This is a genomic window from Amycolatopsis orientalis (assembly GCF_000943515.2).
Taxonomy (GTDB): domain Bacteria; phylum Actinomycetota; class Actinomycetes; order Mycobacteriales; family Pseudonocardiaceae; genus Amycolatopsis; species Amycolatopsis orientalis.
This window is the reverse complement of record NZ_CP016174.1, coordinates 8,392,835-8,448,471: the sequence shown is the minus strand read 5'-3', so window position 1 is coordinate 8,448,471 and position 55,637 is coordinate 8,392,835. Positions and strand designations below refer to the sequence as shown.

The window sequence follows — 55,637 nt, the reverse complement described above, 5'->3', positions numbered from 1 at the left end:
CGCCGACGTCGAGCGGCGGTTCGATGTCGAGGTTGTTCAGCATCTTCCGGCAGCGTTTGCGGAGTTCGCGTTCCTTCATCGCTTCTCGCCGGGGTGGTCGCGTTCGGCGGCGCGTTCGTACCGTTCGACGAGGTCCAGCAGGTCCATGACCTGACGGCGGCCCTGCGGGGAAAGCTCCTGCGCGCGCATGGCCATGAGCTTGGCCTCCCCGACGGGTTGCGGTTCCTGGTCTTCGAAGAAGTAGGTGATCGGGACCCCGAAGAGTCTCGCGAGCGCTTCGACGTAGTGGATCTTCGGATTGATCCGCTTGCCGGTGGCGAGCTGCTGGAGGTACGCGGGCGACATCGCGGGGCCGCCGGCGCGGTCGATCGCCGCGGACAGCTCGCGATAGCTGTGCGGGGCGCCTTCGTCCGCGCGCACCGAGTCGATCAGCGCGCTGAGCTTCTGGGCGAAGGTCTGGTGCGACGACATGACCCCCCGTTCGTTCCCTGGTCCCGTTGCGTAGTTGGAGTGTAACGCGATTCGGCCTGTCCGCAGCTGTTGACAGGCCCTGTATGCAGTGGTTTACAGTTGTCAAGCGGTTTCGTACCGTGTCCGGGCCTCTCTCTCCGGAATCCGTGCCCTGGGGGTGCACGGAGTACGGAGTGAGAGGCGTTTTTCCCGGTGGGTGCACAAGATCGTGCTGGATGTAGTACGCTTCGGTAGCCAAGGTTGATCGCCATCACGGCGAACCCTTGGCCTAGGCCTGTTGCCGGAGGTCGACCCCCAGGGCTTCCGGTGACAGGCCCCTTACTTTTTCCGGCCTTTCGCAGTTAGCGGGCTAAATGCGATCGTTCGGGTCGCTAACCACCGCATCCAGAGGACGAAACGCGTGGTGCGGGTTCGCCGGCCGTCGCGTTTAGCGGGCTAAACGCGACGCGGGTCAGGGCATCAGGGTGGCGGCGAGGGTGCCGCCCAGGTCGAAACAGGCCTCCAGGTCCGCTTTGCCCGGTTCGCCGGTGACGAGCACCGGGGCGGCCGCGCGTTCCCAGCCGAGGCCGGTGGTGATGCCCTCGATCCCGCGCACGGTCCCGGCGGTGTCGTTGTTGCCGTGCACGAAGAGACCGAACGGCCGCCCCGCGTGGAATCCAGGCACGGGTAATAGACGGTGTCGAAGAAGTGCTTCAGCGCCCCCGACATGTAGCCGAGGTTCGCCGGGGTGCCGAGCAGGTACCCGTCCGCTTCGAGGACGTCGGGCACGGTCGCGCCCAGCGCCGGACGGCGCACCACGTCGACGCCCTCGATGTCCGGATGGTTCGCGCCGGAGAGCACGGCTTCGAACATCGCCTGCGTCGAGGGCGACGGCGTGTGGTGAACGATCAGCAGCTTCGCCATGGGCCGATTGTCAGCTCAGCCGGGCCTCGATGTCGGCCCGGAGCGCGGCCAGCCGGGCGTCCGCCGTGGCGCGCGCTTCGGCGAGGTCACCCGCGACAGCCTGCTTCACCTGCAGATACGCCTTCAGCTTCGGCTCGGTCCCGGACGGCCTGATCACGACGCGCACGCCGTCACCGGTCAGGCGGAGGACGTCGGCGTCGGGCAGGAGGTCCTCCATCGTGACGTCGGTGCCGCCGATCGACGCCGGGGGAGCGGCACGCAGCCCGGCCATCAGCTTCTCCCGCACCGACAGATCGGTGACCCGCAAGGAGACCTGGTCCGTCATGTGCACCCCATGCCGGAGGGCGAGTTCGTCGAGGACGTCCAGCGGGCCGCGGCCCGCTGCGCGCAGCGAAGCGGTCAGCCCGGCGGCGAGCACGGCGGCGGAGATGCCGTCCTTGTCACGCACGAAACCGGGGTTCACGCAGAGGCCGAGCGCCTCTTCGTAGGCGAACACCAGTCCCTCGCCCGCGCGGACAAGCCATTTGAACCCGGTCAGCGTCTCCGCGTAGCGCGCTCCGAACTCCTTCGCGATCTCGCCGAGCATCGACGACGACACGATCGTCGTGGCCACCAGCGGATCGGCGTTGTCCACAGTGGACAGGACATGCCAGCCGAGCAGGACGCCGGTTTCGTCGCCCCGCAGCATCCGCCACGAACCGTCCCGCATACGTACGCCCAGCGCGCAGCGGTCAGCGTCGGGGTCGAGCGCGATCGCCAGGTCGGCGTCCACTTCGGAGGCCAGTGCCAGCAGGAGATCCGTCGCGCCCGGTTCCTCCGGGTTCGGGAACGAGACCGTCGGGAAGTCCGGATCCGGAGCCGCCTGCTCGGACACCTGAAGCAGATCGGTGAACCCGGCGCGTTCGAACGCCGCGCGCAGGGTCTCCGCCCCGACGCCGTGCAGCGCCGTCGCGGCGACCTTGACCTCGCGTTCCGGGCCGCGCGGGAGAAGCGCGACCTTGGCGAGATAGGCGTCCAGGAGTTCGTCGCCCAGAACCTCGGCACCCGGCGCGCGCGGCACGCTGATCGCCGGGGTGGCGGCTTCGATGGCCTGCTCGATCTGGCCGTCCGACGGCGGGACGATCTGGCCGCCGGTCGCGTCGTAAAGCTTGTAGCCGTTGTCGGCCGGGGGATTGTGCGACGCGGTGATCTGGATGCCCGCGACCGCGCCGAGTTCCAGTACGGCGAAGGCGAGCACTGGCGTGGGTAGCGGCCTCGGCAGCACCTTCACCGCGAATCCGGCGGCCGTCAGCACCTCGGCGGCGGCCGCGGCGAAGGCCTCCGAACCGTGCCGCGCGTCGCGGCCGACCACCACGACGCCGCCCCCATGTCCTTGCGCGGTCAGCCAAGCCGCGACCCCGGCCGTCGTGCGGGTCACGACCGCCACGTTCATCCCGTTGGGGCCCGCGCGCACCGGACCGCGCAGCCCGGCGGTGCCGAACTCGAGCGGGCCCGCCATCCGGTCCGCGAGTTCGTCCGCCGCGTCGGCTTCGCCGCCCATCGCGCGGGCGAGGATGTTCTGCAGTTCGACGCGGGAGTCGTCGTCCGGATCGTCGGCGATCCAGCGGAACGCCTGATCCCTGAGAACCGGGGTCAAAGAAGTCGTCACCGAGTCAGCCTACGGGTACGTTGGGGAGGGTGCGATTGATCTTCACTTCTCTGGTGAGTCATGGTCATCTCTATCCCCTACTACCGCTCGCCGTCGCCGCGCGCGACGCCGGGCACGACGTCCTGTTCGCCACGGGTGACGACATGCGTCCCGCCGTTGAAAAGGCGGGTCTGGCCACGGAAAGCGCCGGATTCGGGATGCGTGAGGCGTTCGAATCGTTCTTCGGTCCGGATGCCCCGCCTCGTGACCCGAAGGCCCCGCCCGAGTCGTTCTATCCGGTTATCGGGCAGGTGTTCGGAAAGGTACTGCCCCGGCGCTTCGTCGCCGATCTGACGCCGTTGTTCGAACGGCACCGGCCGGATCTGGTCGTTTACGAAAGCGGAAACGCGGGTGGCGCCATCGCCGCCCGGCTCGCCGGGATCCCCGCGATCGGGCACGGTTTCGGCCGCGTTTCGCCGGGCGAGGTCATGGACATCATCAACGGCCGCCTCGTGGAATACGCGAAGGAGATCGGATTCGACGGCCCCGAACCGCCCACGTTCGGGGATCCGTATATCGACATCTGCCCGGAATCGGTGCAGTCGTCCGAATTCCTGGCCCGGACGAACAGGATTCCGTTGCGTCCCGTCGGCTGGGCCGAACCCGGCGATCTCCCGGCCGGTGTGCTGGGGCGCGACAAGAGCCGTCCGCTGGTCTACCTGACGCTCGGCACCGCTTTTGGTGACGAGGGCGTGTTGAAACAGGCCATCAGTGGCCTGGCTCGGCTCGAAGCGGACGTCGTGGTCGCCGCGGGTCCGACGGTGGATCCGGCGCAACTGGGCGAAGTCCCGGGCAACGTGCGGGTCGAGGCATGGGTGCCGCAGGCCGATCTCCTGCCGCATGTCGATCTCGTGGTCCACCACGGTGGGAGCGGGACGACGCTGGGGGCTTTCGGCGCGGCCCTGCCCCAGCTGGTGCTTCCGCAGGGGGCGGATCAGTTCACGAACGCCGAAGCCGTTGTCGCGGCCGGAGTGGGCGCCCAGCTGATCGGCCCGGACGTCACGGGAGACGCCATTTTCGAGAAGGCGCGCGACCTGCTGGCCGACGACGGCGTCCGCTCGGCGACGCGGAAGCTGGCCGACGAGGTCGCCGCGATGCCGTCGCCCGCGGAGGTCGCCCAGCGGCTTCCCGACTACGCGGGCTGACCTGACGGCTCGCGACGGGGATCGCGGTTAGCCCGCTAAACGCGATCCCCCTCGCGAGCACCCGAGGTCAGGCGCGTGCGACGAGTTCCTTCAGCAGGGTCCCCATGCGCGTCGCCGACTGGCGGCCCGCTTCGAGGACCTCTTCGTGGTTCAGCGGTTCCCCGGTCATCCCGGCCGCCAGGTTGGTCACCAGCGAGAGCCCGAAGACCTCGACCCCGGCGGCGCGGGCGGCGATGGCCTCCAGCACGGTGGACATGCCGACGAGGTCGGCGCCGAGCGTCCGCAGCATCCGGATCTCCGCCGGAGTCTCGAAATGCGGTCCGGTGAGCCCCGCGTAGACGCCCTCTTCCAGCGACGGGTCGATGGTCCGGGCGAGGTCACGCAGCCGCTTCGAGTACAGGTCCGTCAGGTCGACGAAGTTCGCGCCGACGATCGGCGAGCGCGCGGTCAGGTTGAGGTGGTCGGAGATCAGCACCGGCTGCCCGACGCGGAAACCCTCGCGCAGCCCGCCCGCGGCGTTGGTCAGCAACACCGTCCGCGCGCCGGCCGCCGCGGCGGTGCGCACGTTGTGCACGACCGGGTCGATGCCCTTGCCCTCGTAGAAATGCGTGCGGCCCAGCAGGATCAGCGCACGCTTGTCGCCGACCTGGACCGACCGGACGGTTCCCCCGTGTCCCACCGCGCCCGGGGCGGCGAATCCGGGCAGTTCGCCCAGCGGGATCTCCGCCTGGGGCTCGCCGATGACGTCCGCCGCCGGGCGCCAGCCCGAACCGAGCACGACGGCGATGTCGTGCTTCTCGACGCCGGTGCGCTCGGCGATGGCGGCGGCCGCCGCGACCTCGTTCTCACTCATGCCGACGAGCGTATCCGGACACTTCGCACGAGCAGGAACGCCACCAGCCCGAACGGGGACAGGAAGATCGTGAGCGCCAGGATCGGGCCGGTCACCAGCGGGTGGATCCGGTGCTCGCGGGACTCGAAGTACATCCATCGCGCGATGAACAGGTCGAAGGCGACCAGGTGGGCCCAGATCGCGGCCGCCCCGTACGGCGAGCCGGTGAACGCGCTGAGTACGTCCAGGTCCGGTCGCCGCACCGCCGTCCACAGTTCTCCGAGATGCGGGATGGCAAGGGCGAAGTACGGCACGAGCGGCAGCAGCGGCACCCATGGCGAGGACATGATCCGGCGCGTCCACGACCAGCCCGGCAGGAAGATCATCAGCAGCCAGAACGGCGTCGCGATCGGGAACGTCCAGGTGAACAGCGTCTCGACGCTCATCGGAGGGACCCCTCCAGCTCCCGGTCCCTCGACGGCCGCCCGATCGCGATTAGCCCGCTAACGGCGACGCCGGCGACGAGCAGGGCGAACGCGGTCAAGGTGAGGCCGTCGGGCGCGACGATCGACTGGCCGCGCAGGGCCTGCCAGGTGAGCAGTGCGAGCAGGCCCGCGTAGCCGGCGCCGGCGATCAGCACCAGGCGTGTCCGGAGGACGCCGTCGCCCAGGCGCGGGTAGCGCGCGGCCAGGACGCCGAGGGCGAGCGCGAGCAACGGAAGTGCCTGAAGGGCGTGCAGGCCGATGAAGTGCGGGATCCGCAGATCGCCGCCGACCGTGCTCCAGCCGAGGATCGGCAGGCCGGGGCCGCCGTCCGGGAGCCCGACGGTGTGCGCGCCGATCATCGGCGAGGTCCCGGTCGCCTTGAACGCGGCCCGCTGGTCGGGGGTGGGGCCGCTCATCAACGTCGCCAGCGAGATCCCGGCCATGCCGAGGATCGCGCCGAGCCGGGCCGCCCACGCCGTCGCGCGGTCCGGGATCCGGGTGAACAGGACGGCGATCGTGAGCACGAGGTTGATCACCCACAGCGTCGCGATCATCACCCCCATGATCTGGAAGATGGAGGCGTCCAGCGGCGTCGCGTTGTTGAAGTGGCTCGCCCGGACCCGGACGGCCTGGAACACCATCAGCACGTACTCGCCCGCGAAGATCGCCACGAGCCCGTTCGTCAGCCAAGACACGGCGCGCCGGAACCTGGGCAGGAGGGAGATGAGCCAGCTCCAGGTGAAGAAGTACAGCGCGCCGGAGACGGCGAATTTGAACGGTTTCGCCCAGATCGGCGCGCCTTGCAGCGTCCGCTGGTCGACCACCAGCAGCAGCACGCACAGCACGGTGATCCCGGCGAGAAGTTGCGCGAACCGATAGGACGGCCGGTGCCAGGTGCGGGCTCTCTCGCGGAGATCGGTCAAGATGGTCACGGGTTCCTCCCAGAATGGATAGTCATGCTCTCCGTTATGGGAAGTTAAACTATCCATCCTGAGAAGTCTTCAGGGTTGTCCCTGAACCGTCCCCGAGATCGGAGCGACCACGCGTGCGGATGGCGGAACTGAGCGAGAGGGCCGGGGTCCCGGTCGCCACGATCAAGTACTACCTGCGGGAAGGGCTGGTCCCGCCGGGGGAACGGACGAGCCCCAACCAGGCCAAGTACGACGACGGGCACGTTCAGCGGATCAAGCTGATCAGGGCGTTGATGGACGTCGGCGGCCTGTCGCTCGCGACGGTCGGCGAGGTGCTCTCCGCGGTCGACGCCGGGAACGCGAGCCCCCACCGCATCCTCGGCATCGCCCAGGAAGGCATCACCGCCACCCGGCAGACCGTCGACGACGAAAGCCGGGAATGGGCGCTCGCCACGATCCGCGACCTCGCCGGGCGCCGGGGCTGGCCCTGCAAGGACGACGACGATCCGATCATCCAGGCCCTGGTCGGCGTCCTGTGCGCGATCCGGGACGTGGGGCACGGCTGGTACCTCGACAAACTCGACGACTACGCCGAGATCGCCGACCGGACCGCCGACCTGGACATCGAAGGCATCGCCGGGGTCGAGTCACTGGAGCGGATCATCGAGATCGCCGTCGTCGAGACCGTGCTCGGCGACAGGCTGCTTTCGGTGCTGCGGCGGCTGGCGCAGCAGCGTGCCTCGAAGGCGCACTTCTCCCGGCTAGCCGTCGACAGCGAGTTGGGTTCCGGCGACTGAAGTACGTGAAGGGGGCCTTCACGTACCGGGGAAGGTGTCGTCGAGTGTGTCTATGAAGGAATTGGGACGTTGAGTGTCCCAATTCCTTCATGGACGCAGGGGATCGCCCCGCGGCTAGCCGTCGACAGCGAGTGACTGCGCGACGGGCTCGAAGATCGCCGTCCTCGCGGACGACTCCTGCTCGATCGGCGCGGTCACCGACACGATCCACAAATCCGTGCCCGCGCCGAACAGGTCCATGAACGTCGTGCGCGTGATGCTCTCATTCGCGGAGTCCCTGGTCGCGGCGGAACGTTCGGTCGTCCGGTAGACGTACCGCATGCTCTCCGTCCCCCGGCCGGGCACGGTGCCGGGTTCGCCGACGAGCGAGAGGTCCGGATGCTGCGACTTCAGCCAGCTGAAGTAGGCGGGCGGCGGGCCGTCGGACAGGAAACCGCCGAGCCGCTCGACCCGGATGACCTGACGGCCGTCGGGGGAGACGTACTGGACCACCGTGCTCGCCAGGCCCTTGGTGACGTGCGGCGCGACGAACTTCTTCCAGCCCTCGGGCACGCCGATGCTGAACCGGCCGCCTTTGACGCCGTTCACGATGCTGGCGTCGCCCTGCTGCGTGAGCAGCTTCGGTGGCTGCTGGGGAACGATCGTGTCGCCCTCCTCCAGCGCGGCCGGTGGCCGCAGATCCTCGCCGCCGACGGCCCTGGCCAGGACGAACCCGCCCGCCGCCGCCAGCAGGAAGACGACGATCGACGCGAACGCCAGTACCACCGTGGCCACCGTCGACCGGCCCGGCGGCCGCGGCGCCGTCGGCGTGACCGTCGGCATCGGCGCGAGTTCGGCAGGCGGTTCCGGGGCGCGGGGAGCCGTCGCCGGCTCGGCCGAGCGCAGGAACGGCAGCGGCCCCGGGTCCGCGGCGAGTTCGGAACTCGTGCCCTCCGACGGTTTCCCGGGGGCGACGGTCTTGATCACCTGGGTGTCGGTCGCGTCCAGATGCGCGGTGGTCTTCTTGCCGTCGGGCGTGTGGAACAGCTCGGCCGGGAAGAGGTCGATCAGCGTCTTGGCCTGCAACGGGTACAGGCGGCGCCGCACTTCGCGCAGGGTGATCCGCTTCGACGGCTCCTTCTTCATGAGCGCGCCGATGACGTCGGACAGCGGACCGGGGCCGGGCTTCGGCACCTTCCCGTTGACGACCTTGCCGACGGTTTCGAGCGGGTCGCCGTCGGCGTCGTAGGGCGGCGAGCCCTCGACGGCGGCGAACAGCGTCGCGCCGAGGCCCCACAGGTCGGCGGCGGGGACGACGGCGCCGCCGGAGGCGACTTCGGGCGCGATGTAGGCGGGGGAGCCCAGCATCATCCCGGTGCGGGTCATGGTGGCTTCGGAGACGTTGCGGGCGATCCCGAAATCGGTGAGCTTGATCCGGCCGTCCCCGGCGACCAGGACGTTCCCCGGTTTCACGTCACGGTGGGTGATCCCGGCGGCGTGCGCGGCCTCTAGCGCGGACGCCACCGCGATGCCGACCGCCGCCGCCTGCTCGACGGTCAGCGGGCCGTGGTCGCGCAGGATGTGCGCGAGGCTGCGCGACGGCAGCAGCTCCATGACCACGAAGGGTTCGTCGTTCTCCCGCGCCACGTCGTGCAGGATGATCACGTTCGGGTGACTCAGGACGGCGATCGCGCGGGCTTCGCGCAGCGTCCGTTCGCGGAGTTCGTCGGCCTGTGAGGCCGGGACGCCGGGCGGGAGCCGCACTTCCTTGACCGCGACCGGGCGGTGCAGGAACTCGTCGTAGGCCGACCAGACCGTGCCCATCGACCCTGATCCGATGACCGAGCGCAACCGATATCGCCCGGCGACGACACGCTTCTCTTCGCCGGGACTCTCGCTGGACTCGGGGGTGTCGGACGGCACGGCCCCAATTGTGTCGTATGCCCCCGTGGCGGGCTTATGCGCCGTGCCCTGGCGGAGTGAACGGGCCACCCCTTGGCGCGACTAGCGTCACAGGTAGGGGCTGTTAGGGGCCGTTAGCATCGTGGGTTATGACGGAAGTGGCCGGAACGGAGTCAGTGCCGACCCCAGCTGAGCCCGACGACCTGGTGCTCGCGGCGGAGTTCCCGGAAGCGAGCCGGGAGCAGTGGCGGGAGCTCGTCGCCGGGGTGCTGCGCAAGAGCGGCGCGATCGACGAGGCCTTCGAAGGGCTGCCCGAAAGCAAGCTGGTCACCCGAACCTATGACGGCTTGGAGATCCAGCCGCTCTACACGGCCGAAGACACGGTCGAGGGAACCGGCTTCCCGGGTCTTCCGCCGTTCGTGAGAAGCGCCCGTCCCGAAGGCGCGGTGACGACGGGATGGGACATCCGCGCCCGCTACGCCCGCCGCGACGCCAAGGTCGTCAACACCGCGATCCTCGCCGACCTCGAAGGCGGCGTCAGCTCGATCTGGCTGCGGGCGGGTGCGGGCGGGGTGCCCGTCGCCGACCTGGCCGACGCGCTGAACGAGGTCTACGTCGACCTCGCGCCCGTCATCCTCGACGCGGGCGACGAATACGAAGCCGCGGCCACCGCCCTGTTCGAGCTGTTCGCGGAACGCGAGATCCCGGCGAGCGCGGTCACCGCGACCCTCGGCGCCGACCCGATCGGCCTGACCGCGCGCACCGGTTCGGCGCATCCGCTCGCCCCCGCCGCTCAGCTGGCGGCCCGGGTCGCGAAGAGTCACCCGAAGGTGCGGACGATCGTGGCCGACGGCCTGCCGTTCCACGAGGCGGGCGGCTCGGACGCGCAGGAACTCGGCGCGGCCATCGCCGCGGGCGTCGCGTACCTGCGGGCGCTGACCGAAGCGGGCCTGGACGTCGACACCGCGGCCGGGCAGCTCGAGTTCCGGCTCGCCGCCACGGCCGACCAGTTCCTCACGATCGCCAAGTTCCGCGCCGCGCGGCGCCTGTGGGCCCGGGTCACCGAGGTTTCCGGCGGCCAGGGTTCCGGTATGCGGCAGCACGCGGTCACCTCGCCCGCGATGCTGACCCAGCGCGACCCGTGGGTGAACATGCTGCGCACGACGGTCGCCTGTTTCGGCGCCGGGGTCGGTGGCGCGGACGCGATCACCGTGCTCCCGTTCGACGCCGCGATCGGCCAGCCGGACGCGTTCTCCGCGCGGATCGCGCGCAACACGCACGCCGTCCTGCTGGAGGAGTCCAAACTCGCCGGGGTCATCGACCCGGCCGGTGGCTCCTGGTACGTCGAGAACCTCACCGACGAACTCGCCAAGGCCGCCTGGCGTGAGTTCACCGCCATCGAAGCGGCGGGCGGGATCGAGGCCGAACTGGCCTCGGGCGCGCTCGCGGGACGGCTCGCGGAGACCTGGGAGAAGCGGTCGAAGCGGCTCGCGACCCGGCGCGATCCGATCACCGGCGTGAGTGAATTCCCCAACCTGACGGAGAAAGCGGTCGTTCGCGACCCGGTCGAAGCCCTCCCGGACGGCGGCCTGCCCCGGCATCGGTACGCCGAAGCCTTCGAAGCCCTGCGGGACCGCGCGGACGCGCATCCCAGCCGTCCCCGGGTCTTCCTCGCCACCCTCGGCCCGGTCGCGGCGCACACCGCGCGGGCGAGTTTCGCGGCGAATCTCTTCCAGGCGGGCGGGATCGAAGCCGTCAACCCCGGCGCGCCCGAAGACGTCGTCGCGGAATTCCGCGCCAGTGGGACGAAGGTCGCCTGCCTCTGCGGAAGCAACACCTCCTACGCGGAAGAAGCCGACAGCGTCGCGAAGGCGTTGAAGGAAGCGGGCGCCACGTCGGTGCTTCTCGCCGGGAAGCCCGGCGACCATCCGGACGTCACGGGCTACCTCTACACGGGCTGCGACGCCTTGGAAATCCTGACCGGCACGTTGAACGAGCTCGGAGTGCAGTGATGACCATCCCGAACTTCTCCGGAATCGAGCTGGGATCGCCCGACCCGGCGGACCGTCCTCAGTGGACGGAGGCGCTGCACGCCGCCACCGGCAAGGGCCCCGACGCGCTCGCGTGGGAGACGCCGGAGGGCATCGGCGTCAAACCGGTCTACACCGCCGACGATCTGTCCGGAGTGGACTTCCTCGGCACGTATCCGGGTATCGCGCCGTACCTGCGCGGCCCGTATCCGACGATGTACGTCAACCAGCCGTGGACCATCCGCCAGTACGCGGGTTTCTCCACCGCCGAGGAATCGAACGCCTTCTACCGCCGCAACCTCGCCGCCGGGCAGAAGGGCCTTTCGGTCGCCTTCGACCTCGCGACGCACCGCGGCTACGACTCGGACCACCCGCGCGTCGCCGGTGACGTCGGCATGGCGGGCGTCGCGATCGACTCGATCTACGACATGCGCCAGCTCTTCGACGGCATCCCGCTCGACAAGATGAGCGTCTCGATGACCATGAACGGCGCCGTCCTGCCGGTGCTCGCGCTCTACGTCGTCGCGGCCGAGGAACAGGGTGTCACGCCGGACAAGCTGGCCGGGACCATCCAGAACGACATCCTCAAGGAGTTCATGGTCCGCAACACCTACATCTACCCGCCGCAGCCGTCGATGCGGATCATTTCGGACATCTTCTCGTTCACCTCGCGGAACATGCCGAAGTACAACTCGATCTCCATCTCCGGCTACCACATGCAGGAGGCCGGGGCGACCGCCGATCTGGAGCTGGCGTACACGCTCGCGGACGGCGTCGAGTACATCCGCGCCGGGGTCGAGGCGGGGCTGGACGTCGACAAGTTCGCGCCGCGGCTGTCCTTCTTCTGGGCGATCGGCATGAACTTCTTCATGGAGGTCGCGAAACTCCGCGCGGCACGGCTCCTGTGGGCGAAACTGGTGAAGGGCTTCGAGCCCAAGAGTTCCAAGTCGTTGAGCCTGCGGACGCACTCGCAGACCTCGGGCTGGTCGCTGACCGCGCAGGACGTCTACAACAACGTCGTCCGCACCTGTGTCGAGGCGATGGCGGCGACCCAGGGCCACACGCAGTCGTTGCACACCAACGCCCTCGACGAGGCCCTCGCGCTGCCGACGGACTTCTCCGCCCGCATCGCGCGCAACACACAGTTGCTGCTGCAGCAGGAATCCGGCACCACGCGCGTGATCGACCCGTGGGGCGGCAGCGCGTTCGTCGAGAAGCTGACCTACGACCTCGCCCGCAAGGCGTGGGGCCACATCACCGAGGTCGAGCAGGCGGGCGGCATGGCGAAGGCCATCGACGCCGGTATCCCGAAGCTGCGCATCGAGGAGGCCGCCGCGCGGACCCAGGCGCGGATCGACTCCGGCCGCCAGCCGGTGATCGGCGTCAACAAGTACCAGGTCACCGACGACGAGCAGATCGACGTGCTCAAGGTCGACAACGCCGGCGTGCGCGCGCAGCAGCTGGAGAAACTGCGGCGGCTGCGCGAAGAGCGGGACGAGGACGCGACGCAGGACGCGCTGCGACGGCTCACGGCCGGTGCCCAGGCCGACGGCAACCTGCTCGCGCTGGCCATCGACGCCGCCAGGGCGAAGGCCACGGTCGGGGAGATCTCCGACGCGCTGGAGAAGATCTGGGGGCGCCACTCCGGCCAGATTCGTACCATCTCCGGTGTGTACCGCGAGGAGGTCGGCAAGGCCGAGAACGTCGAGAGGGCCCGTGAACTGGTCGAGAGTTTCGCCCAGGAAGAGGGGCGGCGTCCCCGGATCCTGGTCGCGAAGATGGGCCAGGACGGCCATGACCGCGGCCAGAAGGTGATCGCGACCGGCTTCGCCGACATCGGGTTCGACGTCGACGTCGGCCCGCTGTTCTCCACCCCCGGCGAGGTCGCGCGGCAGGCGATCGAGGCGGACGTGCACGTGATCGGCGTTTCGTCGCTGGCGGCCGGGCATCTTTCGCTGGTCCCCGCGCTGCGCGCCGAACTCGCCGAACAGGGCCGCGAGGACATCATCGTCGTGGTCGGCGGGGTCATCCCGCCGCAGGACTACGAGGAGCTGCGCGCGGCGGGCGCGGCGGCGATCTTCGGGCCCGGCACGGTCATCGCCGAGGCGGCGATCGATCTCATCGGACAGCTGACCGCTCAGGAGTCGTGAGTCTTGCCGCGCAAGATCGACGTCGGGGCGCTGGCCAAGGGCGTCCTCGCGGGTGACCGCGGTCTGCTCTCGCGAGCGATCACGCTCGTCGAGTCGAACCGCGAAGACCACCGGGCGCAGGCGCAGGAGCTGCTGGTCGAGCTGCTCCCGCACGCAGGCGGCGCGCGGCGGGTCGGCATCACCGGCGTCCCCGGTGTCGGCAAATCGACCTTCATCGACCAGCTCGGCACGGATCTCACCGAAGCCGGGCACAAGGTCGCCGTCCTGGCCGTCGACCCGTCGTCGACCCGGACCGGCGGCTCGATCCTCGGCGACAAGACCCGGATGGCGCGGCTCGCGGTGGACCCGAAGGCATTCATCCGCCCTTCGCCGACTTCGGGGACTCTCGGCGGTGTCGCGCGGGCGACCCGGGAAACGATCGTCCTGATGGAAGCGGCCGGCTACGACATCGTGCTGGTCGAGACCGTCGGCGTCGGGCAGTCCGAAGTGACCGTGGCGAACATGGTCGACTGCTTCCTGTTCCTGACCCTCGCCCGCACCGGCGACCAGCTGCAGGGGATCAAGAAGGGCGTCCTCGAACTGGCCGACGTCATCGCCGTCAACAAGGCCGACGGCGACCACGAACGCGACGCGAAACGCGCGGCACGCGAACTCGCCGGGGCCCTGCGGATGATCTACGGGCGCGACGCCGAATGGACCCCGCCGGTACTGACGTGCAGTGCGCTCACCGACGTCGGGCTGGACGAGGTGTGGGCCGAGATCGGCCGTCACCGTGACGTTTTGACCGCGTCCGGCGAACTGGACGAGCGGCGACGGCGGCAACAGGTGGAGTGGACCTGGGCGATGGTCCGGGAACAGCTTCTCGGACGGCTCGCCGCGCATCCGGACGTGCGAGCGGTCGTCCCGGACGTCGAACGGGCGGTCCGGGACGGTGAACTGACCCCCACCTTGGCCGCGCAACGGATTCTGGAGGCGTTCTCCGGTCCTCCGCGTGGCGGCTGACGCGGGAACGCGGCAGAGTGCAGAATCGGATTCGCGCTCTGTCGACGAAAGGGAGTCATGCCGAAAAGGTCTCGCCTCGGACAGCTGGCCGGGCTGATCGCCGCCGGGCTTCTCGTCTGCGCCCCGGTCGCGCAGGCCGCGCCGGTCACGGCGCTCCCCGCCGCGTCGTCGGTGATCACGCAGGCGGCGGCCGTGCACGAGGTGCCGTCGCAGGCACAGCCGGGACCGGTGCTCGACCCCGCCGAGACGGACAAGGCCAACAGCCAGGAGACCAAGAACAAGGTCATCGCCGGCATCGCCGCCGCGGTGCTCCTCGGGCTCGTGATCCTCGGCCGCCGCTCCCGTTCCAAGAAGAAGAAGTCCTGAACCGCTACCGGTAAGTAGTAGTGCTCTCCGCTTAGCCCGGACCGAACTCTTCGTAGCCGTTCAACGCAGAACCGCTACCGGCCGTCTAGGGCTCGATCACTCGACGAGCGGCTTGTCATCTGCATGGTGCACGATCTATCGCAAATGCGTATCACAGATCGAACGGCACCCAGCGTGTCTTCAGTGACCACTCGTACGGTGGTAGGCGGAGGCAACTGTGTTGCGGGAGGAGGTGCGGCGTGACGGTGCTCGATTCACGTCCGGACATTCCAGGCGACCCCGAGGGTCGCGTCGTTGCCCCTATAGAGGCGTCCACCGCGCTGATCTCCGAGGCCGGCGTCAGCATGGCACCTGTGCATGATCTGGGTGCCGGGCGCGGCCCCTTCTGGCTCGACGACTGGCTCCGCGCGAACGCCACCGACGTCCTCGCGTGGCGCCGGCACATCCACGCGCACCCGGAGCTCTCCCGTCACGAGTTCGCCACGACCGAAATGGTCATGTCCCTGCTCCGCTCGGTCGGCCTCAAGCCGTGGGTGCTGCCGGTGGGCACCGGGGTCGTCTGCGACATCGGCAGCGGCGACCGGTGTGTGGCGCTGCGCGCCGACATGGACGCGCTGCCGCTGACCGAGGCCACCGGACTCCCGTACGCCTCCCAGACCGACGGCGCCGCGCATATGTGCGGGCACGACGCGCACACCGCGATCCTGCTGGGCGCGGCGCGGGCACTGGCGGGCGCGCCGGAACTGCCGGGACGGGTACGGCTGATCTTCCAGCCCGCCGAGGAGGTCATGCCCGGCGGCGCGCTGGACATGATCGCCGCCGGCGCGATGGAAGGCGTCGAGCGGATCTACGGGCTGCACTGCGACCCGCGGCTCGAGGTCGGCAAGGTCGGCCTGCGCGAAGGCGCGCTGACGTCCGCCGCGGACCTCATCGAACTGCGGCTCACCTCGCCGGGCGGCCACACCTCACGGCCGCACCTGACCGCGGACCTGGTGCACGCGCTCGGCACGGTGATCACGTCGCTGCCCGCGGTGCTGTCGCGGCGCGTCGACCCGCGCTCCGGGACCGTGCTGGTCTGGGGTGCGGTGCACGCCGGGCAGGCCGCCAACGCCGTCCCGCAGGACGGGGTGCTGCGCGGCACGCTCCGGACGGCGGACCACGAGGTGTGGACGATGCTGGAGCCGCTCGTCGCGGCTTCGGTGGAGTCGCTGCTCGCGCCGACCGGTGTCGGGTTCTCCCTCGACTACCGCCGCGGCGTCCCGCCGGTCGTCTCCGACCCGGAATCGACCGCGCTGATGCGGGCCGGTGTCGAAGCCGCGCTGGGTGAGTCGGCCGTGGCCGGGACCGAACAGTCGTCCGGTGGCGAGGACTTCGGCTGGTACCTGGAGCACGTCCAGGGCGCCTTCGCGCGTCTCGGTGTGTGGTCCGGCGAAGGCCCGATGGCCGACATCCACCGCCCGACCTTCACCTTGGACGAGCGTGCACTCATGTGCGGTGTCCGCACGCTGGTCCACACCGCCCTGGCCACCCTGGCCTGAACCGAGTTATCCACAGTTCCCAGAGTTGTCCACAGGCCCCCGGGAGAACCGGCCGGGGGCCTGTGCTACGTGCGGATTTCGGGGCAGGAGCAGGCAAAAGCCCGATTTTTCATCAGGTCGGGTGACTCAAGTGAGGGGCCATGGCGGCCCAGGTATCCACAGGGCGTGGATCAGCCGCTGATCCCCCGGCAAGGGCGCGTGCGGAGCGCCTCGACGTAGTCGGCGGGGGCGCCCGCGGCCTCGGCGGCGTCGGCGAGAACGCCGAGGTAGCGCGCCGACGGGAGGCCGCCCTCATAGGCGTCCAGGACGTACAGCCAGGGCAGGACGGAACCGTCCATGGTCTGCACGCGCAGCCGGATCTTGGTGTGGACGCCGAGCTCGCCGCCTTCCCAGCGGTCGAGGCCGTCCTCGTCCAGCGGCGTGACGTCGTACAGCACCACGAAGACCCGGCTGCCCGGGTCTTCGACGATGGTCGCCAGGGCGCCTTCCCAGCCGATGTCCTCGCCGCCGAAGGTCAGCCTCCAGCCCTCCAGCCAGCCGGTGCCGGCCATGGGCGAGTGAGGAGCGCGCTCCAACATCTGGGCGGGCTCCATATTGGATCCATACGCGGCATACAACGGCACGACCACAGCCTAGCGACCCGGCGGTCACCCGGCTGGACGCACATGCCGTGTCCGGCCACTCAATCCGCCCAGCGGTCGCCCGCGTACGGTAAACGCAGTCACAGACACCAGTGCGAGGAGGAGACCAGTGACCAAGATCGTGATCATGGGCGGAGGCCCCGCCGGTTACGAAGCGGCACTGGTCGCGGCCCAGCACGGAGCCGACGTCACCATCGTCGAACGCGACGGTCTCGGCGGCGCGTGTGTGCTCTACGACTGTGTCCCGTCGAAGACGTTCATCGCCTCCTCCGGCGCGCTCGCGAACATGCACGACCTCCGCGAACTCGGCATCAACACCGACATGGCCGACACCAGCGTCGACCTGCCGACCGTCCACGGCCGGGTGAAGGGACTCGCGCTCGCGCAGTCCGCCGACATCCGCGCCCGGGTGCAGCGTGAGGGCGTCCGCGTCGTCATCGGCCAGGGCCGGTTCGACGACGAAGAGCCCGGCCTCGCCACGCACAAGGTCGCCGTCACCGCCGCCGACGGCTCCGTCGAGGTGCTCGACGCGGACGTCGTCCTCATCTCGACCGGCGCCACCCCGCGGGTGCTGCCCGGCGCGGTGCCGGACGGTGAGCGCATCCTCGACTGGCGTCAGCTCTACGACCTGCGCGAGCTGCCCGAGCACCTGGCCGTCATCGGCTCGGGGGTCACCGGTGCCGAGTTCGCCTCGGCCTACACCGAGATGGGCGTCAAGGTCACTGTCGTCTCCAGCCGCGACCGGGTGCTCCCGCACGAGGACGCCGACGCCGCCGCCGTGCTCGAAGAGGTCTTCACGCAGCGCGGCACCACCGTCGCCAAGCAGGCGCGCGCCGACAAGGTCGAGCGCACCGAAAAGGGCGTCGAGATCCACCTCGCCGACGGCCGCGTGATCGAGGCCAGCCACGCGCTGATGACCGTCGGGTCGGTGCCCAACACCACCGACATCGGCCTGGAGAAGGTCGGCATCGAGCCCGGCCCCGGTGGCTTCATCGGCGTCGACCGGGTTTCCCGCACCAGCGCGCCCGGCATCTACGCCGCCGGCGACTGCACCGGGGTGCTGATGCTCGCCTCGGTGGCCAGCATGCAGGGCCGCATCGCGATGTGGCACGCGCTCGGTGAGGGTGTCGCGCCGATCAAGCTCAAGACCGTCGCCGCCAACGTGTTCACCCACCCCGAGATCGCGACCGTCGGCATCAGCCAGCAGGCGATCGACTCGGGTGAGGTGCCCGCACGCACCATCATGCTCCCGCTCGCGACGAACGCCCGCGCGAAGATGGAAGGCCTGCGACGCGGTTTCGTGAAGCTGTTCTGCCGCCCCGCCACCGGCGTCGTCGTCGGTGGGGTGGTCGTGGCGCCGACGGCGAGCGAACTCATCCTTCCCATCGCGCTCGCCGTCCAGAACCAGCTCACAGTGGAACATCTGGCACTGACATTTTCGGTGTACCCGTCGCTCTCGGGGTCGATCACCGAGGCGGGCCGCCAGCTCATGCGGCACGACGACTTGGACTGATCTTCATCGGCGAAGCAACCCTCGCGGGGGTGCCCGCGTCTAGCGCGTGTCGAGTGTTTCGTTGACAGCTAGGGGTTTTTCGTGGTCCGCAGGGTTCTTTTCGGAGTGGTGGCGATCGGCGCGGCGGTGCTGGCGGGTCCGGCGACCGGTCTCGCCCAGCAGCCTCAGCCCGATCCCCAGCCCGGTTCCGGTGTCACGGTGCAGCTCAACGACGACACGGCCTACGACCTCGGACTCGTCAACAAGTACGTCCACGGCGAGTCCAATGTGGCGTTGGCCCAGTGCCCCGGCGAAGGGCTGAAGGCGCCGAAGTCGACGACGTTCTCTTCGCCGGTCCTGACCGTCGGGAAGTACGACCACGGCCCGCTCATCGGCGTCCCGGCGAACGTCAGCGCCGAGGTCGAACTCAAGAAGGGCACCGCGCCGGGCAGCTACCCGCTGACCGTCAACTGCAACGGGAAGTCTTATACGGCAACGTTTTCCGTTCCCGCCCGGCAGGTGAGCGCGGTCCCTTCCGGCGGTGCTCGCGCGGGTGACGGCAGCATGGCTTCCTGATTCCTTTTCCTCGAAACCGCCCTCGGACTTCGGTCCGGGGGCGGTTTTCGTCGGCCGGGTCTGAGCGCGCCGGTGATTTCGCGACCTTTTCGTGATGAAACCGGGCAACCCGGCCCCCGGCGGAGACGTCATGAGGGTGTCGGAAGAACAGAAAACCGCCACTGGGGGAACAGGGGCGCGGGATCGTTCTTTTCCGATTTCCATCCACATTCAGCTTTCAGGGGTAATTCAATGAAGCGCACCATCATGCTCACCGCCGGTACCGTCGCCGGATTCCTTCTTCTCGCGCCGGGTGCCGCTCTCGCGACTTCTCCGACGAATGTCCCGTCGCCTTCTCCGTCCTCCTCGCCGTCGGCGTCCCCGACCCAGGACTCCGACGGCCCCGGCCCGCACGCGTCGCCGGTCGGGATCCTCGAGAACCTGACCGTCTCGCCCGCCAAGGGCAAGCCCGGGGACAAGGTGAAGCTGGACTTCCAGTGCGCCACCCGCGGCAACGAGTTCGGCCCGAAGGTCACTTCGGCGGCTCTCACCGTCGATTCCGCGAAATGGTCGGCGACGGTCAAGGACATCAAGCCGGGCAAGTATCCGGTGACGCTGACCTGCTGGGGCCAGAAGTCGACGGTCACCTTCGAGGTGATCGGCAAGAAGAACCAGGTCGCGAAGGTGCCGGCCGGTGCTCCGCAGACCGGTGGCACCGAGGGGCCCGCCGACCACATCGGCGTCCTCGCCGCCGTCGGGGGCGGTCTCGCGCTGGTCGCGGGCGGTGTCGGGTTCGCGGCGTACCGTCGTCGTGCGGTGCGCGCGTAGCGATCGCGATCATTTCGTGACCTGAATGGGCAACCACCGGGTCGTGCGTGGCGTCTGGCAGGCGTGGGGGTGAACATGAAGTCCACATGGTGGCGAGGACGGCGGGCACCGCTGGTGCTCGCGGTCGTCCTGCTGGCCGTCCTGGCGACACTGGCGTTCGTCCTGTCCGGTCCGGGGGAGACCGGTCAGGCCGCGCCGCAGGTGGCCACGAGCCAAGCGGAGACGCCGTCGGGCGCGCCGGTCGAGTCCGGCGCGCCCGCCGACGACGGGGCCGCCGTCGAGGGGATGCCGAAGGCCGACCCGGTGTCGATCGACGTGCCGAAGATCGAGGCGAAGTCCAGCCTGATCCCGCTCGGGCTCAACGCGGACAACACCGTCGAGGTGCCGCCGGTGACCCAGCCGCTGCAGGCGGGCTGGTACACGAACGGGCCGACCCCGGGGGAGGTCGGGCCTTCGGTGATCCTCGGGCACGTGGACGGGAACAAGCAGAAGGGCATCTTCTTCCGGCTGAAGGAACTGGCGCCCGGCGACAAGGTCTCGATCGCCCGCAAGGACGGCACGACGGCCGAGTTCGCGGTCACGAAGGTCGAGCGGGTGGCGAAGGACAAGTTCCCCACCGAGGCCGTCTACGGCGACACCACCGCGCCGGAACTGCGGCTGATCACCTGTGGCGGGGTCTTCGACAAGGCGTCGCACAACTATCTCGACAACATCATCGTCTTCGCTCGGCTGATCGCGAGGTGAGTTCCATGATCAAGTACCGGTCCGTCTTGGTGGTGGTGGCGTGCGGGGCGGCACTGGGCGCCCCGGCCGTCGCGTCCGCGCATGACGTCTCCACCTCGCCGACCACGTCGTTCACGCCGCCGCCGATGCAGTACCCGTTCATCGCGGTTTCGCCGGCGAAGTCGAAGGCCGGTGAGGAGGTCTTGGTCTCCGTGGGGTGCCCTGTCGCCGACCTCGGCGAGGTGAAGTCGATGGTGCTGGACCACGTCGGGAAGTTCGAAGTCACCTCGGAGGATCCGGTGATCCTCGGCGCCGTCGCGCATATCGACGCCAAGGCTCGCCCCGGTTTCTACGCGGTCACGGCGACCTGCAAGACGAAACCGGTGACGATCAATCTCGAAGTGACGGCGATACCGACTCCGTCGTCCAAGCCGCCGAAGCCGACGGTATCGCCGGTCAAACCCGTGCCGACGGGTCATTCAGGGCCTTCGGCACGGGTGGGGTCGGGACGTCAGGTTTCGAAGATTCCGGTGGGAGCACCGCAGACGGGTGGGGGTCCTTTCTCGTGAGTGGTAATGACGGTTCTAACCGTCATTACCGCTCACGACTTTTTCGCCCGTGAAGGCAACCGATTCCCTTTCCCGGAAGTGTTCTTTGTGCGAGGGCACGCACTGAGGGAGAAAGATCATGGGAATCAAGGGAATCGTCGCCGGCGCGGGTTTGCTCGCGATGACGGCGGGCGTGCTTCTCGCGCCACAGGCGGCGGCGACGGCGCCGCCACCGAAACTGTGGGTCAGCCCGGCGAAGGTCGCTCCGGGGCAGGCCCTGGAATTCACGGCCAGCTGCTACGGCACGCGCACCGCGGTGACGTCGGACGGCTTGGCCGGTCCGGTCACGCTCGAAGTCCAGCCCGGTTCGGGCAACCAGGCGCCGTACATCGGGCACGGTAAGGCCGCCGGGAAGACCGGCAAGTTCAAGGCGAGCTTCCACTGTGACGGTGGCCCGAACCTCCCGGCCGCGAGCGGAACGGCGACCGTCGAGTTCGAGATCGCCTGCCTGCCGCCCACGACACCGCCTTCGAGCACGCCGCCGTCGAGCAGCAAGCCACCGTCGAGCAGCGAACCGCCGTCGAGTTCCAGCGTGCCGCCGAGCAGCGGCGCGCCGTCGTCGAGTCCCGCACCGTCCAGCTCCCGCGCCGTCGTCCCGGCGGCGCTGACGAAACCGTGCGGGACGCCGCCCTCACCCGGCAAGACGCCACAGGTGAAGGTCAAGCCCGCCGGTGCGCCGCAGACCGGCGGTGGCGCTCTCGGCTAGCGCACCAAGCGCGTGAAGGCCCCCTTCCTTCAGGTCAGCCGAGGGAAGGGGGCCTTCACGCGCGAATCAGTCGTCAGTCCTCGTCTTCGACCCAGTCGAAGGTCTTGGTGACGGCCTTCTTCCAGTTGCGGTACTCGGCTTCGCGGCGGGCCTCGTCCATCGACGGGTCCCACTGCTTGTCCTGCGCCCAGTTGTTGCGGATGTCGTCTTCGCTCTTCCAGAAGCCGACCGCGAGACCGGCCGCGTAGGCCGCGCCGAGCGCGGTGGTCTCGTTGACCACCGGGCGGATCACGGGCACGCCGAGGATGTCGGCCTGGAACTGCATGAGCAGCTCGTTGACGACCATGCCGCCGTCGACCTTCAGCGACTTCAGCGGGACACCGGAGTCGGCGTTCATCGCGTCGATGACCTCGCGCGACTGGAACGCCGTCGCTTCCAGGACCGCCCGCGCGATGTGGCCCTTGTTGACGTACCGGGTCAACCCGACGATCGCGCCGCGGGCGTCGGAGCGCCAGTACGGCGCGAAGAGGCCCGAGAACGCCGGGACGAAGTACGCTCCACCGTTGTCCTCGACGGTCCGGGCGTGCTCCTCGACCTCGGCCGCGGAGCCGATCAGGCCGAGGTTGTCCCGCAGCCACTGCACGAGGGAACCGGTGACCGCGATCGACCCTTCGAGCGCGTACACCGTGTCGTTCGAGCCGATCTTGTAACAGACCGTGGTGAGCAGCCCGTTGTCCGACATGACCTTCTCGGTACCGGTGTTGAGCAGCATGAAGTTGCCGGTGCCGTAGGTGTTCTTCGCTTCACCCGGCGAAAGGCAGGCCTGCCCGAACGTCGCGGCCTGCTGGTCGCCGAGGATGCCCGCGATCGGGACACCGGCCAGCGCGCCCTTCTCGCGGACCTTGCCGTAGGTCTCCGAAGACGACCGGATCTCCGGGAGCATCGACAGCGGGATCGTCATCTCCTCGGCGATCCCGGCGTCCCAGGTCAGGGTGTCGAGGTCCATCAGCATGGTCCGCGACGCGTTCGTCGGATCGGTGACGTGCACACCGCCGTCGACCCCGCCGGTCATGTTCCACAGCACCCAGGTGTCCATGTTGCCGAACACCAGGTCGCCCGCTTCGGCCTTCTCGCGGGCGCCGTCAACGTTGTCGAGGATCCACTTGATCTTGGGTCCGGAGAAGTAGGTCGCCAGCGGCAGGCCCACCTTCTCGCGGTAGCGCTCCTGCCCGCCGCCGAGCGCGCCCAGGTCGTTGACGATCTTGTCGGTGCGGGTGTCCTGCCACACGATCGCGTTGTACACCGGCTTGCCGGTGGTGCGGTCCCAGACCAGCGTCGTCTCGCGCTGGTTGGTGATACCGACCGCGACGATGTCGCCGGCGACCAGGTCCCCCTTGGCGAGCGCGCCCGCCGCGACCGCGCGGGTGTTCTCCCAGATCTCTTCGGCGTTGTGCTCGACCCAGCCGGCCTTCGGGAAGATCTGCTCGTGCTCCCGCTGGTCGACGGCCACGACCCGGCCCGAGTGGTCGAAGATCATGCAGCGGGTCGACGTGGTGCCCTGGTCGATCGCGGCTACGTACGAAGTCATCGAAGCTCCAGTCTCAGGTCAGGTTGTGGACGGCGAGGAAAAGCAGGGCGGCCAGGGCGCCGCCGACCAGCGGGCCGACGACCGGGATCCAGGAGTAACCCCAGTTCGGGTTGGCCTTGTTCTTGATGGGCAGCAGGAACGCGTACGCGATGCGAGGGCCGAGGTCTCGGGCCGGGTTGATGGCGTAACCGGTCGGGCCACCGAGGGACTGGCCGATGACCAGCACGACGAACGCTACACCCGCGTAGCCGAGCGCGGAGTTGCCGAACGCCGGCGTTCCGCCTTCGCCGGTGGCGTTGGCGTAGACCGGGCTGAGCAGGATCCACGCGACCAGGACGAAGGTGCCGATGATCTCGGTGACGAGGTTCCATGCCTTGTTCGGGATCTGCGGGGCGGTCGAGAAGATGCCGAGCGTCTCGTCGCGCTGCGGGTGGTCGTCGAACTGCAGTTTGTAGGCGGCCCAGCAGAGCACGGCGCCGAGGATCGCGCCGACCATCTGCCCGGCGAAGTAGATCGGGACGTCCGCCCATTTCGTCTTGTCCGCGATGGCGAGCCCCAGCGTCACCGCGGGGTTCAGGTGCGCGCCGCTCGGCGCGGCGATGCTGGCACCGGCGAACACCGCGAACGCCCACCCGAGGGTGATCATCACGACGCCGCCGTTGTGCCCGTTGTTCTTCCGCAACACGTGGTTGGCGACCACGCCGTTACCCAGCAGGATCAGGACCGCCGTTCCCAGCAGTTCCCAGACGAATATGGCTCCCACACTCACCGTTCGACCTCCACATTGGACATTCCGCGCAGGGTCGAACACGGTGTGCTACGGCGCCCTTGCCGACCCACGTCCGAGGCACGTTACCGTCGCGTATTTGTTCCTTCCAGGCATTCAGGGGGCCAATCCTTCCAAGATCGACGAGGGTTACGCCACATGTGTCACCCGCATAACGGACCGGTCGCGGCCGATCGTGCGATGCTGGAGACACAGCGGCACCAAGGAGGAATGTCACGTGGCAAGCTCTCAGCGCGAAGCCGAAAACAGCCCCGCCAGGCTGGGACCGCTCAAGCGGGAAGAATCGTGGCAGCGCCTGAGCGAGGACAAATTCGACCTGGTCGTCATCGGCGGCGGCGTGGTCGGGGCGGGCACCGCGCTCGACGCCGCGACCCGGGGCCTGCGGGTCGCCCTGGTCGAAGCGCGCGACCTCGCTTCGGGGACGTCGAGCCGGTCGAGCAAGCTCTTCCACGGCGGGCTCCGTTACCTCGAACAGCTGGAATTCGGCCTGGTGCGTGAAGCCCTGCGTGAACGCGAGCTGATGCTGACCACGATCGCGCCGCATCTGGTGAAGCCGGTCAGCTTCCTGTACCCGCTGACCCACCGCGTCTGGGAGCGGCCGTACACCGCGGCCGGCCTGCTGATGTACGACACGATGGGCGGCGCCCGGTCGGTTCCCGGCCAGAAGCACCTGAGCCGCGCGGGTGCGCTGCGGATGGTCCCGGCGCTGAAGCGTTCCGCGCTGATCGGCGGAATCCGTTACTACGACGCGCAATCCGACGACGCGCGGCACACGATGACGGTCGCCCGCACCGCCGCGCACTACGGCGCCGTGGTGCGCACGTCCACCCAGGTGGTGGGTTTCCTCCGCGAGGCGGACCGCATTTCCGGTGTCCGTGTGCGCGACGTCGAGGACGGCCGCGAGACCGAGATCCACGCCTCCGCGGTGGTCAACTGCACCGGCGTCTGGACCGACGAACTGCAGCGCCTTTCCGGTGGCCGCGGCCGGTTCCGCGTCCGCGCGAGCAAGGGTGTGCACATCGTCGTCCCGCGCGACCGGATCGTCTCGGAATCGGGCATGATCCTGCGCACCGAGAAGTCCGTCCTGTTCGTCATCCCGTGGCGCAATCACTGGATCGTGGGAACCACCGACACGGACTGGAACCTCGATCTCGCGCATCCGGCCGCGACGAAGCACGACATCGACTACCTCCTCGAACACGTCAACACCGTGCTCGCGACACCGCTGACGCACGACGACATCGAAGGCGTCTACGCGGGACTCCGGCCTTTGCTCGCCGGGGAAAGCGAAGAGACTTCGAAGCTCTCGCGTGAGCACGCCGTCGCCCGGGTCGCGCCGGGGCTGGTCGCGATCGCCGGCGGGAAGTACACCACCTACCGGGTGATGGCGGCCGACGCCGTCGACGCCGCCGCGGTCGACCTCCCCGGCAGGCCGCAGTCGTCCATCACGGACAAGGTGCCGCTGCTGGGCGCCGACGGCTATCACGCGCTGGTCAACCAGGCCGACCACCTGGCCTCGGAGCACGGACTGCACCCGTATCGCGTCCGGCACCTGCTCGACCGGTACGGCTCGATGGTGCACGAGGTCCTCGCGCTCGGCGAAGGGCGTCCGGAGCTGCTGAAGCCGCTGGAGCACGCGCCGGACTACCTCGGCGTCGAGGTCGTCTACGCGGCCAGCCACGAGGGCGCGCTTCACCTGGAAGACGTCTTGGCGCGCCGGACGCGGATCTCGATCGAGTACGCGCACCGCGGCGTCGACTGCGCCGAGCAGGTCGCCACGCTGGTGGGTGAGGTGCTCGGCTGGTCCAAGGAGCAGGCGACGCGCGAGGTCGAGGTCTACAAGGCACGCGTCGACGCGGAGCGGGAATCGCAGTCGCAGCCGAGTGACGAGGCCGCGGACGCGCTGCGGTCGGCCGCGCCGGAAGCGCGTTCGGGGATCATCGAACCGGTGAGTTGATCCGATCATTGCCCGATCGGGTGAACCTGCAATAGCGTCGGCCTCCCCGAGACGGAAGGCGGCCTTGTGGTGTTTCTCGACTCGTCGACGTGGACGGACCGGATCTTCGCGGGAGGCTCGTGGGTGCCCGGCACCGGCGGCGTCCGTGACGTAGCGGAGCCCGCGACAGGTGCGGTGCTGGGCAGTGTCGGGATCGCGTCGGCCGATGACGCCGCGAAGGCGGCGGAAACCGCGGCCGAGGCGCAGCGGGCTTGGGCGGCGACACCGCACGTCCGGCGTGCCGCCGTCCTGCGCACCGCGGCGCGGTTGTGGGCCGAGCACGCCGACGAGATCAGCTGGTGGAACGTCCGCGAGGTCGGCGCCGTCCCGGGCGTGGCGGGATTCTCGCTGCACGTGGCGGAACAGGAGTGCTACGAAGCGGCGGCCCTGCCGGGCCGCCCGTACGGCGAACTCCTGCCGAGTGAGGAACCGCGGCTTTCGATGGCGCGGCGGGTCCCGGCCGGCGTCGTCGCGGTGATTTCGCCGTTCAACATGCCGATCATCCTGGGCATCCGCTCGGTCGCCCCGGCGCTCGCGCTGGGGAACGCCGTCATCCTCAAACCGGATCCGCGCACCGCCGTCACCGGTGGCGTGGTGCTCGCGCGGATCTTCGAAGAGGCGGGACTGCCGCCGGGAGTGCTGCAGATGCTGCCCGGCGGCGCGGACGTCGGTGAGACCCTGGTGACGCATCCGGCGGTCCGGGTCATCTCGTTCACCGGGTCGACCGGCGCCGGGCGCAAGGTCGGCGAACTCGCCGGGAAGCATCTGAAGCGGGCACATCTGGAGCTGGGCGGGAACTCCGCGCTCATCGTGCTCGACGACGCGGACGTGGACGAGGCCGCCGGGGTCGCCGCGTTCGGCTCGTTCTTCCATCAGGGACAGATCTGCATGACCACCGGGCGGCACCTGGTGCACGAGCGACTCTACGACGATTTCGTCGAGCGGCTCGCGGCCAAGGCGGCCGCGCTGCGGGTGGGCGACCCGGCGCGGGACGAGGTCGCGCTCGGCCCGATCATCGACGCCAGGCAACGGGACAAGATCCACGCGCTGGTCACGTCCAGCGTCGCGGCGGGCGCGCGGGTCGCCGCCGGTGCCGAGTACGAGGAGCTGTTCTACGCCGCGACGGTGCTCGCCGACGTGCCGCCGACCGCGCCCGCTGTCGCCGAGGAGATCTTCGGCCCGGTCGCGCCGGTCGTGCGGTTCTCCGACGCGGAGGAGGCCATCCGGCTCGCCACCGCGAGCGAGTACGGGCTTTCGCTGGGGATCGTCACCCGCGATGTCCTCAAAGGACTGGAGCTGGCCGATCGGGTCCCGACCGGGATCGTGCACATCAACGACCAGACCGTCAGCGATGAGGCGAACAGCCCCTTCGGCGGCGTCGCGGCTTCGGGCACCGGAAGCCGTTTCGGCGGTGCGGCGGCGAACATCGAGGCCTTCACCGAAACCCGCTGGGTCACCGTCCGGAACCCACCCCCCACCTACCCCTTCTGACGACGCGTCGCGTTTAGCCCGCTAAAGGCGACGTGCCTACCCTGCGTTTCGTCCTCTGAACGTGGTAGTTCGCGCTACGTACTAACGCATCCAGAGGACGAAACGCAGGGGGTCGCGCTCCGGACGCGTCGCGTTTAGCCCGCTAAAGGCGACGCGTCAGGCGGTGCGGTGCCAGCGGATGAGGCGTTCCCCGGTCGGGGCGGGGGCCGGTTCGGGACCGATCAGGGTGAACCCGCATTTGCGGGCGACCGAGGCCGAAACCTCGTTCGTCTCCTCGTAGCGGTAGCTGACCTCGCGCAGGCCGAGCCCGCCGAACCCGAACCGCAGGGCCGCGCTCAGCGCGGTGCTCGCGACGCCCTTGCCCCGGGAAGCCGCGCGCACCCAGACCGACGCTTCCGCGTAGCCGAGGTCGAGATCGAGATCCCGCAGGCCGACCTCACCGAGCAGTTCCCCGGTCGTCGGCTCGGCCACCGCCCAGGAGCAGCGTTCGTCACCGGCCCACTGGGCCGCGCGCAACGCGACGTACTCGGTCGCCTCGTCCAGGTCGCGCAAGCGATAGTTCAGGACGTACTTGCGGTGTGTCGGATCGGCGAAGGCCGCGACCAGCGCCGGACGGTCGTCGAGGGCCTTGTCCGCCCGCAGCTGCCGCAGGTAGTACTCGCCCGCGTTGATCTCCACCGGTTCCACCCTTCGAGGGTAACCGGCCCTTCAGCGACGGCGGCTCATGATCAGCGCCACCGCCAGCGGCAGCAGGAACACCAGGAAGGTCCCGCGGGTGAAGAAGAACAGCGCGATCGCGACCACCGCGGCGATCGGCACGGCGCTGGCGGTCAGCCACTTCGACGGCTGGATCTCGTTCTTCACCGACGCCTGGGCGACGCCGGGCATCGGGGCGAGCGGCAGCAGCGCGCTGGGTCTCGGCGACGGCAGGTCCGTGAACAGCGGTTCGAGGTCGCTCACCGTCCTCGCGGCGGTGACCTTCGCCGACCGCGTGCCGAACTCGTCGAGGTCGAGTCTGCCGGTGCGGACATGTTCTTCCAGCGCTTCGAGCGCGTCCTGGCGTTCGGCGTCGCTCAGCCGCATGTCCGGTCTCTCGGCACTCACGTCCCGAGTCTACGGGCGGATCAGCCGTCCAGTTCCCGTCGGCGTTGCTTCGCGAGCTTCTTCGGGCCGCTGTCCCAGCCCTTGCCCCAGATGCCCTCGCCGACGGCGCTGATCCCGATCGGGACGAGGATGAACCACCAGGTGACGTCGGTGGTGACGATGAGCGCGATGGTGGCGATGAAGAGGATCGGCAGGAGCGCGCCCAGGACGCGCTGCGCGGTGGAGATCTCCGCCCATTTCGACGCCGGTTTCGCCGGCTCGCCCACGACCGGCATGGGCCGGTCGTAGAGCGGATGCGGTTCGGGCAGGTCGGCGAAGAGCCCGGACAACTCGCCGCGGGTCTTGGCGGCGGTGACCTGAGCGGACCGCTCGCCGAACTCGTCGATGTCGATCCTGCCCACGCTCAAGTGATCGCCGAGCGCGGTCAGCGCGGACTCGCGATCCTGATCACTGATCCGCAGCTGCGGTGACGGAACCTCGCTCACCCTTTCGATGGTAGTTCGAGCGAGGTGCCGCCGACCACGGCATTCGTCAGTCTTTCAGCTCGAACAGCTGCGTTCCCTGGGTGACCGCCGCGCCGACCTCGACCGAAAGACCGGTCACGGTGCCCGCTTTGTGCGCGGTGACGGGGTTTTCCATCTTCATCGCTTCGAGCACGACGACCAGCTCGCCCGCTTCGACCCGCTGGCCCTCTTCGACGGCGACCTTGACGATGGTGCCCTGCATCGGCGCGGTGACCGCGTCGCCGCTCACCGCGGCCTTGGTGCCACCCGCGCGCTTGCGCGGCTTGGCCTTGACGGCCGTGCCGCCGCCACCGGCGTCGAGCGAGAAACCGCCGGGGAGCGACACTTCGAGACGACGGCCGCCGACCTCGACGACGACGTTCTGGCGGGGCTGCTCTTCCTCGGCCTCGGCGGCTTCGGGGGCGACGAACGGCTCGATGGTGTTCTCGAACTCGGTCTCGATCCAGCGGGTGTGCACGCTGAACCCGTTCTCGTCGCCGATGAAGGCCGGGTCGTTCACGATCACGCGGTGGAACGGCAGGACCGTCGCCATCCCGTCGGCGACCATCTCGGCCAGCGCGCGACGGCTGCGCTCGAGCGCGTTCTGCCGGTCCGAACCGGTGACGATCAGCTTCGCGAGCATCGAGTCGAACTGGCCGCCGATGACGCTGCCGGACTCGACACCCGAGTCGACCCGCACACCCGGCCCGCTCGGCGCGACGAACTTCGTCACGGTGCCGGGCGCGGGCAGGAAGCCGCGGCCGGCGTCCTCGCCGTTGATACGGAATTCGATCGAGTGACCCCGCGGTTCCGGGTCTTCGGTGATGCGCAGCTTTTCGCCGCGCGCGATGCGGAACATCTCGCGCACGAGGTCGAGACCCGTGGTCTCCTCGGACACCGGATGCTCGACCTGCAGCCGCGTGTTGACCTCCAGGAACGAGATCGTGCCGTCGACGGCGACGAGGTACTCGACGGTCCCGGCGCCGTAGTAGCCGGCTTCCTTGCAGATCGCCTTCGCGGATTCGTGGATGCGCTTGCGCTGCTCGTCGGTCAGGTACGGCGCGGGCGCCTCCTCGACCAGCTTCTGGTGGCGGCGCTGCAGCGAGCAGTCGCGGGTGCCGACGACGATGGCGTTGCCGTGGTGGTCGGCGAGGACCTGGGCCTCGACGTGACGAGGCTTGTCCAGGTACCGCTCGACGAAGCATTCGCCGCGGCCGAAGGCGGAGATCGCCTCCCGGGTCGCGGATTCGAACAGCTCCGGGATCTCCTCGCGGGTGCGGGCGACCTTGAGGCCGCGGCCGCCACCGCCGAACGCCGCCTTGATCGCGACCGGCAGGCCGTGTTCGTCGGCGAAGGCGATGATCTCGTCGGCGTTCGCGACCGGCTCCTTCGTGCCGGGCACGAGCGGGGCGCCGGCGCGCAGCGCGATGTGGCGCGCGGTGACCTTGTCGCCGAGGTCGCGGATGGCCTGCGGGCTCGGCCCGATCCAGGTCAGCCCGGCGTCGATCACCGCCTGCGCGAAGTCGGCGTTCTCGGACAGGAAGCCGTAGCCAGGGTGGACCGAGTCGGCGCCCGACCGCTTGGCGGCGTCGAGCAGCTTGTCGAAGACGAGGTAGCTCTCGGCCGCGGTGGTGCCGCCGAGGGCGAAGGCCTCGTCCGCGAGCCGGACATGGGGTGCGTCACGGTCCGGATCGGCGTAGACGGCGACGCTGGTCAGCCCGGCGTCCTTCGCCGCCCTGATCACCCGTACCGCGATCTCCCCGCGGTTCGCGATCAGGATCTTGGTCACCGGACCACCTGTGCCGGCCTGCTCGGTCACGCCGTACCTCCTGCGCTCGTACGTCGGGCCGCCCCGATGCGGCTCCGCAGCAGTTTACGGAAATTCCGGCGCCGCTCAGTGAGAGCAAGGCCACCCAGTGACTTTCGTTTATACCAGCGCGTCGTGGTGCCTCAGTTCTTCTATCAGGCCTTACACCATTGCCTCGCGGTGCCGCAGTTCTTCCGGAAGGTCGGAATCGAGCACGATCAGGTCGTACGGCTGGGCCTGGTAGACGCGGCCGAGGTGCTCGGACTTCACCAAAGCCCACGGCTGATGCGGGCCGCAGCACTCGGCCAGCCGCTGGACCGTGCTGAAGGCGATCAGCGCCATCCGGCCGTCACCGGTCTTGCGGAGTTCGATCTCCGCGCGCGTGAAGTCCTTCGGCTTTTTCGCCGTGGGGAGGAACAGGGCGTTGGGCAATCCGGGGTTCGTCACGGGAACAACATAGACGTGCACTCTGTGCTAGATCACTTACGCTCTCGGATATGCGGACTCAGGAAGCGCGGACGCCGCGATCCGTGCTGTTCACGGCGGTGCTGGCCGTCGTGGTGACGGCGGGGGTCATCGTGGCCGTGATCCTGCTCCGTCCCGGGGCGCCCGCTCCCGCGGACGACCTGCAGCCGCCCGTTCCCGACGCCGCCCCGAGCGCGCCGGGGGTCAGCTGCGGTCACTCGGCCTGCCGGGAGGTCGGCGCGATGACCGTCGGCGGGGTGCCCGTCGTGCTGCTGGCCGACGAAGCGGGCAAGCAGGGCTCGATCCGGTTCGGCGCGGACACGGTGTTCCCGTTGATCATCAACGACCTGGGGGTCACCCTCAAGGGCGATTCTCTGCGCTGTGTCGACGGCGCGACGCCGGTCTGCCTGGTGCGTGGTGACGTCAGCGGCGGCTCGACGGGCGAGGTGTTCGTCGCGCGCGGCGGGATCTGGCGGGACACCGGGAAGCCGTACCTCTCCGATGCCGGGACGATCGCCCTGAACGACGTGACCGCCGACGGGATCGCGGACGTCATCGTCGTGCGGCACGAGTGCCCCGGCGCGCAGTCCGGGTCGGCCCGCTGCCAGGCGGCGCCGGTGCTCGCGGAGGTCTACGACGTCGCCCGCGGCTCGGGGGGCTGCACGCGCCGCTACACCGCGCCCTCGGAACTGCGGGGCTGGCCGGACGTCCGGCTCAGCCGCGCTGACCTGCGCGCTTGCCCCTGAGGGAGAGCAAGGGACCTTTGCTATCGCCCGCGACCCCAAGCGCCTTTAGCCCGCTAAACGCGACCTGTGCGCAGGGAAGCGCGTGAAGGCCCCCTTCCCTCGACTCAGCCGAGGGAAGGGGGCCTTCACGCGCATCGAGGGTCAGGAGGTCGCGCCTGCCGCGACGGGCTCCTTCGGCTGCGTAGCGGCTTCGCCGTCGTGAGTGGGCGAAGGGTCGGTCGGCGCGTTGAGGACGTCGTCGTCCAGCAGGCCCTCGCTCCGGGCGACCACGACCGGCACGACGATCTGGCCCGCGACGTTGGTCGCGGTCCGCATCATGTCCATGATCGGGTTGACCGAGTAGATCAGCGCGATCCCGAGCGCCACCTGCTGCGCGTCGAGGCCGATGAACGCGGTGGTCAGGGTCAGCGCGGTCAGCCAGCCGGTGGTGCCCGCGGTGGCCAGCGCGCCGAGGACGGCGACCACGACGATGCCGACGTACTGCCAGATGTTCAGCGAAACGCCGGACAGGTTCGCGATGAAGATCGCGCCGATCGCCGGAAACACCGCGGCGCAACCGTCCATTTTGGTCGCGCTGCCCAGCGGAGTCGCGAAGGCGGCGTACGCGGGCTGGACGCCGAGGTTCACGGCGGACTGCCGGGTCAAGGGCAGCGTCGCGGCCGAAGACTGCGAAGCGAACGCGAACTGGATCGCCGTGCCGGCCTTGGCGAAGAACTTCAGCGGGCTGACCTTCGCCACGAACCGCAGCAGGATCGGGTAGACCACGAACAGCACGAGCAAGCAGCCGACGTACACCGCGAGCGTGGTGCTGAGCAGCGGCCGGAACAGCGCGTCACCGTAGTTCGACACGGCCGCGCCGATCAGGCCGACGATGCCGATCGGGGCCAGCCGGACGATCCAGCCGAGGTAGCGCTGGATGATCTCGAAGACGCTGGTGGTGAAGTCGACGAACGGCTTGGCCTTGTCGCCGAGGCTGTAGGCGGCGGCGCCGATCAGCACGGCGAGGAACAGCACCTGGAGTGTCTCGCCCTCGGTGAAGGCGGTGAGGAAGTTCTTCGGCAGCAGCCCGTCGACGAAGGCGCTCCAGGAACCCCAGTGGTCCACGCTCTTCGTCGCCTTGTCCGCGTTCTTCGCGGTCGCGGCGACGCCTTCGCCGAGGCCGCCGCTGCCCGGGTTGAACAGCTTGGCGACGGCGATGCCGATCAGCGACGCGATGAACGAGGTGATCGCGAACCACAGGACGGTCTTGCCGCCCAGCCGGGCGGCCTTCTTGCCGCCGCCGAGGTTGCGCAGGCTGTTGATGCCGACCACGATCGCCGTGAAGACCAGCGGGATCACCGCGATCTGCAGCAGCGTCGTGAAGATCGTGCCGATCTGGTCGAGCAGTTCGGTCAGCCAGCTCGTCTCGGTCGTCCTGGCGAGGATGCCGAGCAGGGCACCCACGACGAGCGAGCCGAGGACAGCCGCCGCGAAGACCCTTGGCCTGGTGTAGGTCCGAATGAAAGACACGGGGCGACTCCGGTGCGTGTAAGTTTCCTGATTTGCCGAACGTGAAGAACGTTCGACCGAGCAGGACTCTTCCGGATCACCCGATCGTGTGGGAGCTGTCTCAGGATGCGGGACGGCCCCAAAGATCGACGACGCTCACGCCGACCTCGCTCAGGAGACGCCGGGTCAGCGGCAGGCTGATTCCGATGACGCTCGACGGGTCGCCGTCGATCCCGTCGACGAACCAACCGCCGAGTCCGTCCAGGGTGAAGCCGCCCGCCACCTGGAGCGGCTCGCCGGACGCGATGTAAGCGTCGATTTCTTCCGGCGAGGGCGTACCGAAGCGAACAGTGGTCCCTTCGGTTCCTGACGTTTCCTTCGTCTTCTCGCCGTTCTCGACACGGATGATCGCGTGGCCCGTGAGGAGTTCACCGGTTTTGCCCGCCATCGACGCCCAGCGTTCGCGCGCGGCCTCCGGCGTGATCGGCTTGCCGACCATCTCGCCGCCGATCGACAGCATCGAATCGCAGCCGACGATGACCATGTCGGCGCTTCCTTCGTGGGACCCCACGAGCGCCTCGAAAACCGCTTCGGCCTTGGCGACGGCGAGTGCCCGGACCAGCTCCACCGGGGCCGGGTCGATCAGGGAAGCGGCCACCGCGTCCTCGTCGACGCCGGAGACGACGACGCTCGGATCGAGGCCGGCGGAGCGCAGGACGGCGAGGCGGGCGGGGGACTGGGACGCGAGGACGAAACGCACCTCCGGAAGGTACTCGACGGCCCTCCGTTGCCTAATTGTGACCTGGGACACCCGATCGTGGAGCTAGTTTGTTGTGGCGCGCAACATATGGATTGTTCGAGCTACGGAGGAAACAATGTCGTCCCGCCTCCGCGTCAGAAGATCGCTTCGCACGACGCAAACCACAGTGCTCGCAGGACTGCTCTTGGCCGGTTCGGCCCTGGCGCCGACGGCGTCGGCCGCACCCGGGCCGGTGTACCGGAATCCCCACGCTCCAGTTTCCATGCGGGTCGACGACCTGCTGAAACGGATGAGTCTCGACGACAAGATCGGCCAGATGACGCAGGCCGAACGAGGTGCGGTTACGCCGGAACAGGCCGCCGCCCTCAAACTGGGGTCGTTGTTGTCCGGCGGTGGCTCCGTGCCGGCCAGCAACACGCCGAACGGCTGGGCCGACATGGTCGACGCGTACCAGAAGGCGGCTGTTTCGACGCCGCTCGGTATCCCCACGATCTACGGCGTCGACGCCGTGCACGGCCACAACAACGTCTACGGCGCGACGATCTTCCCGCACAACATCGGCCTCGGTGCCGCCCACAATCCGCGCCTGGTCGAGAAGATCGGCCGCGCGACGGCACTGGAAGTCGCCGGAACCGGGCCGCAGTGGGACTTTTCCCCGTGCCTGTGCGTCGCCCGTGACGACCGCTGGGGCCGGACTTACGAATCCTTCGGCGAATCCCCGCGCGACGCCGTCGCGAACGCGTCGGCCATCACCGGTCTCCAGGGGCGCAGGCTCGGGGAGAAGCCGGGTTCGGTGCTCGCGACCGCGAAGCACTACGTCGGCGACGGCGGCACCACGAACGGTGTCGACCAGGGCAACACCGAGATCAGCGAACGCGAACTGCGCCAGATCCACCTGCCGCCGTTCCGCGAGGCGATCGACCGCGGTGTCGGCTCGGTGATGATCTCGTTCTCCAGCTTCCAAGGGGTGCGCATGCACGCCCAGAAGTACCTCATCACCGATGTCCTCAAGAAGGAACTGCGGTTCTCCGGCCTGGTGATCTCGGATTACAACGCGATCAACCAGATCGACGGCCAGGAAGGCTTCACCCCCGAAGAGGTGCGGCTTTCGGTCAACGCGGGCATCGACATGTTCATGGTCCCGTGGGACGCGCCGCAGTTCATCTCCTACCTCAAGGCCGAGGTCGAGGCGGGCCGGGTCTCCACCGGCCGGATCGACGACGCGAACCGGCGCATCCTGGCGCAGAAGTTCAAGCTCGGCCTGTTCGAGCATCCGTACACCGACCGTTCGCTCCAGAAGACCTTCGGCGGCAAGGAACATCGCGAGCTGGCCCGGCAGGCCGTCCGCGAATCGCAGGTGCTGTTGAAGAACGACGGTGTGCTGCCGCTGGCGAAGAAGGACAACAAGATCTTCGTCGCGGGCAAGAACGCCGACGACATCGGCAACCAGGCGGGCGGCTGGACGCTGACCTGGCAGGGACAGAGCGGCCCGGTCATCCCGGGCACGACCATCCTCGACGGCATCAAGTCGGGGGCGGGGAAGGGAACCACGGTGACGTATGACCGTGAGGGTGACGGAATCGACAAGAGCTACCGTGTCGCGGTCGCCGTGGTGGGCGAAACGCCGTACGCCGAAGGGCAGGGAGACCGGCCCAACGGCTTCGGACTCGACGCGGAGGACCTCGCCACGATCGCCAAGCTGAAGAGCTCCGGGGTCCCGGTCGTCGCGGTGACCGTGTCCGGGCGTCCGCTCGACATCGCCTCGCAGGTGCCGGGCTTCAACGGACTCGTCGCCGCCTGGCTCCCCGGTAGCGAAGGCGCCGGTGTCGCCGATGTCCTTTACGGCGACTACAACCCGACCGGGAAGCTGACGTTCAGCTGGCCCACCAGCGCGGCTCAGGAGCCGGTGAACGTCGGTGACGGCAAGAAGGCGCTGTACCCGTACGGCTTCGGCCTGCGGTACCGCCGGTAGGAAACCTCCCCGGGCCACCCCCCGACGCGTTTAGTCCTCTGGATGCGTCGAGGGGTGGCCCGGCGTCTCGCATTCAGAGGACTAAACGCGGGCTCGGGTCAGGCGGCGGTGGCGGCGGCCTCGGGGGCGACGGCCGGGTGAGGCGATCGCGGGGCCTGACGACGCATTGTCAGCGCCGCGAGCACGCCCAGCAGCAGTACGCCCGCCGGGAGCAGCAAAGTTACCCTGGCCGCGTCCGTCAGTCCATTGTGGACGGCTTCGAGAGCGAGCCGCTGAGCCTGCTCCGCCACCCCGGAGGGAAGTCCCGGGATCGGCCCCTGCCCGGAAGAACCGAACTCGCCGGTCGATTCCGCGGCCTTCGCGACGCCTTCCACGAACGACGCGCGGTACTGCTCGGGCAGCGCGGTCGCCGCGGTCGCGGCCTCCTCGGCGATCGACACGCTGACCCGCGCCTGCAGCAGCACGCCGACGGCGGCACTGCCGAGGACGCCGCCGACCTGCCGGGCGGTGTTGTAGATCCCCGACGCGGTCCCGGTGAGCCGCGGCTCCACCGAACTCATCGTCATATTGCCCATGGGGGCGAAGATGAACCCGATCCCCGCACCCGCCACCACCAGCGCCGGGGTGAGCGCCCACGCGTTCGCGCCGGCCCGGGCCATCAGTGCGACGAGACCCAATCCCGCGGCCAGCGCGAGCAGGCCGATGACGAGCAGGATCTTGCCGTTGACCTTGTCCGACGCCTTGCCCACGAACGGGCCGATCAGCCCGGCCAGCAAGGACATCGGCGCGAACAGCAGGCCGGTCATCGTCGGGGTCTCGCCGAGCACGGCCTGAAGGTGGATCACCAGCGGCAGGAACATGCCGGTCATCGCGAAGCCGACGGTGACCGATGTCAGGGTGCCCGCCGAGAAGTTGCGGTTCGCGAAGACGGCCAGCGGCAGCAGTGGTTCGCGGCGGTTGAGCCGTTGCCACACCACGAAAGCGATCAGCAAGGCGATACCGGCGCCGATGATCTCGAAGACGGTGATCGGGCCGAACGCCCGTCCCCAGTCGTACTGCTGTCCATTTTGGACGCCGTACACGACACAGGCCAGCCCCGCGCCGGACAGCAGGATCCCGGGGATGTCGAAGGAATGCGAGTGTTTCGGCTGCCAGTCCGGCACCTTGAGCAGCGCCAGCGCCAGCGCGACCACACCGACCGGCAGGTTGACGAAGAAGATCCATTCCCAGCCGAGGTGGTCGACGAGCACGCCGCCGAGCAGCGGCCCGGCGATCGCCGCGATCCCGGCGACACCGCTCCAGAGCCCCATGGCCGGTCCGCGTTTCGACGGCGGGAACAGGTGGCTGATGAACGCCAGCGTCTGCGGCGTCATCAAAGCGGCCCCGAGTCCCTGCACCGCGCGGGCCGCGATGAGCATTTCGACCGAGCCGGAGAGACCGCACCACACCGAGGCCAGCGTGAACACCACGAGGCCTGCCAGATAGACCCGTTTCGGGCCGAAGCGGTCGCCGAGGCGGCTGGCGAACAGCATCGGCACCGCGTACGTCAGCAGGTAGACGCTGATCACCCAGACGATGGCGTTCAGTCCGGCGCCGAGTTCGCGCAGCATCGCGGGAATCGCGGTCGAAACGATCGTGGTGTCCAGCAGGATCATGAAGAAACCGAGGCACAGCGCGGAAAGCGCGGCCCAGGGATTAGCTTGTCTTGCGTTCATCGGAGGCGTCCTCGGTGACCAGGTTCAGATTCGGTAAGCAGTGGTCCTGGAACTGGATTCGGCCGGATTCCAGGTCTTCGATGAGTTTCTGGGTCCATTCGAGCTCGAAGGCGCGGTGCGCGGTCGTGTAGGACCAGTCGAGCCAGTAGACCTCCGGAAGGTGCTGCTCGTTGACCAGGCTGTCGAGGACGACCTGGTCCGCCGCGGCGGCCGCCTGCAGCTGGAGCACGCGGTGTTTGAGCTGGGCCACGGAGGTCTCCCGGCCGAGTTCGTCGATGGCGCCGAGCCCGCTGAGGTACTCGGGGTACTCGTCGGCGGGAGTGCTGAGCATGCCCTTGGCCCGGTCGACGAACTCGTCGCGGCCGGCTTCCGTCATCGCGTAGACGGTCCGCTCGGGACGTTTCCCGTCGCGCTGGGTCTCGACGATGTCGACGAAACCGTTCTGTACCAAGCGATCCACGGTGTGGTAGAGCGATCCTGCCTTCACCTTGACGCGCTTGGTGACATAGCGCTCCCGCATCAGCTGCGCCATTTCGTACGGATGCATGGGCCGCTCGTGAAGCAGTTCCAGTACCGCGATGGCGAGCGGGGTGAGCTTCGCGGCCATGACTGATCCTCTCGGAAGATTCCGTACTGATTATTCCGCGTGGACTATATGCCATGAACCGCTGGATACTCAAGGACTCTTCGCGCGCCACGATCGCCGGTGGGTGCGGTGTGCGCAGAGTGAGGGGAAGGTACGCACGAGGGGCAGGGCGTCGCTCTTCTGCGCACAAACGTCATGAGGGGTCCCCATAGGGCAAATTTCGTCCTATGGGGACCCCTCATGACACGCTCTGCAGGCCGCGCGAAGCGAGTTCGTACGCCTAGTTCAGCGGTCTCGGCCCGATTTCGCGGTCGAGGAAGCGGTGGTACTCGATGGCCGCGATCGAGTTCTCGAGCTGTTCGAACGTCGGCGCGGGGAGCGCGCCGTTGAAGACGATCGTCAGGTTCTTGCGTGGGATGTTGATGACGTACGGATCGACATCGAGCTCTTCGCAGTGCTCGCGCAGCACGGCCGTCCAGTGGTCCAGGTCCTCGTCTTCGCCGAGGTGCTCCCACCGGGCGACGATCCAGTTGCCGTTGATCAGCTGTCCCGCCATCTCCCGCGGGTCGTGGACCATGTACGGCTCGGCGACGTCGTTCATCGGCCCAAGTGGTCGATGAACGCCGCGAAGGACTCGGCCGGAAGCACGAGGATCGGGCGGGTCTCGGCGGGCAGTGCCCACTGCTTGGTGTCGCGGATGCCGACCAGGCCGGGCAGCCCGCCGACCTCGACGCAGGCGTTCTCTTCCCAGTGCGTGTAAGTCGACTTGTGCCAGCCGGTCATGCGTTCGTGCCAGGTGGTCATCGGAGTGCCTTTCCCCAGTGACTGTTTCGGCAAGTAGACGGGTTGCGCGGCAGCAAGGTTGGCGATTTCGGATGATCTGTCCCCACGGTTCGCCGAGTGGTTCCCTTGATCGCGTTCAGCGCACGAAAAGGGGCCTTCACCGACAGCTGCTTTACACACGATGCACTCTCGGGGTGCATAGCGCCAAGAGTCCTTGGTCACTGGAGCGGTTCAGCCGGCGAGACTCCGGTAATCGGCCGCGATCCGCGCCAGATGCGAACACGCGACGTCGTCGTAGGTCGCGTAGCGCTCGACTTCGGCGAAGTTCTTCTCGTAATCGGCGACTTCCCGTTCGTCGGTGACGAGGGCCGTCGCCGTCTGCGTCTCGAGCAGCACCGCGCGCGAGTCGTAGATGTCGAAGCCGTGGAGAACCGGCACCGACACCGGCGTGGTCCACGGGATCACGCCCAGCCGCACCCGTCCGTGGCAGGACAGGTCGATGAGGTGGTCGAGCTGGGCCACCATGGTCGCCGCCCCGCCCATGTTCCAGCGCAGGGCGCCTTCGGTGAGCACGAAGTGGAAATCGCGGTCGGATTCGAGGATCCGCTGGCGCTCCAGCCGGGCTTCGACCGTCTGGTCGCGTTCGCCGTCAGGCAGGGAATCGCCGAACAGCGCGGTGATGTAGTCGCTGGTCTGGAGCAGGCCGAACACGATGGTCGGCTGGAAGGCGCGGATCCGGGCGGACGCGGTCTCGATCTTGCCGATGCGCTGCTGCATCCGCCAGGCGCCCCGTTGCAGCACGACGCGCGCCGACGACGCCTCTTCGCGGAGGTCACGCGTGATCGCGACCAGCGCCCGCCGGATCTTCGCGGGCGCGCCGTAGACGCCGCACAGCGCGACGACCTGGTCCTCGGTCGGCATGAAGGCGCCGGTTTCGACCCGCGAGACCTTCGACTGGCTGAGGCCGGTGAGTCTCGCCGCCTCGGTACCGGACAACCCGGCGGCTTTGCGCAGACGGCGCAACTCGGTGGAGAGGTGGTCCTGGTTCGTCACGCACGGCTTTCTGGGGCGTCGCGGATCAAGGTCCGGCGAGCCGCGAAGAACGGTTCGCCAGACCTGACACGATAGTCCGCGGATGCCCGATCCGCCCCGTTCGCCGGGCCGGCTCAGCGAGGAAGCGCCGAAGCCCGCCAGGCACCTTCGCCGGGGGCGAGCGGGGCCCGCACGAGCGAAGCCTTGTCCGCCCACCACGAATCCCGTTTCGGCGCCGGTTCCGGTGCCCGCGCGCTCGCCGCCGCCGCGACGACGGCGGTCAGCGCGGCGAGTTCGGCGTCGCTCGGATTGCCCCGGACGATCCGCAGCAGCGGGGTTTCGGGCGCGCTCACAGCGGGATGTTCCCGTGCTTCTTGGGCGGCAGGGTCTCTCGTTTGCCTTCGAGCAGCGAGAGTGCTTTCGCGATGTGGCCGCGGGTGTGCGCGGGCACGATCACCGAGTCGACGTAACCGCGCTCGGCGGCGGCGTACGGGTTCAGGAGGGTGTCTTCGTACTCCTGGATGAGTTCGGCCCGCAGCGCGTCGACGTCCTTGCCGTCGGCGGCGGCCGCGGCGAGGGTCTTGCGGTGGACGATGTTCGCCGCGCCTTGCGCGCCCATGACCGCGACCTGCGCTGTCGGCCAGGCCAGGTTGATGTCGGCGCCGAGGTGCTTGGATCCCATGACGTCGTACGCGCCGCCGTAGGCCTTGCGGGTGATGACGGTGACGAGCGGGACGGTGGCTTCGGCGTAGGCGTAGATCAGTTTCGCGCCGCGCCGGATGATGCCGTTCCATTCCTGGTCGGTGCCGGGGAGGAAGCCGGGGACGTCGACGAAGGTCAGGACCGGGATGTTGAACGCGTCGCAGGTGCGGACGAACCGCGCGGCCTTTTCGGAGGCGTCGATGTCGAGGCAGCCGGCGAACTGGGTGGGCTGGTTGGCCACGATGCCGACGCTGCGCCCGTCGACCCGGCCGAACCCGACCAGGATGTTCGGCGCGAACAGTTCGTGTACTTCGAGGAAGTCGCCGTCGTCGACGACGCGGTTGATGACCTCGTGCATGTCGTACGGCTGGTTCGGCGAGTCCGGGATGAGCGTGTCGAGTTCGCGGTCGGAGTCGGTGACGTCGTCGAAGAATCCGGGCTTGGGTGCGTCGGTGTCGAAACGCGGTGCTTCGGAGAGATTGTTCGCAGGGAGGAACGAGAGGAGTTCCTTGACGTAGGCGATCGCGTCCTCGTCGTCGGAACCGAGGTAGTGCGCGTTACCCGAACGGGTGTTGTGGGTGCGCCCGCCGCCGAGTTCCTCGAACGAGACCTCTTCGCCGGTCACGGTCTTCACGACGTCGGGGCCGGTGATGAACATGTGGGAGGTCTTGTCGACCATCACCACGAAGTCGGTCAGCGCGGGGGAGTAGACGTGGCCGCCCGCGTTGGCGCCCATGATCAGCGAGATCTGCGGGATGACGCCGGACGCCTTGACGTTGCGGTTGAAGATCTCGCCGTAGAGCCCGAGGGAGACGACGCCTTCCTGGATGCGCGCGCCGCCGCCCTCGTTGATGCCGATGATCGGGCGGCCGGTCTTGATCGCCAGGTCCATCACCTTGACGATCTTCTCGCCGTACACCTCGCCGAGCGAACCGCCGAAGACGGTGACGTCCTGGCTGAACACGCACACCGGACGCCCGTCGACGGTGCCGTAGCCGGTGACGACGCCGTCGCCGTAGGGCCGGTTCTTCTCCTGGCCGAAGTTGACCGAGCGGTGCTTGGCCAGCTCGTCGAGTTCGACGAACGACCCCGCGTCCAGCAGCAGGTCGATCCGCTCGCGAGCGGTCTTCTTGCCCTTGGCGTGCTGTTTCTCCACCGCCCTCGCGGAACCCGCGTGCACCGCCTCGTCATACCGGCGGTACAGGTCGGCCAGCTTCCCGGCCGTGGTGTGGATGTCCGGTTCATCCTCGGGCGGCGTCCCGAGCGGCTCCGTCGCACTGCTCATGAAACCGCAGCCTAGCTACTCGACGGTCACTTCGCGTGTGGCGTAGGCAACGTCCGGGCTACAGCGCGGCGCGGACCAGTCCGGATTCGTAGGCCGCGATCACCAGCTGCGCCCGGTCCCGTGCCGCGAGTTTGTGCAGGAGATGACCGATATGGGTCTTCACCGTCGCCAGCCCGAGGTGCAGGGTCCCCGCGATCTCGTCGTTGGACAGACCGCGCGCGATCAGGCCCAGGACCTCCCGTTCACGGGTGGTGATGTTGTCGAGCGAGGCCGTCACGCGACGACCGGGTTCGGGCAGCCGGGCGAACTCGGCGATGAGCCTTCGCGTGATCGAAGGCGCGAGCAGCCCTTCACCCGCCGCGACGATCCGGATCGCCGTCAGCAGCTCGGCGGGCGGCGTGTCCTTCAGCAGGAAACCGCTCGCGCCCGCGCGCAGTGCGGAATAGACGTAGGCGTCGAGGTCGAAGGTGGTCAGCATCAGCACGTGGACGCCTTCGCAGGCGGCCGACGCGCAGATCCGCCGGGTCGCTTCGATCCCGTCCAGTTCCGGCATGCGGACGTCCATCAGCACGACGTCGGGGCGTTCCTTCTCGGCCAGTTTCGCCGCCTCCGCGCCGTCACCCGCCTCGCCGACGACCTGGAGGTCCGGCGCGCTGTCGACGAGCACCCGGAAACTGCCGCGCAGCAACGCCTGGTCGTCGGCGATCAGCACGCGGATCATCGTGTCCCCACTTCCTCGGCGGCGTACGGCAGCCGCGCGAACACCCGGAATCCCCCAGCGGGCAGTGGTCCCGCTTCGAAGTCACCACCGTAGACCGCGACTCGTTCGCGCATGCCGATCAAGCCATGCCCGCCGACGGTCGCCGGTGAGCCTTCGCCGCGGCCGTCGTCGACGATCTCGACGCTGACCTCACCGGGGCCTTCGGTGATCGTGACGCGGCAGGTGGCCGGCCCCGCGTGCTTCACGACGTTGGTCACCGCCTCCTGCGTGATCCGGTAGACCGAAAGCGCGACACCTTCGGGGAGGTCGTCCACCGCCTCGCCGGTCAGCTCGACGCGCACTCCGGCCTGTCCGGCGCGTTCGGCGAGGGTCCGCAGATCGGCGAGTTTCGGCGCGGGCCCGAGTGCCGCTTCGGGCGTGCCGTCGCCGGAGCGGAGGACGCCGAGCATCCGCCGGAGTTCGACGAGCGTTTCGCGGCTGGTGAGCTCGATGACCCGCAGCGCTTCGCGTGCTTCTTCGGGCTGGTCCTTCGCGACGTGATTACCCACGGCCGCCTTCACCGCGATCAGGCTCATGCTGTGCGCGACGACGTCGTGCATCTCGCGCGCGATGCGCAGCCGTTCGTCCGAAACCGCCTGATCGGCCTGGGTTTCGGCGAGCTGGGCCAGGTTCGCGCGCCGTTGCCGCGTCATCCAGCCCAGTGCCCATGAGCCCGCCACCCCGCCGCCCGCGAAGGCCGTCGACGCGATCGTGTTCGGTCCGAGCCGCAGGAGCTCGAAGATCGCGACGACGACCAGGCCGAGCCCCATCGCGGTCAGCGAGCGGGCACGGGGGTGTTCCAGTGCGACGGTGTACAGGGCGCAAGCGGTGGCCAGGAGCGCGGCCGGGCCCAGCCCGTTGCCGGCGAGCAGGGCCGGGACGAGGCTGCCGAGGCCGAGGCCGTAGGCGGTCAGGGGCCGGTGGCGCCGCAGCGCGATCGCGATCCCGCTGGCGGCGACCGTCGCCCAGGCGAGCCACATCGGGATGGCGATGAGGAAGATCCAGGTCCTCGCGGCCAGGTTCCCGCCGACGGCCACCACGAGCACCAGCGCGAGGAGTGCGTCGATCGTGTACGCCACCCGCTGGGAGAGCGCCGACGGCTGTTTCATACGGCGAACTTAGCCGGACGGGTGGCGCGTGCGCGTCCGTCCGGCGAAGGTCATCCCCAGGGTGGAGATCAGCTTCCGTAGGCCGCCGCGAAGAAGTCCTTCAGCTTCTCGCGCCAGCTTCGCAGCGCCTCGGGCACGACGTCGTCCTGTCCACGCGGGACCGTCTGGGTCACCTCGACCATGGTGCCGTCGAGCGCGGAGTGGGTGAACTCCCAGCGGACGACGCCGCCTCGCGGAAGGGAGAGTTCCAGTAGCCGCGGCGGTTCCTCGCGGAGGATCGTGCCCGCCGCCTTTTCGGCGGTGAGAAGGGGCCAGAGCTTGTCGAGCGGTTTCCAGATCAGGTCACGGCGGAAGCGGATCACCTTGCCGTCGCGGGTTTCCAGGACTTCGCCGTCGGCGAGCCCGAATTCCTCGGTGTAGGCCTCGATGGTGCAGACCCAGTCCTGCGGCGGCTCGTGTTCCTCGCCGTCGAGCAGCGCCGCGAGCGCGACGAGGCAACTGTCCCAGCCGGCGGCCGTGCGGCCTGCCGCGATGCGGGCGATGGCGGGTTCGCCCCGGCCGAACGTATGCGTGAACAACAGACGGCAGCCGTCATCCGCCGGAGTGATCTCCCAGCGGAGGACGTCGTCATTCCAGCTGAAGGCGAACACCCGGGGTGCGTCGGCTTCGAGGACTTCGCCGGTTGTCGGAGTCTCTTCGCCTTCGAAGGTGAACTCGATGGCTCCGCCCGGCCGCAGGTCCACGGTGACCGCCGCGGGGAACCACCGCGCGAGTTCCGGCGGTTCGGTGATGGCCCGCCAGACGCGTTCGGGGCTGTGCGTGAGCCGTCGTTCGACGCGGAGCGCGGGACGTTCCCCGACGGTTTCCAACCGGGCGCGATCGGTCACGGTTACCTCCTAATGTGCCGTCAGGGGAATATAACCGTGAAGGAATACTTGGTCAAACGTCGCGCAGGGCGGCCACCGTGCTCTTCAGTTCGGGGTCGGCGTGGGCCTTGTCGAGAGCTGTCGCCAAGACCTCCTGGTAGGTCGGCTCGGTTTCGGCGTACCGCTTCCTTCCCGTTTCGGTGATGCAGGTGTAGACCCCGCGCCGGTCGTTCTCGCAGGGGTCGCGATCGGTCAGGCCGGCGTCTTCGAGGCGGACGACCATTCGGCTCACGGAACTCTGGTTGAGTCCGATCGCCTCGGCGAGTTCCTGCATGCGCAGGACGCCCTTCTCGGTGGCGGCCAGCTTGCCGAGCGCGCGGAACTCGGACAAGCCGAGTCCATGGCGTCGTTGCAGCGCCTTCGCCAGTTCTTGTTCGATGCGCCCGTGCAGCGTGAGGACGCGATCCCACGCCAGTTCGTCGGCGGTCATGGCGACCTCCCTCGATTCGCTTGACAACAGTTTACATGCAGTGACAGCATCTGTTTGCACATACATGTACTTTGAAATCACTTCGGAGGGGATCGCGATGACGGAGGACCGAAGCTTCCTGTTCCTGCTGGGGAGTGCCCGTGCCGGCGGGAACACGGAGATGCTGGCGAGGCGGGCGGCGAAGGAGCTGCCCCGGAGGGTCAAGCAGCGGTGGATCCGGACGTCCGAGCTGCCGCTGGCGCCGTTCGTGGACCGGAAACACGACGGCGAGGATTTCGTCCCGCCCGCCGGAAACGAGCGGGCGCTGTTCGACGCGACCATGGCGGCCACGGATCTGGTGATCGCGTCACCGGTCTATTGGTACAGCGTGTCGGCGTCGGTGAAGCTGTACTTCGACCACTGGGCGGCCTGGCTGGACCAGCCGGAACTCCGCTTCAAGGAGCAGATGCGCGGGAAGACCCTGTGGGGAGTGAGCGCGCTCGCCGAGCAGCCGGAGCAGGCGGAACCGCTGATCGGCACCCTGCGCAAAACCGCCGGATATCTCGGAATGCACTGGGGCGGGCAGTTGCTCGGCAACGGGAGCCGCCCTGGCGACGTCCTGCTGGACGAGGACGCGCTCAAGGCGGCCGAGACCTTCTTCGCGGGGGCGGACCTCGTGCGCGCCTGAGTTTCAGGACGTGTGGACGCCGATTCCGCTCCGGCCCGGCGCGAGGTGGTCACGCAGGACGAGGGCTTCGTCGTAGTCACCGCCGTTCTGGGAACGGAACGGGATCGGGTCGCTTGTGGACAGTGTCCGCAGTCGTTCGCGCAGCGCGTCGGCGGCGGCGTCGTACTGGTCGGAGCTGACGCGGTCGGCACCGCAGATCGTGAGCGGCGGGAGCACGGACATTCCCGCGTACCACAGGGTTCCGTGCTGCAGCGGGAACAGCAGGTCGTTGATCTCGCCGTTCACGCCACGCGGTCCGATCGTGGCTTCCGGCGCGCCCGCGGTCAGCACGACCATGGCGCGCTTCCCGGCCAGTTTCCCTTCGCCGTAACGCGCCGTTTTGCCGTCGGGCCGCTGGACGCCGTAAGCGAAACCCTTGACGAAGACGCGGTCGAACCAGCCCTTGAGGATCGCGGGCATTCCGTACCACCACAACGGGAACTGGATGATCATCGTGTCCGCCCAGGTCAGTTTCTCGTGCTCCGCCCGGATGTCCTCGCTCAGTTCGCCCGAGGTGAAGGCGTCCTTCGACGCCGCGCCGACGATCAGCCGGTCGCTTCCGGCCGCGGATCCGAAGTCCTCCGCGTTCACGACGGGATTCCACTTCATCGCGTACAGGTCGGATTCCCGGACGTTCGCGCCCTGTTCGCGGAGCGTGCGCACGCCTTCGTCGCGCAGCGAGCCGCCGAGGGAACGGGGTTCCGGATGGGCGAAGATCCACAACACGTTCATGCCCCCACGGTCTCTCGGCCCGTTCGTCGAATCGAGTGGCCCGATGGCCAACATGTGCAAGAATCGAGCCATGGCTTTCTTCACGCGTCCGGGCCGCCACCGGGTGGCCGTGCTGGTCCGCCACGGCATGCTGGTGATGGAGCTGGGCATCGTCGTCCGCCTGTTCGGCACGGCCAAATCGGCCGACGGCGAGCCGCTGTACGAGGTCATCACCTGCACGCCGGAGCCCGGGGAGATCCGGACCGACGCCGACGTCACCATCTCGGTCCCCCGCGGGCCGGAAGTGCTGGCCGAGGCCGACACCGTCGTGATCCCGGCGTCGTCCACCGAGTATGAGCCCTCGGGCCAGGACCTCACCGAACCGCTCGCGCGGGCGATGGAGCTGATCCGGCCGGAGGCCAGGATCGCGTCGATCTGCACGGGTGCCTTCGTGCTCGCCGCGGCCGGCCTGCTCGACGGCCGGAAGGCGACCACGCACTGGCGTTCGGCACTGGACTTCCAGGCGAAGTTCCCGAAGGTCGACCTCGATCCCAACGTGCTCTACACCGATGACGGCAACGTGCTGACCGCCGCGGGGGTCGCGTCCGGCATCGACCTCTGCCTGCACATGATCCGCTGTGATCACGGCGCCGCGATCGCGAACGAGGTCGCGCGCGGCACGGTTGTCTCGCCCCATCGGGAAGGCGGGCAGGCGCAGTTCATCCGCCGTCCGGTGCCGGAACCGCAGTCCTCCTCGACCGCGGCGGCGCGGGCCTGGGCCCTGGAGAACCTCGACCGGCCGCTGACGTTGCGCGAACTCGCGGCGAAAGAGTCGATGAGCACGCGGACCTTCACGCGGCGTTTTCGGGACGAGGTCGGGATTTCCGCGTTGCAGTGGCTGACCCAGCAGCGGGTCGAACGGGCGCGTCAGCTGCTGGAGGAAACCGACCTCCCGGTGGACAAGATCGCGGCGGAGGCGGGGTTCGGCACCGCCGCGTCCCTGCGGCAGCATCTGCAGGCCGCGCTGGGTGTTTCCCCGAGCGCGTACCGGAACACCTTCCGGGAAGCGGTCTAGAAGACGCCCGAGAGTACTGACCTGCTGGTAACTTACCCGGAAATAAGTTCCGGAGGTGGTCAGTGAAGGCCCTCAAACTCGCCGAACGGGTGCTGTTCGGCGCCGCCGCGATCGGCACGGTGTACTCCGCCAGGACCGGCAACCGGCGGTTGCAGCTGGTGACAAAGCCGGCCGCGGTTCCCGTGCTCGCCGCTCGCGTCGCCCGGGCGCAAACGCTTGCACCAGAGGAGAAGGGCTTGCTCGTCGCCGCACTGATCGCGGCCGGTGCGGGCGACCACTTCATGGCCAGGTCGCACGAGGACCGCGAACTGATCAAGGGCGCGACGTCGTTCGGCGTGATGCAGGTGCTGTACTCCGCGTTCTTGTGGCGTCGCGGCGCGCGGCCGCGTGCGGCCACGGCGTCGCCCCGGCTTGGGGCGTGGGCCGCGGCCGCCGTCGCGATGGCGCTCCCGAAGCCGTCGCCAGTGTCTTCGGTGCTCTCGGTCTACGGAGGTCTGCTGAGCACGACGTCGACCCTCGCGGCCGATCCGGTGCTCGCGCCGAAGGCTCGCGTGTCGGGTGGGATGGTCGTCCCGTCGGCTGACCGCCGGACCTGGCTCGCCGCCGGTGCACTGCTGTTTTCCGCGTCCGACCTGGCGATCCTGATCCGTCGCAACTTCGTCACCAGCGAACGCGTGCGGGCAAACCTCGAGACCTTCGTGCTGACTTCGTATCTCGCGTCCCAGTGGCTGCTCGTCGAAGGCATGACCGCGGAGAAGTAGAAAGTTAAGCATCTACTTGACTAACGCTCGGCGTGGGCAGATAGTTAAGCATGTGCCTAACCAAAGGATGGACCAGGTGTTCAAGGCGCTGTCCGACGGGACGCGGCGCGCCATGATCGAGCGCCTCACCCGGGGACCCGCCACGGTGGGGGAGCTCGCGCGGCCGTTGTCGATGTCACTGCCCGCCGTGATGCAGCACCTCCAGGTGCTCGAAGGCTGCGGGCTGGTCCGATCGGAGAAGGCGGGTCGCGTCCGCACCTGCCACCTCGAACCGGACGGACTGCGGACGGCCGAGGACTGGCTCGCCGGGCAGCGCACCGGCTGGGAACACCGGCTCGATCGCCTTGGTGACTTTCTGGATTCCGACGAAGGGAAACTGTCATGACCGTCAAACACGCCACTTTCACTATCGAACGCGTCTACCCCGCGCCGCCGGAACGCGTTTTCGCGGCCTGGGCCGATCCCGCCGCGAAAGCCGGTTGGTTCACCGTGCCGGGCGGCGGGCACTCGCTGGACTTCCGCGTCGGCGGCCGGGAGGTCACCACTGGTCCGTCCGACGACGGGAAGCGGATGGTGTTCGACGCGCGCTACGAGGACATCGCCGAGAACGAGCGGATCGTCTACTCGGGAACGCTTTCCGCGAACGACGTGCTCGCGACCGTTTCGGTCACGACGGTGCTGCTCGAAGCCGCGGACGGAGGTACCCGGCTGACTTTGGTCGAGCAGGGCACTTTCCTCGACGGGCACGAGGAACCGAGCTGGCGTGAGGAGGGGACCGCGACCTGGCTCGATGCCTTGGGGACCGCTTTGTCGGCAGTATGAACACATGCTGACAGCTGAGTCGATCGTCGACAGCCATGTCCCGTCGGAACCCGCGTTGTCCCCGGACGGGCGCCGCATCGCCTACACGGTCGCGACCATCACGAAGGGCGTCCCGGAGATCTGGCTCGCCGCTGTGGACGGCAGTGAAAAGCCCCGGAAACTGGCCGAAGGTTCGTCGCCGAAATGGTCACCGGACTCCACGACCCTCTATTTCCTCCGTGACGGCCGGCTGTACGCGGAGGGCGAGCCGGAGCCGCTGATCGCCTGGCGAAGCGAGATCACCGGTTTCCTCCCGATGCGCGAACAGGTCGTGTTCATCGCCGAGGACGAGACACCGGTCCCGGCCATCCGGGTTTGGAGCGAGAGCCTTCGCCCGGAACGGTTGCGGATTTTCGACCCGCGAACCGGCGAAATCAGGACGCTCACCGAAGATCACGTGGTCGGCGTCGCGCGCAGACAGGATGACGGCGCGCTCGCCGTCCTCACCTGGCCGACCCCCGAACTCGACCCCGGTGGTCTCGAACCCCGGCTCGCCGTGGTGGATCCGATGACGGGCGAAAAGCGGGATCTCGGGCAGACCCCGGTCGAAGCCACCAGTCCCGTTTGGTGGCGGGATCTCGACGGCTGGCATGTCGCGTATCTCGCGACTCCGGAGTTGGTCGGCGGCTGGGCGGTGTTCGACGTTCCCGTGGAAACCGGGGAACACCGGAACCTGACCGCGGAATCGACCTGCCCGATCAGACTCACGCAGGTCGATTCCGGCGTTCCGCTGGTGCTCGTCGCCGACGGTCTCGACACGGCGCTCCATCGGCTCGGGTCCGGCGAAGTGTCGTTCTGGCGCGGCCAAGCGGACACGCTGACTTCCAACGGGGAGATCGTGGCCACCGTGCTGAGCACGGCCCACCGGCCGAAGGATGTCCATTGTGGACCGGTGGGTGGCTCGTTGACGCGGGTCAGCGATACGGCTCCGGAATTCGCCGGGATCTCGTGGGGATCGCAGGAGCGGTTGTCGTATAAGGCTTCCGACGGTCTCGCGCTGGACGGCCTGCTGGTGCTACCACCGGGAAAGAACCGGGAGGACGGGCCGTTTTCGTTGGTCACCTTGCCTCACGGCGGGCCGTACGACCGGAACGCGGATCGGTTCATGCTCAACTGGTACCCGTCCGCGCAGTGGTTCGCCTTGGCGGGACACGCCGTCTTCCTGCCGAACCCCCGTGGCGGGCAAGGCCATGGCCACGAATTCGCCGCTTCCGTCGCCGGCCGGGTCGGGTTGGAGGAGTGGAGTGATCTCGAGACCGGGATCGACCTCCTGGTAGCCGAAGGGGTGGCCGATCCGGAGAGGCTCGGGATCGCGGGCTGGAGTCACGGTGGTTTCGTGGCGGCGTGGGCCGTCGGGCAGACCCGCCGGTTCAAGGCGGCGCTGATGGGTGCCGGGATCTGCGACTGGGGCATGCTCGCCGCGACCGGCGAATTCGGTCCCTTGGAGGCCGGGCTCGGCGGAAGCACCGGCTGGGAAGGGGAAGGACCGCACCGGCACGATCAGCTCAGCCCGATCTCCTACGCGTCGAAGATCGAAACCCCGGTGCTGATCGTGCACGGCGCGGACGACACGAACGTCCCGTACTCACAGGCGGAATTCTTCCATCGCGCCCTACGCCACTTCGGCGTCGAGCACGACCTCGTCGTCTATCCCGGCGAAGGGCACTCGATCCGCGGACGGGAGAACCAACTGGATCTGCTCCGCCGCACCCGCGAGTGGTTCAGCCGCCTGCTCGACCCGGCTTAGCCGTTCTGCGGCACGCCGGGAACGTACGTGCCGAAGGACCACTCGTAACCTTCGAGATCGTCAACGCGGCAACGGTAGTTCCCCCACTCGGTGGCCGTCGGTTCCCAGACCGGTGTCGCACCGGCCTCGATGGCGGAAGCGAAAGTCGCGTCCACGGCCTCCTGCGTCGGAAGGCTGACGTAGAGCCCGTGGCCGACGGTCTCGCCCTTGCGGGTCGCGCGGTCGTAGTCCTCCTCCGCGCTGAACACGATGATGGAGGCGCCGCCCAGCCGCAGTTCGGAATGCTGGATCAGGCCTTTGTCGTCGGCGAACTCCGAGACGGTCTCGAAACCGAACGCGCGTTCCAGCCAGCGAAGCGCCTTCGGTGCGTCGCGGTAGGCGAGGTAGGAGTGGAGGGCTGCGGGGCGATCGATGGTTTCGGTCATGAGCGCAGTCTGGCAACCGATGCGGACATCCACGGTCCTCGATTCCCGGCGCTTTCCGGTTCGCCGGGATCGAGGTCGGTGGATGGCCCGTCCATGCCGGATCACCACTCCCTCTCACCACAGCAACCGGACGGCGAGCACGGCGATCAGCCCGCTCGACGCCAGCGCGGTGACCAACCGGCCACGACGCCCGGTCAACGCCTTGCCGAGGACCGCGCCGCCACCCGCGAGGAACAGTTGCCAGCTGGCCGACGCCGCGAACGCCGCGACCACGAAGACCACATGCTCCGCTCCACTGGCGGCGGCCATGTCCTCGCTGCCGAGCACGAGGGCCGCGAAATAGATCACGGTGGTCGGATTCAGCAACGTGATCCCGAGTAGGCTCACGTAGGCCTTCAGCGGTCCGATCGCCATCGGCCGGGTCACGTCGGACTTCGCGGAGTCGCGGAAATTCCGGACCCCGGTGATTCCGATGTGGACGGCCAGTACGAGCAGGATCACGACCGAACCCCAGCGCAGTGGTACGGCGATCGGTTGGATGATCGGGACGAGCCGGCTGCCGCCGAGCACCGCGATGAGGGCGTAGAGGCCGTCGGCCGTGGCGACGCCCAAGGCGGCGTATGCGCCGACCTTGAGGCCGTCCCGAGCCGTCAGCAACACCAGGTAGGTCCCGACCGCGCCCACCGGGATGGCGATGCCATAGCCGGCGAGCAGGCCCGCGACCAGCGCGGCGCTCACGGTCGGACTGGTGTCGGCCTCCAACCGGCCCCGGCCTGCTGCTGCACCCGCACTCGTCGGAGGACGGAGGGCGATGGCAGGAAGGTGATGGTCGAAGTCATGTGCTGAAGGATGCGAACGGACGGTCTCGCGCGCAACACAATTACCGAATCAGTCGATCCGGGTCCTCCCTTCTCGATGGACCGGGTCTGCCTGTCCACATCGGCCTGTCCAGGTCATGTTCACGAAACCGGCACGCCAATGGCCGGTGACCACCTTGCCTCAAGGGTCCGACAAAAACAGAACTCGCCCAGGTCGGCGGCGATCGTCACGCCTTTCGGCTCACGCTCCCCGACTCAATAGGCCCTTCGGCTCGTGTAAGTCGCGAAAGGACCTTTAAGAACACGAAGCGCCTTAAAGGTCCTTTCGCGACCTGAAGGAAGCCCGATTGATCGCGCATTGTGCAGACCCAACTCGCGCACACTCGCCTATCGGGTGAATTGAAGAAGGAAGGCAATTACGGAATTGGTACTAGCGCATATGTTCGACTGGCGCTAATGTCGAAGGCGAGCAGCAAGGTCGGCAGAGAGGGAGGTGATCAGACGCCGGCAGTCTGCAGAACGGCATCCAGATCGGCCAGCAGCCGGGCCTTCGGCCGGGCGCCGACGGTCGTCCACACTGGACTGCCACCGCGGAAGAGGATCAGCGTCGGCAGGGACATGACCTGGTAGTTCCTCGCGGTCAGCGGGTTTTCGTCGGAGTTGAGCTTGCGGATGATCAGCGCGTCGGCGCGTTCATCGGCGATCTCGGCGAGCACCGGCGCGATCATGTGGCAAGGCGGGCACCACTGCGCCCAGAAGTCCACCAGGACGGGCTTGTCCTGGTCCAGGACGAGTTCTTGGAAGGTTTCATCGGTGACTACGGAAAGGGATGACATCAGGTCTCCTCGTTCATCGGCACGACGACGCACGGTCCCGGCGGCGTTTTCAACGCGCCCGCCAATTTGGCCAGCAGGCTGTCCCGCACGTCGTTGAGCTTGGCCAGACAGGCGTCCACCTCGGCGAGTTTGCGTTGGTAGACCTCGATCGAATCGGCGCAAGAGTCGCCGGTCTGGTGACCGGCACGCAGACACTCGACGAACGGCCTGGTGTCTTCGAGGCTGAGCCCGACCGCTTGCAGGGTCAGGATCTCGTTGACCAGACGGTAGTCGTCCTCGTCGTACTCCCGGTAGCCGTTCGACGCGCGCCGTGCGTCGAGAAGCCCTTGTGACTCATAGAAACGCAGCGCGCGGGTGGTGGTTCCGGTACGCGCGGCGAGTTCACCGATCCGCATGGTTCCGAGCGTAAACCTTGCCCTTGGCGTCAAGGCAAAGCCGATATCCGGGTGCCTGGTTCCGGTTGGAGGCGGGTGCCGCCGATTTATCGGACCCGTCGTGCCCGGTCAGTCGTGTGCCCGGTCAGTCGTCGAGGTCCACCCGGATGGTGAGGAGGTTCGTGCCGATCGCCTGCACCGCGGCGCTGTTGAGCCTGGGCAGGGCCTTCAGGCGGGCGCGAGGGTCGTCGTCCGGGAGCAGATGCGCCGTGCCGGTGTGCCATCGGCCTTTGAGCCGGAGCCGGACGTGCGGATCGGCTTGGATGTTGCGGACGTACTGCGACTTCTCGCCGAATTCCGAGACGATCCAGAACTCGCGGCCGACCAGGCGGCCGCCGATCGGTGTCGGCCGGGGGACCCCGGACTTGCGGCCGATGGTCTCGAGAATCGGCTGGTTCGGCAACCGGCCGAGGAGCGGGTTGCCCACGTGCCGCTGGAAGGTCGTGGCCACCCTGTGCTTGATCTCGTGAAAGCGCGACATGCGGCTCCTGACGGTCGAAGAGGTGGGCACGGTCAAGGGTGCCCGACGGCGGTTCGGCGCACCAGCAGGGCGCAGCGCTCGCTGGGATGTTCGAAACCGGCGTGCGGTCCGCGGTCGAGCCGGGCGGCCAGGTCGAAACCCGCGGTTCGCAGCGCCGAGATCTCGGCGTCCGGATCGAGGTACCGGAAACTCAGGTCGACTTCGTGGTCCCACCAGGTGCCGAGGGTCTTCATCCCGCCGGTCGGCACGTCGGGATCGCGGACATGAAAGGAGAGCAAGGCGTACGCGCCGGGTTGAAGGACCCGGGCGAATTCGCGATAGGCCGCGGCCCGGCGGTCGTCGTCGAGATGGATGACAGCGTAAAGACAGACGAGCCCGGTCAGTGCCGCGTCTCGTACCGGCAAGGCCGTCATATCCGCCGCACAGGCGGGAAGGGAGGTGCGCGAACGAACGGTTTCACACATCGAAGTCGAGAGATCCAGGCCGACGACCCGCCGGCCCCGCGCGGCCAGATAGGCGGCGACATGCCCGGGCCCGCAGCCGATGTCCGCGACCGTTCCGTCCCGGACGAACTCGGCGAAGGCGTCGAGCAGAGCGCGATCGAGCGGTTTGTGCCGGAGTTCGTCGCTGAGTTCCTCGGCGTACCGGTCGGCCACCAGGTCGTAACTGCGGCGCGTCTGGTCGGTCACGGGCACTCCAGGCGACGGCGAGGGCGGACCATCCCGACGGTACAGCGGTTGTCGGATCCGCCGGTTTCTGTCGTTCGTGTCAGTACGCTCGTTCCATGGTGAACGAGTCCGAGGTGGACCTCGGGGACGGGAAGACCCTGCGCACGTACGACACGCGTGGAACCGGACCGGTGGTCTTCTGGCACCACGGGACCCCGAACATCGGCGCTCCACCGGCGCCGCTGCTCCCGGCCGCCGAGCGACTCGGGCTGAGGTGGGTCTCCTACGACCGGCCCGGCTACGGCGGCTCGACGCCTCGGCCCGGTCG

Annotated in this window: 59 protein-coding genes and 1 pseudogene (2 of these 60 running past the window's edge); 24 read left to right on the top strand and 36 right to left on the bottom strand. The window is 68.6% G+C overall.

Features of this window, described 5'->3' with window-relative positions:
• From SD37_RS36750 to SD37_RS36735, 4 genes and pseudogenes are all read right to left on the bottom strand, one after another.
• On the bottom strand, window positions 1-79 hold the start of the coding sequence (locus SD37_RS36750) for a hypothetical protein (RefSeq protein ID WP_037315885.1). The gene continues 443 nt to the left of window position 1, outside the view; 79 of the gene's 522 nt are visible here — the first part of the coding sequence; the start codon lies at window positions 77-79; its stop codon lies off the left edge, out of view.
• On the bottom strand, window positions 76-471 hold the full coding sequence (locus tag SD37_RS36745) for a helix-turn-helix domain-containing protein (RefSeq protein ID WP_044854497.1): 396 nt from the start codon (window positions 469-471) through the stop codon (window positions 76-78). Before SD37_RS36745 ends, SD37_RS36750 begins: the two co-directional genes overlap by 4 nt.
• 451 nt (window positions 472-922) lie before the next feature.
• Window positions 923-1,374, bottom strand: a pseudogene (locus tag SD37_RS36740) (flavodoxin family protein).
• Window positions 1,375-1,384: 10 nt separating this feature from the next.
• Entirely contained in the window at window positions 1,385-3,022 is a 1,638-nt protein-coding gene (locus SD37_RS36735) for a phospho-sugar mutase (RefSeq protein ID WP_044854498.1), read from the bottom strand.
• A 29-nt stretch (window positions 3,023-3,051) separates the two neighbouring features.
• Between SD37_RS36735 and SD37_RS36730 the strand changes: the two genes are divergently transcribed.
• Complete coding sequence (locus SD37_RS36730) at window positions 3,052-4,206, top strand: glycosyltransferase (RefSeq protein ID WP_044854499.1); 1,155 nt, start codon at window positions 3,052-3,054, stop codon at window positions 4,204-4,206.
• A gap of 67 nt (window positions 4,207-4,273) precedes the next feature.
• Here SD37_RS36730 and SD37_RS36725 read toward each other — a convergent pair whose 3' ends face one another.
• The 3 genes from SD37_RS36725 to SD37_RS36715 are packed head-to-tail and all read right to left on the bottom strand — an operon-like array spanning window position 4,274 to window position 6,455.
• Window positions 4,274-5,059 (bottom strand): purine-nucleoside phosphorylase, encoded by a 786-nt coding sequence (locus SD37_RS36725; RefSeq protein WP_044854500.1) that lies wholly within the window; start codon window positions 5,057-5,059, stop codon window positions 4,274-4,276.
• Window positions 5,056-5,484: an ABA4-like family protein gene (locus SD37_RS36720; RefSeq protein ID WP_037315904.1), complete on the bottom strand. Its 429-nt coding sequence runs from the start codon at window positions 5,482-5,484 to the stop codon at window positions 5,056-5,058. The genes SD37_RS36725 and SD37_RS36720 overlap by 4 nt, the downstream gene beginning before the upstream one ends.
• Window positions 5,481-6,455, bottom strand: coding sequence for a hypothetical protein (locus tag SD37_RS36715; protein ID WP_044854501.1), 975 nt, complete (start codon window positions 6,453-6,455; stop codon window positions 5,481-5,483). Before SD37_RS36715 ends, SD37_RS36720 begins: the two co-directional genes overlap by 4 nt.
• Window positions 6,456-6,574: 119 nt before the next feature.
• Between SD37_RS36715 and SD37_RS36710 the strand changes: the two genes are divergently transcribed.
• The gene (locus SD37_RS36710) at window positions 6,575-7,231 is read left to right on the top strand and encodes a MerR family transcriptional regulator (RefSeq protein ID WP_044854502.1); all 657 of its coding nucleotides are present in this window, start codon (window positions 6,575-6,577) and stop codon (window positions 7,229-7,231) included.
• Window positions 7,232-7,345: 114 nt separating this feature from the next.
• Here SD37_RS36710 and SD37_RS36705 read toward each other — a convergent pair whose 3' ends face one another.
• Window positions 7,346-9,133 carry a serine/threonine-protein kinase gene (locus SD37_RS36705; RefSeq protein WP_044854503.1) on the bottom strand — a complete coding sequence of 596 codons (1,788 nt, stop codon included), beginning with the start codon at window positions 9,131-9,133 and terminating at the stop codon, window positions 7,346-7,348.
• Between the two features lie 128 nt (window positions 9,134-9,261).
• On the opposite strand from SD37_RS36705, the gene SD37_RS36700 reads away from it, so the two are divergent.
• From SD37_RS36700 to SD37_RS36680, 5 genes are all read left to right on the top strand, one after another.
• Complete coding sequence (locus SD37_RS36700; protein WP_174567884.1) at window positions 9,262-11,124, top strand: methylmalonyl-CoA mutase family protein; 1,863 nt, start codon at window positions 9,262-9,264, stop codon at window positions 11,122-11,124.
• Complete coding sequence (gene scpA / locus SD37_RS36695) at window positions 11,124-13,292, top strand: methylmalonyl-CoA mutase (RefSeq protein ID WP_037315916.1); 2,169 nt, start codon at window positions 11,124-11,126, stop codon at window positions 13,290-13,292. The genes SD37_RS36700 and scpA overlap by 1 nt, the downstream gene beginning before the upstream one ends.
• Window positions 13,293-13,295: 3 nt before the next feature.
• Window positions 13,296-14,294 carry a methylmalonyl Co-A mutase-associated GTPase MeaB gene (gene meaB, locus SD37_RS36690; protein WP_044854504.1) on the top strand — a complete coding sequence of 333 codons (999 nt, stop codon included), beginning with the start codon at window positions 13,296-13,298 and terminating at the stop codon, window positions 14,292-14,294.
• A gap of 57 nt (window positions 14,295-14,351) precedes the next feature.
• Complete coding sequence (locus SD37_RS36685; RefSeq protein ID WP_044854505.1) at window positions 14,352-14,660, top strand: hypothetical protein; 309 nt, start codon at window positions 14,352-14,354, stop codon at window positions 14,658-14,660.
• A gap of 239 nt (window positions 14,661-14,899) precedes the next feature.
• Complete coding sequence (locus SD37_RS36680) at window positions 14,900-16,198, top strand: amidohydrolase (protein ID WP_083255184.1); 1,299 nt, start codon at window positions 14,900-14,902, stop codon at window positions 16,196-16,198.
• Between the two features lie 170 nt (window positions 16,199-16,368).
• Here the strand turns inward: SD37_RS36680 and SD37_RS36675 are convergent, their stop codons facing one another.
• Window positions 16,369-16,821 carry a gamma-glutamylcyclotransferase gene (locus SD37_RS36675; RefSeq protein ID WP_201769691.1) on the bottom strand — a complete coding sequence of 151 codons (453 nt, stop codon included), beginning with the start codon at window positions 16,819-16,821 and terminating at the stop codon, window positions 16,369-16,371.
• A gap of 127 nt (window positions 16,822-16,948) precedes the next feature.
• Here SD37_RS36675 and SD37_RS36670 point away from each other — a divergent pair, with 127 nt between their 5' ends.
• The 6 genes from SD37_RS36670 to SD37_RS43310 all read left to right on the top strand — a co-directional run bounded on the left by SD37_RS36670 (window position 16,949) and on the right by SD37_RS43310 (window position 21,751).
• The gene (locus SD37_RS36670; RefSeq protein ID WP_037315929.1) at window positions 16,949-18,352 is read left to right on the top strand and encodes an NAD(P)H-quinone dehydrogenase; all 1,404 of its coding nucleotides are present in this window, start codon (window positions 16,949-16,951) and stop codon (window positions 18,350-18,352) included.
• Between the two features lie 105 nt (window positions 18,353-18,457).
• The gene (locus tag SD37_RS36665; RefSeq protein ID WP_083255183.1) at window positions 18,458-18,907 is read left to right on the top strand and encodes a hypothetical protein; all 450 of its coding nucleotides are present in this window, start codon (window positions 18,458-18,460) and stop codon (window positions 18,905-18,907) included.
• A 231-nt stretch (window positions 18,908-19,138) separates the two neighbouring features.
• Window positions 19,139-19,714 carry a hypothetical protein gene (locus tag SD37_RS36660; protein ID WP_044854507.1) on the top strand — a complete coding sequence of 192 codons (576 nt, stop codon included), beginning with the start codon at window positions 19,139-19,141 and terminating at the stop codon, window positions 19,712-19,714.
• Window positions 19,715-19,789: 75 nt separating this feature from the next.
• Window positions 19,790-20,458, top strand: coding sequence for a class F sortase (locus SD37_RS36655; RefSeq protein WP_065913049.1), 669 nt, complete (start codon window positions 19,790-19,792; stop codon window positions 20,456-20,458).
• A gap of 5 nt (window positions 20,459-20,463) precedes the next feature.
• A complete protein-coding gene (locus SD37_RS36650; RefSeq protein WP_044854509.1) occupies window positions 20,464-21,006 on the top strand; it encodes a hypothetical protein in 543 nt (180 codons plus the stop codon).
• A gap of 118 nt (window positions 21,007-21,124) precedes the next feature.
• Window positions 21,125-21,751 carry a hypothetical protein gene (locus SD37_RS43310; protein WP_167369602.1) on the top strand — a complete coding sequence of 209 codons (627 nt, stop codon included), beginning with the start codon at window positions 21,125-21,127 and terminating at the stop codon, window positions 21,749-21,751.
• Between the two features lie 73 nt (window positions 21,752-21,824).
• On the opposite strand, the gene glpK is transcribed toward SD37_RS43310, so the two are convergent.
• Together glpK and SD37_RS36635 are read right to left on the bottom strand one after the other, a co-directional pair.
• Entirely contained in the window at window positions 21,825-23,339 is a 1,515-nt protein-coding gene (glpK, locus tag SD37_RS36640; RefSeq protein WP_044854511.1) for a glycerol kinase GlpK, read from the bottom strand.
• A 13-nt stretch (window positions 23,340-23,352) separates the two neighbouring features.
• The gene (locus tag SD37_RS36635) at window positions 23,353-24,108 is read right to left on the bottom strand and encodes an MIP/aquaporin family protein (protein WP_174567883.1); all 756 of its coding nucleotides are present in this window, start codon (window positions 24,106-24,108) and stop codon (window positions 23,353-23,355) included.
• A 235-nt stretch (window positions 24,109-24,343) separates the two neighbouring features.
• Between SD37_RS36635 and SD37_RS36630 the strand changes: the two genes are divergently transcribed.
• The gene (locus SD37_RS36630) at window positions 24,344-26,083 is read left to right on the top strand and encodes a glycerol-3-phosphate dehydrogenase/oxidase (protein ID WP_044854512.1); all 1,740 of its coding nucleotides are present in this window, start codon (window positions 24,344-24,346) and stop codon (window positions 26,081-26,083) included.
• Window positions 26,084-26,149: 66 nt separating this feature from the next.
• Window positions 26,150-27,613, top strand: coding sequence for an aldehyde dehydrogenase family protein (locus tag SD37_RS36625; protein WP_044854513.1), 1,464 nt, complete (start codon window positions 26,150-26,152; stop codon window positions 27,611-27,613).
• A 156-nt stretch (window positions 27,614-27,769) separates the two neighbouring features.
• Here the strand turns inward: SD37_RS36625 and SD37_RS36620 are convergent, their stop codons facing one another.
• From SD37_RS36620 to SD37_RS36600, 5 genes are all read right to left on the bottom strand, one after another.
• A complete protein-coding gene (locus SD37_RS36620; protein ID WP_145926818.1) occupies window positions 27,770-28,300 on the bottom strand; it encodes a GNAT family N-acetyltransferase in 531 nt (176 codons plus the stop codon).
• Window positions 28,301-28,321: 21 nt separating this feature from the next.
• On the bottom strand, window positions 28,322-28,696 hold the full coding sequence (locus SD37_RS36615) for a DUF1707 SHOCT-like domain-containing protein (protein ID WP_044854514.1): 375 nt from the start codon (window positions 28,694-28,696) through the stop codon (window positions 28,322-28,324).
• A 41-nt stretch (window positions 28,697-28,737) separates the two neighbouring features.
• The gene (locus SD37_RS36610; protein ID WP_044854515.1) at window positions 28,738-29,202 is read right to left on the bottom strand and encodes a DUF1707 SHOCT-like domain-containing protein; all 465 of its coding nucleotides are present in this window, start codon (window positions 29,200-29,202) and stop codon (window positions 28,738-28,740) included.
• A 46-nt stretch (window positions 29,203-29,248) separates the two neighbouring features.
• Window positions 29,249-31,039, bottom strand: coding sequence for an acetyl/propionyl/methylcrotonyl-CoA carboxylase subunit alpha (locus tag SD37_RS36605; protein WP_037315955.1), 1,791 nt, complete (start codon window positions 31,037-31,039; stop codon window positions 29,249-29,251).
• 150 nt (window positions 31,040-31,189) lie between these two features.
• The gene (locus tag SD37_RS36600) at window positions 31,190-31,474 is read right to left on the bottom strand and encodes an SAV_915 family protein (protein WP_044854516.1); all 285 of its coding nucleotides are present in this window, start codon (window positions 31,472-31,474) and stop codon (window positions 31,190-31,192) included.
• 83 nt (window positions 31,475-31,557) lie between these two features.
• Here SD37_RS36600 and SD37_RS36595 point away from each other — a divergent pair, with 83 nt between their 5' ends.
• A complete protein-coding gene (locus tag SD37_RS36595; protein WP_083255182.1) occupies window positions 31,558-32,238 on the top strand; it encodes a hypothetical protein in 681 nt (226 codons plus the stop codon).
• A gap of 141 nt (window positions 32,239-32,379) precedes the next feature.
• Here the strand turns inward: SD37_RS36595 and SD37_RS36590 are convergent, their stop codons facing one another.
• Together SD37_RS36590 and SD37_RS36585 are read right to left on the bottom strand one after the other, a co-directional pair.
• The gene (locus SD37_RS36590; RefSeq protein ID WP_044854517.1) at window positions 32,380-33,747 is read right to left on the bottom strand and encodes a dicarboxylate/amino acid:cation symporter; all 1,368 of its coding nucleotides are present in this window, start codon (window positions 33,745-33,747) and stop codon (window positions 32,380-32,382) included.
• A gap of 100 nt (window positions 33,748-33,847) precedes the next feature.
• Window positions 33,848-34,486 (bottom strand): Maf family protein, encoded by a 639-nt coding sequence (locus SD37_RS36585; RefSeq protein WP_044854518.1) that lies wholly within the window; start codon window positions 34,484-34,486, stop codon window positions 33,848-33,850.
• 166 nt (window positions 34,487-34,652) lie between these two features.
• On the opposite strand from SD37_RS36585, the gene SD37_RS36580 reads away from it, so the two are divergent.
• The gene (locus SD37_RS36580; protein ID WP_044854519.1) at window positions 34,653-36,458 is read left to right on the top strand and encodes a glycoside hydrolase family 3 protein; all 1,806 of its coding nucleotides are present in this window, start codon (window positions 34,653-34,655) and stop codon (window positions 36,456-36,458) included.
• A gap of 98 nt (window positions 36,459-36,556) precedes the next feature.
• On the opposite strand, the gene SD37_RS36575 is transcribed toward SD37_RS36580, so the two are convergent.
• The 11 genes from SD37_RS36575 to SD37_RS36525 all read right to left on the bottom strand — a co-directional run bounded on the left by SD37_RS36575 (window position 36,557) and on the right by SD37_RS36525 (window position 45,786).
• The gene (locus tag SD37_RS36575; protein ID WP_083255181.1) at window positions 36,557-38,173 is read right to left on the bottom strand and encodes a DHA2 family efflux MFS transporter permease subunit; all 1,617 of its coding nucleotides are present in this window, start codon (window positions 38,171-38,173) and stop codon (window positions 36,557-36,559) included.
• On the bottom strand, window positions 38,154-38,780 hold the full coding sequence (locus SD37_RS36570; RefSeq protein ID WP_044854521.1) for a PadR family transcriptional regulator: 627 nt from the start codon (window positions 38,778-38,780) through the stop codon (window positions 38,154-38,156). The genes SD37_RS36575 and SD37_RS36570 overlap by 20 nt, the downstream gene beginning before the upstream one ends.
• A gap of 259 nt (window positions 38,781-39,039) precedes the next feature.
• Entirely contained in the window at window positions 39,040-39,360 is a 321-nt protein-coding gene (locus SD37_RS36565; RefSeq protein ID WP_044854522.1) for a hypothetical protein, read from the bottom strand.
• Window positions 39,357-39,563 carry a DUF397 domain-containing protein gene (locus SD37_RS36560; protein WP_044854523.1) on the bottom strand — a complete coding sequence of 69 codons (207 nt, stop codon included), beginning with the start codon at window positions 39,561-39,563 and terminating at the stop codon, window positions 39,357-39,359. The genes SD37_RS36565 and SD37_RS36560 overlap by 4 nt, the downstream gene beginning before the upstream one ends.
• A 210-nt stretch (window positions 39,564-39,773) precedes the next feature.
• Window positions 39,774-40,595, bottom strand: coding sequence for a helix-turn-helix domain-containing protein (locus tag SD37_RS36555; protein ID WP_044854524.1), 822 nt, complete (start codon window positions 40,593-40,595; stop codon window positions 39,774-39,776).
• Window positions 40,596-40,708: 113 nt separating this feature from the next.
• A complete protein-coding gene (locus SD37_RS36550) occupies window positions 40,709-40,927 on the bottom strand; it encodes an acyl-CoA carboxylase subunit epsilon (protein ID WP_044854525.1) in 219 nt (72 codons plus the stop codon).
• A complete protein-coding gene (locus SD37_RS36545; RefSeq protein ID WP_044854526.1) occupies window positions 40,924-42,561 on the bottom strand; it encodes an acyl-CoA carboxylase subunit beta in 1,638 nt (545 codons plus the stop codon). Before SD37_RS36545 ends, SD37_RS36550 begins: the two co-directional genes overlap by 4 nt.
• 58 nt (window positions 42,562-42,619) lie before the next feature.
• Window positions 42,620-43,282, bottom strand: coding sequence for a response regulator (locus SD37_RS36540; RefSeq protein ID WP_044854527.1), 663 nt, complete (start codon window positions 43,280-43,282; stop codon window positions 42,620-42,622).
• Window positions 43,279-44,430: a sensor histidine kinase gene (locus SD37_RS36535; RefSeq protein ID WP_044854528.1), complete on the bottom strand. Its 1,152-nt coding sequence runs from the start codon at window positions 44,428-44,430 to the stop codon at window positions 43,279-43,281. Before SD37_RS36535 ends, SD37_RS36540 begins: the two co-directional genes overlap by 4 nt.
• A 68-nt stretch (window positions 44,431-44,498) precedes the next feature.
• Window positions 44,499-45,317 (bottom strand): SRPBCC family protein, encoded by an 819-nt coding sequence (locus SD37_RS36530; RefSeq protein WP_044854529.1) that lies wholly within the window; start codon window positions 45,315-45,317, stop codon window positions 44,499-44,501.
• A gap of 52 nt (window positions 45,318-45,369) precedes the next feature.
• Window positions 45,370-45,786, bottom strand: a complete 417-nt coding sequence (locus SD37_RS36525; RefSeq protein ID WP_044854530.1) for a MarR family winged helix-turn-helix transcriptional regulator — start codon at window positions 45,784-45,786, stop codon at window positions 45,370-45,372.
• 97 nt (window positions 45,787-45,883) lie between these two features.
• Between SD37_RS36525 and SD37_RS36520 the strand changes: the two genes are divergently transcribed.
• Window positions 45,884-46,453 carry a flavodoxin family protein gene (locus SD37_RS36520; protein WP_065913118.1) on the top strand — a complete coding sequence of 190 codons (570 nt, stop codon included), beginning with the start codon at window positions 45,884-45,886 and terminating at the stop codon, window positions 46,451-46,453.
• A gap of 3 nt (window positions 46,454-46,456) precedes the next feature.
• On the opposite strand, the gene SD37_RS36515 is transcribed toward SD37_RS36520, so the two are convergent.
• Entirely contained in the window at window positions 46,457-47,224 is a 768-nt protein-coding gene (locus SD37_RS36515; protein WP_044854532.1) for an NAD(P)H-dependent oxidoreductase, read from the bottom strand.
• Window positions 47,225-47,267: 43 nt separating this feature from the next.
• Between SD37_RS36515 and SD37_RS36510 the strand changes: the two genes are divergently transcribed.
• From SD37_RS36510 to SD37_RS36490, 5 genes are all read left to right on the top strand, one after another.
• Window positions 47,268-48,278: a GlxA family transcriptional regulator gene (locus SD37_RS36510; RefSeq protein WP_044854533.1), complete on the top strand. Its 1,011-nt coding sequence runs from the start codon at window positions 47,268-47,270 to the stop codon at window positions 48,276-48,278.
• A 62-nt stretch (window positions 48,279-48,340) separates the two neighbouring features.
• Window positions 48,341-49,039, top strand: a complete 699-nt coding sequence (locus SD37_RS36505) for a lysoplasmalogenase family protein (protein ID WP_044854534.1) — start codon at window positions 48,341-48,343, stop codon at window positions 49,037-49,039.
• Between the two features lie 67 nt (window positions 49,040-49,106).
• Window positions 49,107-49,424 carry an ArsR/SmtB family transcription factor gene (locus SD37_RS36500; protein ID WP_044854535.1) on the top strand — a complete coding sequence of 106 codons (318 nt, stop codon included), beginning with the start codon at window positions 49,107-49,109 and terminating at the stop codon, window positions 49,422-49,424.
• Entirely contained in the window at window positions 49,421-49,861 is a 441-nt protein-coding gene (locus SD37_RS36495; RefSeq protein ID WP_044854536.1) for an SRPBCC domain-containing protein, read from the top strand. The genes SD37_RS36500 and SD37_RS36495 overlap by 4 nt, the downstream gene beginning before the upstream one ends.
• 4 nt (window positions 49,862-49,865) lie before the next feature.
• The gene (locus SD37_RS36490) at window positions 49,866-51,647 is read left to right on the top strand and encodes a S9 family peptidase (protein WP_044854537.1); all 1,782 of its coding nucleotides are present in this window, start codon (window positions 49,866-49,868) and stop codon (window positions 51,645-51,647) included.
• On the opposite strand, the gene SD37_RS36485 is transcribed toward SD37_RS36490, so the two are convergent.
• The 6 genes from SD37_RS36485 to SD37_RS36460 all read right to left on the bottom strand — a co-directional run bounded on the left by SD37_RS36485 (window position 51,644) and on the right by SD37_RS36460 (window position 55,330).
• Window positions 51,644-52,072, bottom strand: coding sequence for a VOC family protein (locus SD37_RS36485; RefSeq protein ID WP_044854538.1), 429 nt, complete (start codon window positions 52,070-52,072; stop codon window positions 51,644-51,646). The two genes, SD37_RS36490 and SD37_RS36485, sit on opposite strands and share 4 nt — an antisense overlap.
• A gap of 114 nt (window positions 52,073-52,186) precedes the next feature.
• Window positions 52,187-52,810, bottom strand: coding sequence for a LysE family transporter (locus SD37_RS36480; RefSeq protein ID WP_044854760.1), 624 nt, complete (start codon window positions 52,808-52,810; stop codon window positions 52,187-52,189).
• Window positions 52,811-53,387: 577 nt separating this feature from the next.
• Window positions 53,388-53,726: a thioredoxin gene (trxA, locus tag SD37_RS36475; protein ID WP_037316023.1), complete on the bottom strand. Its 339-nt coding sequence runs from the start codon at window positions 53,724-53,726 to the stop codon at window positions 53,388-53,390.
• Window positions 53,726-54,121, bottom strand: a complete 396-nt coding sequence (locus tag SD37_RS36470) for a MerR family transcriptional regulator (RefSeq protein ID WP_044854539.1) — start codon at window positions 54,119-54,121, stop codon at window positions 53,726-53,728. The genes trxA and SD37_RS36470 overlap by 1 nt, the downstream gene beginning before the upstream one ends.
• Before the next feature lie 124 nt (window positions 54,122-54,245).
• The gene (locus tag SD37_RS36465) at window positions 54,246-54,641 is read right to left on the bottom strand and encodes a nitroreductase/quinone reductase family protein (protein WP_044854540.1); all 396 of its coding nucleotides are present in this window, start codon (window positions 54,639-54,641) and stop codon (window positions 54,246-54,248) included.
• A gap of 32 nt (window positions 54,642-54,673) precedes the next feature.
• On the bottom strand, window positions 54,674-55,330 hold the full coding sequence (locus SD37_RS36460; protein ID WP_044854541.1) for a class I SAM-dependent methyltransferase: 657 nt from the start codon (window positions 55,328-55,330) through the stop codon (window positions 54,674-54,676).
• A gap of 95 nt (window positions 55,331-55,425) precedes the next feature.
• Between SD37_RS36460 and SD37_RS36455 the strand changes: the two genes are divergently transcribed.
• Window positions 55,426-55,637 carry the beginning of an alpha/beta fold hydrolase gene (locus SD37_RS36455; protein ID WP_044854542.1) on the top strand. It continues 619 nt past the right edge of the window, so the window shows 212 of its 831 coding nt (coding positions 1-212); it begins with the start codon at window positions 55,426-55,428; the stop codon falls past the right edge of the window.

Excerpts from the sequence above, each read along its gene's own strand:
- SD37_RS36745 (WP_044854497.1), bottom strand. The coding sequence starts at position 471 with ATGTCGTCGCACCAGACCTTCGCCCAGAAGCTCAGCGCGCTGATCGAC.
- SD37_RS36725 (WP_044854500.1), bottom strand. The coding sequence starts at position 5,059 with ATGAGTGAGAACGAGGTCGCGGCGGCCGCCGCCATCGCCGAGCGCACC.
- SD37_RS36720 (WP_037315904.1), bottom strand. The coding sequence starts at position 5,484 with ATGAGCGTCGAGACGCTGTTCACCTGGACGTTCCCGATCGCGACGCCG.
- SD37_RS36710 (WP_044854502.1), top strand. The coding sequence starts at position 6,575 with ATGGCGGAACTGAGCGAGAGGGCCGGGGTCCCGGTCGCCACGATCAAG.
- SD37_RS36700 (WP_174567884.1), top strand. The coding sequence starts at position 9,262 with ATGACGGAAGTGGCCGGAACGGAGTCAGTGCCGACCCCAGCTGAGCCC.
- scpA (WP_037315916.1), top strand. The coding sequence starts at position 11,124 with ATGACCATCCCGAACTTCTCCGGAATCGAGCTGGGATCGCCCGACCCG.
- SD37_RS36685 (WP_044854505.1), top strand. The coding sequence starts at position 14,352 with ATGCCGAAAAGGTCTCGCCTCGGACAGCTGGCCGGGCTGATCGCCGCC.
- SD37_RS36660 (WP_044854507.1), top strand. The coding sequence starts at position 19,139 with ATGAAGCGCACCATCATGCTCACCGCCGGTACCGTCGCCGGATTCCTT.
- SD37_RS36655 (WP_065913049.1), top strand. The coding sequence starts at position 19,790 with ATGAAGTCCACATGGTGGCGAGGACGGCGGGCACCGCTGGTGCTCGCG.
- SD37_RS36650 (WP_044854509.1), top strand. The coding sequence starts at position 20,464 with ATGATCAAGTACCGGTCCGTCTTGGTGGTGGTGGCGTGCGGGGCGGCA.
- SD37_RS43310 (WP_167369602.1), top strand. The coding sequence starts at position 21,125 with ATGGGAATCAAGGGAATCGTCGCCGGCGCGGGTTTGCTCGCGATGACG.
- glpK (WP_044854511.1), bottom strand. The coding sequence starts at position 23,339 with ATGACTTCGTACGTAGCCGCGATCGACCAGGGCACCACGTCGACCCGC.
- SD37_RS36615 (WP_044854514.1), bottom strand. The coding sequence starts at position 28,696 with ATGCGGCTGAGCGACGCCGAACGCCAGGACGCGCTCGAAGCGCTGGAA.
- SD37_RS36575 (WP_083255181.1), bottom strand. The coding sequence starts at position 38,173 with ATGAACGCAAGACAAGCTAATCCCTGGGCCGCGCTTTCCGCGCTGTGC.
- SD37_RS36570 (WP_044854521.1), bottom strand. The coding sequence starts at position 38,780 with ATGGCCGCGAAGCTCACCCCGCTCGCCATCGCGGTACTGGAACTGCTT.
- SD37_RS36565 (WP_044854522.1), bottom strand. The coding sequence starts at position 39,360 with ATGAACGACGTCGCCGAGCCGTACATGGTCCACGACCCGCGGGAGATG.
- SD37_RS36560 (WP_044854523.1), bottom strand. The coding sequence starts at position 39,563 with ATGACCACCTGGCACGAACGCATGACCGGCTGGCACAAGTCGACTTAC.
- SD37_RS36545 (WP_044854526.1), bottom strand. The coding sequence starts at position 42,561 with ATGAGCAGTGCGACGGAGCCGCTCGGGACGCCGCCCGAGGATGAACCG.
- SD37_RS36540 (WP_044854527.1), bottom strand. The coding sequence starts at position 43,282 with ATGATCCGCGTGCTGATCGCCGACGACCAGGCGTTGCTGCGCGGCAGT.
- SD37_RS36535 (WP_044854528.1), bottom strand. The coding sequence starts at position 44,430 with ATGAAACAGCCGTCGGCGCTCTCCCAGCGGGTGGCGTACACGATCGAC.
- SD37_RS36525 (WP_044854530.1), bottom strand. The coding sequence starts at position 45,786 with ATGACCGCCGACGAACTGGCGTGGGATCGCGTCCTCACGCTGCACGGG.
- SD37_RS36520 (WP_065913118.1), top strand. The coding sequence starts at position 45,884 with ATGACGGAGGACCGAAGCTTCCTGTTCCTGCTGGGGAGTGCCCGTGCC.
- SD37_RS36515 (WP_044854532.1), bottom strand. The coding sequence starts at position 47,224 with ATGAACGTGTTGTGGATCTTCGCCCATCCGGAACCCCGTTCCCTCGGC.
- SD37_RS36510 (WP_044854533.1), top strand. The coding sequence starts at position 47,268 with ATGGCCAACATGTGCAAGAATCGAGCCATGGCTTTCTTCACGCGTCCG.
- SD37_RS36500 (WP_044854535.1), top strand. The coding sequence starts at position 49,107 with ATGGACCAGGTGTTCAAGGCGCTGTCCGACGGGACGCGGCGCGCCATG.
- SD37_RS36495 (WP_044854536.1), top strand. The coding sequence starts at position 49,421 with ATGACCGTCAAACACGCCACTTTCACTATCGAACGCGTCTACCCCGCG.
- SD37_RS36490 (WP_044854537.1), top strand. The coding sequence starts at position 49,866 with ATGCTGACAGCTGAGTCGATCGTCGACAGCCATGTCCCGTCGGAACCC.
- SD37_RS36485 (WP_044854538.1), bottom strand. The coding sequence starts at position 52,072 with ATGACCGAAACCATCGATCGCCCCGCAGCCCTCCACTCCTACCTCGCC.
- trxA (WP_037316023.1), bottom strand. The coding sequence starts at position 53,726 with ATGTCATCCCTTTCCGTAGTCACCGATGAAACCTTCCAAGAACTCGTC.
- SD37_RS36470 (WP_044854539.1), bottom strand. The coding sequence starts at position 54,121 with ATGCGGATCGGTGAACTCGCCGCGCGTACCGGAACCACCACCCGCGCG.
- SD37_RS36465 (WP_044854540.1), bottom strand. The coding sequence starts at position 54,641 with ATGTCGCGCTTTCACGAGATCAAGCACAGGGTGGCCACGACCTTCCAG.